This is a genomic window from Bradyrhizobium sp. USDA 326, from assembly GCF_049739485.1.
Taxonomy (GTDB): domain Bacteria; phylum Pseudomonadota; class Alphaproteobacteria; order Rhizobiales; family Xanthobacteraceae; genus Bradyrhizobium.
In genome coordinates, this window is record NZ_JBMGQA010000001.1 from 5,814,272 (window position 1) to 5,870,207 (window position 55,936).

The following is a 55,936-nucleotide window of genomic DNA, read 5'->3' on the forward strand; positions in this document are numbered from 1 at the left end:
TCCGGGGCGATCCGCAGGACCGAACTATGGTGCGCGGTTGCGCACCTGAGAATCTCGAGATTCCGGGTTCACGCTTCGCGTGCCCCGGAATGACGATGGGGGGAGGAGCACGACCATGATCGACCACATCTCCATCGAGGTCCGCGATCTCGAACGCGCCGCAAAATTCTACGAGGCGACGCTCGCAGCGCTCGGCCTTGCGCGCCTCGTCACGCGGCCGCGGATGGTCGGCTTCGGCAAGGCCTATCCGGAGTTCTGGATCAACTTGCGCGAGGCCATGCTGCCCGTAGCCCCGGAGAGCGGCGTGCACATCTGCCTGCGGGCGAAGACGACGAGCGAAGTGGATGCGTTTCACGCCGCAGCGTTGTCCGCCGGCGGTGGCTCCGACGGCGCGCCCGGCATCCGCCCGCACGACCGCGTGCGCTACTACGCGGCGTTCGTCACCGATCCCGACGGCAACCGGATCGAGGCGGTGACGTTTCCGGCCGAATAGGGCTTACAGCTTGCGCGCCACTTCGGGGGCGAGATCGCGCTGGCTGTCGGGAATCTGCGCAGCCGCCGCGCGCAGCCGTGGGACGATCTCCTCGACCCTGTCCGCCTTCAGGATGTCGACGGTAAGACCGGCGCGAATGAACTCGGTCTGGCGCATGTGGGCCACCAGGGAGAACAGCGGCTCCCAGAAATTGTCGATGTTGGCGAGCAGCACCGGCTTGGCGTGACGGCCGAGTTGCTGCCAGGTCAGCTGCTCGACCAGCTCCTCGAGCGTGCCAAGCCCTCCCGGCAAGGCGACGAAAGCGTCGGAGCGCTCGAACATCAGCCGCTTGCGTTCGTGCATGTCGGGCGTGACCACCATCTCCTGTACGCGCGTCAGCGCGTTCTCGCGCATCCGGAGGAAGTCGGGGATGATGCCGGTAACGGTGCCGCCGTGATCCAGCACGGAGGTCGCGACTGCTCCCATCAATCCGAGCGAGCCACCGCCGTAGACGAGGCGGATCTTGTTGTCCGCCAGCGCCTTGCCGAGGGCTTTCGCCGCTTCGATGAAGTTGGGATTGGTTCCAGGGCCGGAGCCGCAATAGACACAGACGGTTTTGATCGTGCTCATTGGTGCCATGATGCATTGCAGCGAACAGGCGTCAAGCCCTTCAGGTGATTCGATACCCCCGGCAATCTACCGGTAAATAGCGACAAACAATCGAAGATTCGCCATCTGGCGGGGTGCGCTGAGGGCGGGAAGGCTCTATATGACAAGGGAAAATCCTAAATCGCAGTGACGCCCGCATCCGGCGGGGCTTTCAGGTTTCTGATGGACCAACCTCAATCGTTCGACGGCGCCGACGTTCCCAATGCTGCCGGCGGCCCGCCCGAGCGGGCCACGCTGATGGGCACGCTGGCGCATCTGTGGCCCTATATCTGGCCGGGCGATCGCGCAGATCTGAAGATGCGGGTGGTCTGGTCGCTGGTGCTGCTGCTCGCGGCCAAGCTGATCACGCTGGCCGTGCCGTTCAGCTTCAAATGGGCGACGGATGCGCTGACCGGCGCCAATACCGCGCCGGTCGCGGCCGACAACTGGCACCTCTGGGTGATCGCCTCGCCACTGCTCCTCACGGCGAGCTACGGCGCGATGCGCATCCTGATGGCGGTGCTGACGCAATGGCGTGACGGTATTTTCGCACGCGTCGCCATGCACGCGGTGCGCAAGCTTGCGACCCTCACCTTCGTCCACATGCACGAGCTGTCGCTGCGCTTTCACCTCGAACGCAAGACCGGCGGCCTGACGCGCGTGCTCGAGCGCGGCCGCGAGGGCATCGAGGTCATCGTGCGCATGGTGATCCTGCAGCTGATCCCGACCATCGTCGAGGTCTCGCTGCTGCTGGCGGTGTTGCTCTGGCAGTTCGACTGGCGTTACGTGGTCGCCACCCTGATCACCGTCGCGCTCTACATGTACTACACCTACATCGCGACCGAGTGGCGGATCGGCATCCGCCGCAAGATGAACGATTCCGACACCGAGGCGAACACCAAGGCGATCGACTCGCTGCTCAACTACGAGACCGTCAAATATTTCAGCGCCGAGGCGCGCGAGGCGCAGCGCTACGACAAATCGGTCGAGCGCTACGAGGAGGCGAGCGTCCGTACCTATACTTCGCTCGCGGTGCTCAACACCGGCCAGGCCGTGATCTTCACGCTGGGCCTGACGGCGACCATGCTGATGTGCGCGATCGGCGTGCGCAACGGCACCAACACCGTCGGCGATTTCGTGCTGGTCAACGCCATGATGATCCAGCTCTACCAGCCCCTGAACTTCATGGGCATGGTCTATCGCGAGATCAAGCAGGCGATCATCGACATCGAGAAGATGTTCAACGTGCTGGGCCGCGAGGCCGAGATCAAGGATGTGCCTGGCGCGAAGCCGCTGGTCATCTCCGCCGGCACCGTGCGCTTCGAGGACGTGCGCTTTGCCTATGAGCCGACGCGTCCGATCCTCAAGGGCATCAGCTTCGAGGTGCCGGCCGGCAAGACCGTCGCCATCGTCGGCCCGTCGGGCGCGGGCAAGTCGACCATCTCGCGGCTGCTGTTCCGCCTGTATGACGTCTCCGGCGGCAGGATCCTGATCGACGACCAGGACATCCGCGAGGTCACGCAGACGAGCTTGCGCGCCTCCATCGGCATGGTGCCGCAGGACACCGTGCTGTTCAACGACACCATCCGCTACAACATCCGCTACGGCCGCTGGGACGCCAGCGATGCCGAAGTCGAGGAGGCGGCGCGGCTGGCGCAGATCGATCATTTCATCCGCATGGCGCCGAAGGGTTATGAAACCCAGGTCGGCGAGCGCGGCCTGAAGCTGTCGGGCGGCGAGAAGCAGCGCGTCGCGATCGCGCGCACCGTGCTGAAAGCGCCGCCGATCCTGGTGCTGGACGAGGCGACCTCGGCGCTCGACACCCACACCGAGCACGAGATTCAAGGCGCGCTCGACCGCGTGGCGAAGAACCGCACCTCGCTGGTGATCGCGCACCGGCTTTCGACCATCGTCGGCGCCGACGAGATCATCGTGCTGGACCAGGGCCGCATCGCCGAGCGCGGCACCCACGCGAAACTGCTCGCGCAGGGCGGCCTCTATGCCAGCATGTGGAACAGGCAGCGCGAGGCCGAGGCGGCACGCGAGAAACTGGCCAAGATGGCCGACACCAGTGTGGCGCCCAACCGGGAGCCGCCGCCGGTCGATGACATCCTGACGACGCCTGCGGCGGCGGAGTGACCTTGTCTCCGGTCCCAACTCTGGCCTAAACAACCCGCGCGACGACCCGTGCCATTAACCCCGACCGGCAGATAACGATGTCCATTCTCGATTCGATCCAGCGCCAGATCCCGCCGATCCACAAGGAGGGTTATCCCTTCATCGGCGGCTTTGCGCTGGCAAGCCTGATCCTGTTCTGGCTGTGGTCGCCGCTAGGATGGATCGGCACGATCCTGACCGTGTGGTGCGCGCTGTTCTTCCGCGACCCCGTCCGCGTGACACCGGTTCGTGAGGGGCTGGTCGTGTCACCGGCCGACGGCCGCGTCTCGATGATCACCATGGCGCTGCCCCCGGCCGAACTCGGGCTTGGCGACCGGCCGCTGCCGCGCATCTCGGTGTTCATGAGCGTGTTCAACTGCCACGTGAACCGCGCGCCCGTGGCGGGCAGGGTGGATCGCATCGCTTATCGGCCCGGTCTCTTCATCAACGCCGAACTCGACAAGGCGAGCGAGGACAACGAGCGCAACTCGCTGGTCATCACGACGCCGGCGGCGCGGATCGGCGTGGTCCAGATCGCGGGCCTCGTCGCCAAGCGCATCGTCTGCTTCGTCAAGGAAGGGCAGGCGATCGGTGCCGGCGAGCGCTTCGGCCTGATCCGCTTCGGCTCCCGCCTCGACGTCTATTTGCCCGTGGGCACCAAGGCGCTGGTGTCGGAAGGGCAGACCGCGATCGCCGGAGAGACGATCCTGGCCGACCTGGCCGGCGACGACCCGGGCCGCGCCTTCCGCGCCAATTAACCAATAGTCGGTCTTGCAGGCGTTCCGCCGCAATGGCGGAGGACGGCCCGGCTTGCTATATCTCGCTTGAGATAAGGACAAGCCATGACGCCCTACGACTTCAAGGACCCCGACGTCCGCCGCCGCCGGTTCCGGCCGATCCCGGTGCGGATGCTGGTGCCCAACGTCATCACGCTGCTGGCGATCTGCGCCGGCCTGACCTCGATCCGCCTGTCAATCGAAGGGCGGATGTCGCTCGCCGTCTACGCCATCGTGTTCGCAGCCGCGCTCGACGGCATCGACGGCCGTATCGCGCGCATGATCAAGGGCCAGTCCAAGTTCGGCGCCGAGCTCGACAGCCTCGCCGACTTCGTCAATTTCGGCGTGGCGCCCGGCCTGATGCTGTATTTCTGGCAGCTGCACGAGCTCGGTAATGCCGGCTGGATCGCCGCGATGGTGTTCGCGATCTCCGGCGGCCTGCGGCTCGCGCGCTTCAACGCCACCATGGACGATCCGAACAAGCCGGCCTTCGCCGCCAATTTCTTCACCGGCGTGCCGGCGCCCGCCGGCGCGATCACGGTGCTGCTGCCGATCTACATCGCCTTCCTCGATCTCGGCCGCACCCCTGCGGCGGTGACGGCGGCCTACACGCTTCTGATCGCGTTCCTCATGGTGTCGCGCCTGCCGGTGTTCTCCGGCAAGACCAAGCGCATGCGCGTGCCGCCGGAGCTGGTGCTGCCGGCTTTCGTCGCTGTCATCGTCTTCATCGCGCTTCTGATCGCCTATCCCTGGCATGTGCTGTCGATCGGCACGGTGCTGTATCTTCTCGCCTTGCCGCTCGGCTACAAATCCTATCGCGACCAGGCACGCGCGATGGCAGTCACTGCGCCTGCGGGTGGAGAGGTCACGTCGCCGCCTTCGGCGCCGACGCTGGCCAATTTGTCGGAGCCGCAAGACGACGATCGGCCCGGACGATTGCATTGAACGGCGACACGCGGATATCTGTCATGAGGACCCCCGAGTTGGGTTGAGGCCCGATCTCGGCTATATCGCCCTGTGACGGCGGCATCGCGTCAATCAGCCGCCAATCTGGGAGAGAACGCCGTGACCAATTCCGCGACCGGGCCGCTGCCCGCTTCCGTCCTCGATGCGCTGGGCCGCTACGACACGCCGACGATCTGCAATGCCATGGAGATCGTGGCCCCCGAGCGGCGACTGATCGGCTACACCACCAAGCAACTGGTCTGTCCGTTTCCCGACCTGCCGCCGATCGTCGGCTATGCCCGCACGGTTACGATCCGCTCGGTGTTGAAATCGTCGCTCCCGGCCGAGGAACAGTCGAAGCGTCGCATCGACTATTACGAATATGTCGGCACCGGCCATGGCCCGCGCATCTCGGTGATCCAGGACATCGACGGTCCTGATGTCGGCTACGGTGCATTCTGGGGCGAGGTGCAGAGCAACGTGCACAAGGCGCTCGGCTGCCTCGGCGTCATCACCGACGGCTCGATCCGCGACATCCCGCAATGGGCCCCGGGCTTCCAGGCGCTGGCCGGCTCGATCGGCCCGTCGCACGCCTGGGTGCATGCGGAAAGCTTTGGCGGCGAAGTGCGCGTCGCCGGCATGACCGTGAAGTCCGATGATCTGATCCACGCCGACCGGCATGGTGCCATCGTGATCCCGCTCGACGTCGCCGCAAAGCTGCCCGAAGCCGCCGAACTCTGCGGCCGCCGCGAGACGCCAATCCTGGAGATCGCCCGCAGCCCCGACTTCTCGCTGGAGAAGCTCAAGGCCGCGCTGAAGCGCTCGGCGGAGATTCACTAGGCGCGCGATTGAAAGACCTTACGGCCGCGATGCCGGCCGTGGGTCGCCTTGTTCCGTCAGAAACAGGACCGCTTGATCCGGCTCGGCGAACACTGCGGCGGCGCATCCGATCAGGGTGAAGCCGCCGGCAAGGTCCCATAGCGTGATACCCTCCGCATTGACCGGGAGTTGGATCAAACGCGCTGCCATCACCGCGAGGGCGGCCTCGGCAAAGAGCACGAGGCTGAAGGCCGGCAGGACGAGTTCCGGCTCCAGCAGATGGAGCGCCAGCACGGCGGGCAGGGCGGTGAGAAGACCGAACAGCGTCAACATCGCGATGGCTCCCGCGATCGAGCATGCCGCAGCCCACAGGATGATACTGCATCGTCGCCCGTCTCGAATGTGGCGCAGGGCCGCAGTCATGGTTAGCAAAGCGTTGAGATTCCTGACTGCAGTCGGCAAAGTCGGCTGCATTTCGGCGCGATGCGCCGGTCTGGCGCGCCGGCTCAACTTAACCTTTACGCGGCTTTAAGGGCGGCGCTCTAGGGTTTCCGATGCGGTTCGGGGTTGGGCCGCGCCAGCGGCCAGGACGGCCGTTGTTGCGTACGCGTTGGAGTATCCCATGGATATCATGACGGGCGTTGGGCTCACGGCCGGCATCATCGTCATCACCGCGATGATATTCATGGGCGGCGATCTCCACATGTTCATCTCCGAACATGCGATGATCATCATCTTCGGCGGCTCGATCTCCGCCACCATGATCCGCTTTCCGCTCTCGGCGCTCCTGCACGGCCTTCCGCTCGGCGCCAAGTTCGCCTTCACCATGAGCCGGCTGTCGGCGCACGACCTCGTCGACGAACTCGCCCGCATTGCCGAGATCGCGCGCAAGCAGGGCCCGGTCGGCCTCGAAAAGGTGGAGACCGACGAGCCGTTCCTCGCCAAGGGCATCCGCTACGTTGCCGACGGTTACGACCTCGACTTCATCCGCGACAATCTCGAGCGCGACCGCGACAACTTCCTGATGCACCTCGACGAGGGCAGCAAGATCTACCGCGCCATCGGCGACTGCGCCCCGGCCTTCGGCATGATCGGCACCCTGATCGGCATGGTGCAGATGTTCGCCAACATGACTGACCCTTCCAAGCTCGGCCCGTTCATGGCGACCGCGCTGCTCGCAACGCTTTACGGCGCGCTGGTCGCGAACCTGTTCTGCCTGCCGATCGCCGACAAGCTGCACGGCAAGCTGCTCGACGAGGAGACCAACCGCACCCTGATCATCGACGGCATCCTGATGATCCGGGACTCCAAGAGCCCGACGCTCGTGCGCGAAATGCTGCTCGCCTACCTGCCGGAGAAGCATCGTCACGCCGAGGGCGAACCGGTGCCGGCGTAAGCCCGCCCGCCGGATTTGAGAAATGGCCAAGAAGAAACGCGGCGATGCGCATGGCGGCGGTCACGGCTGGTTCGTGACCTTCGCCGACCTCATGGGCTTGATGATGAGCTTCTTCGTCATGCTCGTGGCGTTCTCGACGCAGGACGCCAACAAACTGAAGATCGTCGCTGGCTCGATGCGCGACGCCTTCGGCGTTCAGAGCGAAGCGCGCTACTCCGGCATCGTCGAGTCCGACGGCCTGCCGACGCGCCCGCGGCTGAAGAACGTCGATCACATCCAGCCTGAAGACGCCTCCAACACGCCGACCCCGGACCAGGAGGACCGCGACAAGACGTCGGGGGCGAAGATCAAGGTCGACCGCAATTTCGCGCTGGCCGCCGCCTCGCTGCGCCAGGCGCTGCAGGACATGCCGGAACTGACCGAGATGTCCAAGCACATCATGTTCGAGGAGACCAAGCAGGGCCTCAACCTGGAGATCGTCGACCAGGACGGCCGCTCGATGTTCGCCGATGGTTCCAAGGTGCCCTATGACCGTACCCGGCGACTGATCGAGAAGCTCGCGATCCCGCTCAAGGCCACGCCGCTCCGCGTGTCCATCGCCGGCCATACCGCGGCAGGATTCGTACCGACCCGCAGCGACTACGGCGCCTTCGATCTGTCGGCCGACCGCGCCAACGCCGTGCGCCAAATCCTCGAACGCGAAGGCCTGCCGCCGTCGCATGTTTTCGCCGTCTCGGGCAAGGCGGATACCCAGCCGCTGTTTCCGGACGATCCCTCGCTTGCGGCAAACCGTCGGGTGACCATCACCCTGATGCGTGAAGATCCACCGCTGCCGCCGAATCTGAAGCCGTAACCCCCCTTGCGTTACCGTTTTACCTGAGGCATGTCGTCGCGCTGACGATGAACGTTGCTGCGACGTCACAGCTTCTGTTCCGGCGACTGCTATGGTGCTGGGCCGATTGACAGGGGCGCCGGAAGCGTCAAAAGGCGCCGGATCGAATTCAGGGACGAAGCGTTTCTCACCCCCATGACGGCGAGCATCACATCGACCGAGACTCAGGACGGGCAGCCGGTCACATCAGGCTTTTGGGCCCTTACGCTCGGGAGCATCGGCGTCGTCTTCGGGGATATCGGCACTTCGCCGCTCTATGCATTCCACGAGGCCGTCAAGGGCGCGGCTCATGGCGAGCCGGTCTCGCGGGTCATCGTGCTCGGCGTGCTCTCGTTGATTCTGTGGGCGCTCCTGATCGTCGTCACCGCCAAATACGTCCTGCTGCTGCTGCGCGCCGACAACAACGGGGAGGGCGGCACGCTCTCGCTGATGGCGCTCGGCCAGCGCGCGCTGGGGCGGCGAAGCTGGGTTCTGCTCGCGCTCGGCGTGGTGGGCGCCTCCATGTTCATCGGCGATTCCATGATCACGCCGGCGATCTCGGTGCTATCGGCGGTCGAAGGCCTGAAGCTCGCAACCCCCGCGCTCGAGCACTATGTCGTGCCGCTCACCGTCCTCATTCTGGTGTTGCTGTTCGCGGTCCAGAGCAAGGGGACCGCATTGGTCGCCTCAGCCTTCGGGCCGGTGATGGTGGTCTGGTTCACCGTTCTCGCCGTGATGGGGGCCGTCCACATCGCCGACGACCCCACGGTGCTGGCGGCCATCAATCCCTATTACGCAGTGCAGTTCGTGCTGTCGCATGGCGTAATCGGCCTCGTGACCCTCGGCGCCGTGTTCCTGGCGGTGACGGGCGGTGAGGCGCTTTATGCCGATCTCGGCCATTTCGGCCGTAAGCCGATCCAGTCGGCCTGGATGTTCTTCGTGCTGCCGGCGCTCCTGATCAACTATTTCGGGCAGGGTGCGCTGGTGCTGTCCGATCCCAGCGCGATCGAACACTCCTTCTATCGCATGGTGCCCGAGAGCCTGGTGTTGCCGCTGGTCGGACTTGCGACTGCCGCAACCGTGATCGCGAGCCAGGCGGTGATCACGGGCGCCTATTCGCTGATCCATCAGGCCGTGCAGCTCGGTCTGTTGCCTCGCTTCGAGGTGCGCTACACCTCCGAATCCCATGCCGGCCAGATCTATCTGCCGCGCGTCAACCGCCTGCTGCTGATCGGCGTGATGCTGCTGGTGCTGTTGTTCCACACTCCCAGCAATCTGGCCTCGGCCTACGGCATTGCGGTCTCCACCACCATGGTCGCCGACGGCATCATGGGCTTCGTCGTGATCTGGAAGTTGTGGAACTGGCGGGCAGCGACGGCCGCGGCGGTGATCGTCCCCTTGGTCATCGTCGATTTGAGCTTCTTCAGCGCCAACCTGCTCAAGCTCCTCGATGGCGCCTGGGTGCCGCTGCTGTTCGGCGTCGTCATGGCGGGGACGATCTGGACCTGGCGCAAGGGCTCCGGAATTCTGATCCAAAAGACCCGCCGGATCGAGGTGCCGCTGGACGATCTGATCCGGAGCCTGGAGAAGCGGCCGCCGCACATCGTCAAGGGCACTGCGGTGTTCCTGACCAGCGATCCGGCTTTCGTGCCGACCGCGCTGCTGCACAATCTCAAGCACAACAAGGTGCTGCACGAGCACAACGTGATTCTGACCATCGAGACAGCGCAGACGCCTCGGGTCGACCTGTCGGAGCGGTTCAGGATGGAGAAGATCAGCGACAAGTTCTCCAAGGTCCGCTTGCGCTTCGGCTACATGGAGCAGCCGAACGTCCCCAAGGCGCTCGCAATCGCGCGCAAGCAGGGCTGGCAGTTCGACATCATGTCGACCTCGTTCTTCGTGTCGCGAAGGTCGCTGAAAGCCTCCGCACAATCGGGCATGCCGCTGTGGCAGGACCATTTGTTCATCGCCCTGAGCCGGTCGGCCAACGATGCCACCGACTATTTCCAGATTCCCACAGGGCGAGTGGTTGAAGTCGGAACCCAAGTCACTATTTGAACGCAACCGGCCAACCCATGCAAAATTGGCATGGCTATGGTCTGGAATCGGCCTAGGCCATGCCGGTAGCGCAAGCCTATAAGCCGCGCGCTCCTCCGCCGTTGTGCCGTGAAGCATTGTAGAGGCCATTGGGCTCTTCCATGACCAGTGACGTAGCAGTTCCCGCCCCGGAGACGGCGGCGGCCAGCGGACATGGCGAGGCCCATACCACAGCCGGTTTCGGCGCGCTGACGCTCGGCAGTATCGGTGTCGTCTATGGCGATATCGGCACCAGCCCGCTCTACGCGTTCCGCGAGGCGGTGATGGCGGCCTCGGGCGCAGAGGGCCTGCCGACCCCTGCGGCTGTGCTCGGCGTACTCTCCCTGATCCTGTGGGCGCTCATCATCGTGGTGACGCTCAAATACGTCGTGATCCTGCTGCGCGCCGACAACAATGGCGAGGGCGGCACACTGGCCCTGATGGCGCTGGCCCAGCGGGCGGTTGGCAACGGCGGGGCGAGCATCGTCCTGCTCGGCATCATTTCCGGCGCCCTGTTCTACGGCGATGCCGTGATCACTCCGGCGCTCTCGGTGCTGTCGGCGATCGAAGGCATGAAGGACGTCACCCTCAAGTTCGAGCCTTACATCGTTCCGCTGACCGTGGTGATCCTGGTCGCTCTGTTCGCCGTGCAATCCCGCGGCACCGCTCGCGTTGCCGCCTTCTTCGGTCCGATCATGTGCATCTGGTTCGCAGTCCTCGCTGCGGTGGCGATCCATCCGATCATCCAGCAGCCCCAGGTGCTGCTTGCGCTGAACCCGCTCTATGCCGTGTCCTTCATGTTCCACCACGGCATCATCGGCTTCGTGACGCTGGGCGCGGTGTTCCTGGCCGTGACCGGCGCCGAGGCGCTCTATGCCGACCTCGGCCATTTCGGCAAGCGGCCGATCCAGTTCGCCTGGCTCTCTATCGTGCTGCCCTCGCTGGCACTGAACTATCTGGGGCAGGGGGCGCTCGTCCTCAGCGACCCCGGCGCGATCGTGAGCCCGTTCTTTCAGCTCTTCCCGCAAGGTCTTATCCGCGGCTGCATGGTCGTGCTCGCCACGATGGCGACCGTCATTGCAAGCCAGGCGGTCATCACCGGCGCCTATTCGCTGACGCGCCAGGCGATCCAGCTCGGCTTGCTGCCGCGCTTCGAAATTCGCCATACTTCTGAAGCCCATTCCGGCCAGATCTTCATCCCGCGCATCAACCAGTTGCTGCTGGTCGCGGTGGTGCTGCTGGTGCTCATGTTCCGCTCCTCCAGTGCCCTGGCCTCGGCCTATGGCATCTCGGTCACCGGCACCATGGTGGTTACGGCCATGATGGGCTTTGTCGTGATCTGGAAGGTCTGGCGATGGTCGCCATTCGCCGCCGCCGCTCTCATTGCGCCGTTCCTGTTCCTCGACCTGACCTTTCTCTCCGCCAACCTGCTCAAGGTGTTCGAGGGCGGCTGGGTACCGCTGGCGCTCGGCGCCCTCATGATCATCCTGATGTGCACGTGGCGGCGTGGCAGCCGGCTCTTGTTCGAGAAGTCGCGCAAGCTCGAGTTTCCGCTCGCCGACCTCGTGGCCATGCTGGAGAAGCGGCCACCCCAGCGCGTGCCGGGCACCGCTGTATTCCTGACCTCGGACCCAATGAGCGCGCCCACCGCGCTGATGCATAGTCTGAAGCACTACAAGGTGCTGCACGAGAAGAACGTCATTCTCACCATCGAGACCGCGCGGACTCCGCGGATCGATCTGGCGAACCGCGTGAGGCTGGAGCAGATCAGCTCGACCTTCTCCAAGGTGACGCTGAAGTTCGGCTTCATGGAATCGCCCAACGTGCCGAAGGCGCTGGCGATCGCCCGCAAGCTGGGCTGGCAGTTCGACATCATGTCGACCTCGTTCTTCCTGTCGCGCCGGGCGCTGAAGCCCGCCGTCCATTCCGGCATGCCGCGGTGGCAGGACCGGTTGTTCATCTCGCTCAGCCGCTCCGCCAACGACGCCACCGACTATTTCCAGATCCCCTCCGGCCGCGTGGTCGAGGTCGGCACGCAGGTGACGATCTAGGGCCGGGATTCGAAGCGGACTTCAAGTCGCTGCGATTTAGCTTTAACTTGCGCCATGGGGCTCAAGCCTTTGTAGCGCTTGATTTTCATCTCCCGAGAGGCGAGGTTGCCGCCCGCCGGGATCGCCCCGGCTGCGGCTGCCGACGTTGGAGGATGATGTGGCAAATCAAGTACAGGATCTGACCCCGGACGAGGTCTCCAAGGGTGTCGCGGAAGGGCGCTATCTGCTGGTCGACGTTCGCGAACCGAACGAGGTTCAGGCCGAGGCCTACCCTTACGGCGTCGTGGTGCCGCTCTCGACCTTCGATCCCAAGGCGATCCCCGATCCGGCCGGCAAGGAGGTCGTGTTCGCCTGCCGCTCGGGCAAGCGTTCGGTGACGGCCTCGCTGGCGGCACAGGCGGCGGGCCTGCCTTACGACAAGCATCTGGCCGGCGGCATGCTGGGCTGGAAGGCGGCGGGGCTTCCCAGCAAGGTCGGTGGCTAACCGCGCAATGACGACCAAGAGCTCTTCGCTGAACAAGGTCTTCGCCGACCTTCCCGTCACCATCTTCGAGGCGATGTCGCAGGCCGCCCGCGACAACAATGCCATCAATCTCGGCCAGGGCTTTCCCGACGATCCCGGCCCCGAGGACATCCGGCGCGCCGCGGCCGAGGCCTCGCTGAACGGCTACAACCAGTACCCGTCGATGATGGGCTTGCCGGAGCTGCGCCAGGCGATCGCGACCCATTACGCCCACTGGCACGGCCTCAAGCTCGATCCGATGAGCGAAGTGATGGTCACCTCCGGCGGCACCGAGGCGCTGACCTCGGCGATCCTCGCGGTGGTCCAGCCCGGCGACGAGGTTGTCTGCTTCCAGCCGGTCTATGACTCGTACTTGCCGATCATCCGCCAGGCCGGCGGCATTCCGCGCCTGGTGCGTCTGGAGCCGCCGCACTGGCGGCTGAATGAGGACATGCTGAAAAGCGTGTTCAATTCAAAGACCAAGGCGGTGCTGTTCAACAATCCCCTGAATCCGTCTGCGGTGGTGTATCCGCGCGAGGACCTCGAGCTGCTGGCGCGCTACTGCCAGGAGTTCGACGTCATCGCGATCTGCGACGAGGTCTGGGAGCACGTCACCTTCGACGAGCACAAGCACATCCCGCTCATCACCATTCCCGGCATGCGCGAGCGCACGATCAAGGTCGGCTCGGCCGGCAAGATCTTCTCGCTGACCGGCTGGAAGATCGGCTTCGTCTGCGCTGCACCGCCCTTGCTGCGTGTCGCTGCCAAGGTGCACCAATTCCTGACCTTCACCACTGCACCGAACCTGCAGGCCGCCGTCGCCTACGGCCTCGGCAAGTCCGACGACTATTTCCTGTCGATGCGCAGGGATCTGACGCGGAGCAGGGACCGCCTGACCAGGGGGCTGGAGAGCCTCGGCTTCCCTGTGCTGAAGTCGCAAGGCACCTACTTCCTCACCGTCGACCTGTCGCCGCTCGGGCTGAACGAGAGCGACACGGAGTTCTGCTGGCGCATCGTGAAGGACTACAAGGTGGCGGCGATCCCAGTCTCGGCCTTCTACGAGCAGGACCCGGTAACCTCCGTGGTGCGCTTCTGCTTCGCCAAGAAGGACGAGACGCTCGACACCGCGCTGGAGCGGCTGTCGGACGCGGTGCGCGGGCGCAAGAGGTAGAAACGAGATGATCAACGTCGGCTGCCCCAGGCTTGGTTTCGCGATCGCCGCGGCACTGACGTTGCTCTCCGCTCCCGCCGGGGCCGAGGAGCGCGTCGTCAACTTCTACAACTGGTCCAACTACATGGCGCCTGATGTCTTGGCTGCCTTCACCAAGGAGACCGGCATCAAGGTGGTCTACGACACTTTCGACGCCAACGAGACGCTGGAGACGCGGCTGATGGCCGGCAAGTCCGGCTATGATGTCGTGGTGCCCACAGCCTACTTCCTGCAACGCCAGATCAAGGCCAACATCTTCCAGAAGCTCGACAAGTCGAAGCTGCCGAACCTCGCCAACGCCTGGCCGATGGTGACCAAGCATCTGGCGACCTACGATCCCGGCAATGACTACGCCGCCAACTACATGTGGGGCACGACGGGCATCGGCTACAACATCGCCAAGGTGAAGCAGATCCTCGGGGCTGACGCGAAGATCGACAGCTGGGACATCGTCTTCAAGCCGGAGAACCTCGCCAAATTCAAAGACTGCGGCGTGCACATGCTCGATTCCGCCGACGACATCTTTCCGGCGGCGCTGAACTATCTCGGGCTCGATCCGAACTCGACCAAGCAGGCGGACCTGGAGAAGGCCGCCGATGCCGTGGCGAAAGTCCGTCCCTTCGTGCGCAAGTTCCACTCGTCCGAATATCTCAGCGCGCTCGCGACCGGCGAGATCTGCTTCGTGGTCGGCTGGTCCGGCGACATCATGCAGGCCCGCGCTCGCGCTGCGGAAGCCAAAAGCGGCATCGAGATCGGCTACGCCATCCCGAAGGAAGGCGCGCAGATGTTCTTCGACAATCTCGCGATCCCCGCCGACGCCAAGAACGTCAATGAAGCCTACGAGCTGATCAACTACCTCTATCGCCCGGACGTCGCCGCCAAGAACTCGGACTTCCTGTCCTACGCGAGCGGCAATCTCGCCAGCCAGAAGCTGGTCGACCCAAAAATCCTGAACGACAAGAACATCTATCCGGACGAGGCGACGCTCGCAAAACTGTTCGTCATCACGGCGCGCGAGCCGGCGACGCAGCGGATCATCAACCGGCTCTGGACCAAGGTGAAGACGGGGCGGTAGAGAAGGTACCCGTCGGGCGGCGAGCTACCGCCACCTTCTATGCAGCCACAGCCACTGCTCCGGATGCTCGCGCACCCAGCTTTCCACCACGTTGGTGATCGCCTGCGTCGTGGCCTGGATGTCGATCCTGCCATCGGCATCGCGCACCGGCTTGACCTCTTCGGTGAGCTCGCCGCGGAAGCGGCCGTCGGGCAGGCGGATGATGCGCACGCCGTGGATCGGGCATTCGACCTGGCGCAAGAGGCGCGCCAGCATCGGATTGGCGCGGGTCTTGCGGCCGAAGAACGTGACCTCGACGCCGGCCGTCAGATACTGGTCGATCAGCATCGCGACATGCTTGCCGTCCTTCAGCGCCTGCGCGAGCCGCAGCGGCGCGTCGCGGCCCGCCGGGATCAGCGTGCCCATGTTGACCTGGCGCATCTCCTGGATGATGCGATCGGCCGAGGCGATGTTCGGCCGGCGATAGAGAATCGCGGTATCCAGTCCATGGGCGACGGCGGCGAGCGCGGGCAATTCCCAGTTCGCAAGATGCGCGGCGAAGATCAGCGCCGGCTTGCCGTCGTCGCGGATCTGGTCGAACAGCTCGATGCTGCGCGGGGAAATCTCGATTCGACTCTTCTCCGGGGCATCGCGCTCGTAATTCCAGACCTGGTCGATATGGGCGAACTCGGCGCCGACGCGGCCGAGATTGTCCCAGACGCCCATCAGGATCCGGTCGATCTCCTCTCGTGATTTCTCGGGGAAGGCGGCGGCGAGATTGGCGCGGCCGATGCGGTGCTCGCGCAGCCGCGGCCCGATCAGCTTGACGGCACGCGCGAAGAAGTCCGAGGTCTTGACCGGATCGAAGTGGCGCGTGGTGCGCAGCATCGCGACCGTCGCTGCGCCGATCAGGCTTCCGCCGAGCGATTTGGCAGCCTCCCGCGCGCGGGCCTTCATGCTCGCAGGAAGCAGCGCCATGCGTCCGGTCAGGCCGGTTCGCGGGTCAGGATCAGCGAGGCGTTCTGGCCGCCGAAGCCGAACGAATTCGACATCACCGCAGTGACGCGGGCGTCGCGCGCCTTGTTGCCGACGACGTTGAACAGGATCGCGGGATCGGGGTTGTCGTAGTTGATCGTCGGCGGAATGCGCTGATGCTCGAGCGTCAGCAGCGAGAAGATCGCCTCCACCCCGCCGGCGGCCGAGATGGTGTGGCCGACCATCGACTTGTTGGAGGTGACCGGAATCTTCTGCGCGAGATCGCCGAACACGGCCGATGTCGTGTTGAACTCCATCTTGTCGTTTTCGGGTGTCGAGGTGCCGTGCGCGTTGATGTGGTCGATCTGGTCCGGCGTCATGCCGGCGTCTGCCAGCGTCTTGTTCATGCAGCCGATGATCGGCTTGCCGTCGGGCGAGGAGCGGGTGCGATGGAAGGAATCGGTGAGCTCGCCGCATCCGGCGATCACGCCGAGGATTTTCGCGCCGCGCGCAGTCGCCGCCTCGTAGCTTTCGAGCACCAGTGCGCCGGCGCCTTCGGCCATCACAAACCCGTCGCGGTTCTTGGAGAAGGGACGGGAGGCCGCCTGCGGCGGATCGTTCTGGGTCGACAGCGCCGAAAGCAGCGAGAAGCGCACCAGCGCTTCCGGGTTCACGGTACCGTCGGTCGCGACGCACAGCGCGGCATCAGTCTCGCCGCGGCGGATCGCCTCGACGCCGAGCTGGATCGAGGTCGCACCCGAGGCGCAGGCCGTGGACAGCGAGATCGGCGAACCCTTGGTGCCGAACGTCTCGGCGAGAGATGCCGCGACCGAGCCGAACATGAAGCGATGATGGTAGGCGCTGTACTTGCCGCCGCCGGAAATGCGCAGCAAATCGTCATAGTTGATGTCGAGCTGGCCGACGGCGCGACCCAGTTCGCGCCGCTGCGGCCATTCGACCTCGACCGGCGCAACGGCAAGGAAAAGGGGACCCGGGAAATCGGCCTTGGCGCCGATGCCGGCCTGCTCCAGCGCCTCCTGCGTCGCGATTTCGGCCATCCGTTCGGACAGGGCGGTGGAGGAGAACGGATCGACGCTGACGAAATCGACCGTGCCGGCCATCGTGGTCTTCAGGCCGTCGATCGGAAAGCGCGTGATGGTGCGGATGCCGGATTCGCCGGCGACGAGCTTCGCCCAATTGTCGGTCTTGCCGGCCCCGAGCGACGTCAAGATGCCCATGCCGGTGACGACGACGACGGGGCGCCCGAATTTATCGCGTGCTGCAGTCATGTCGATCCCCCGCTTGAGCTAACTAAACTGCCTCGACCAGCGCCATGCCTTCGCCGCGCCAGTGTCCAGCTCCCACCACCACAATCTGGGTGGGCGCCCCCTGCATTTCAATCTCGGTGCCGGTCGAATCGTTCGGCGGGAACAGCGCACCACGCGAGATCGACAGCGCCGCGAGCGCAATTCCGAGCGGGAATTGCGTCTCCATGGCGTGGCCGAACACCGTGCCGGTCGAGCGCACCGGAAAGTCGGCATGGCTCTTGAGGAAGCCGCGCTCTTCCGAGGTCGCGGGCTCCGCACCGGTGGCTCCGGTGATGATGGCGCCCTTGCCCTCGCGCTTCGGCAGCTTGGCCCACAGCTTCTCCAGTGTCGCGGCCATGTCGCCGGGCCGCTTGCGCTTGGCGAGGTCTGCGACGACGCTCGACAATTTTGCGAACGGCTTTGCGCCGCGCGCTTCCGCATGCCCCTTGGATTCCAGAACCAGGAAGGCGCCGGCGGAGCCGAGCGCGAAGCCGGCGTGGTCCTTGCGCGCCCATACGGGAGCGAACTTGTCCTTGAGGTTGAAGTCGCCGAATTCGTAGAGGACCAACAGGTCCTTGCGCTCGCCATTGTGCGAGCCGCCGACCAGCGCGATGTCGCTTTCGCCCGAGGCGATGCGCGCAAGCGCAATGCGGGCGGCATCGGCGCCGGCGACCTCTTCGCCCATGAAAGTGCGCGAAGTGCCCCCCAGGCCGTGCACGATGGCGATGTTGCCGGCGAGCAGGTTGGAGAGCTGGGCCAAAAACAGCGTCGGCCTGAGATCGCTCATCAACCGCTCGTTGAGGAAGCCGGGCGCGTTGGCGCCCTTGGCCTCGGCCGTCAGCACGCCGCTGTCGACGTTGAGATCGCGCTCTCCGCCGCCAGCGGCCACGACCATGTCGATCTTCGACAGGATGTCCTTGTTGCCCTTGATCCCGGCGGAATCGAGCGCAAGACCGGCGGCATAGGTGCCGATGCGCTGCCAGGCTTCCATCTGGCGCTGGTCGCCCTTCTTCGGGATCTGGCTGTCGAAGGCAACAGGCATCAGCGGATGCACGATGTAGGGCGCAAAGCCCTTCTCGTCGACATTGATGCGCTTCTCCTGAAGCGCGGCCCAGTTGGCGTCCAGCCCCTCGCCGAGCGAGGTGGCCAACCCAATGCCGGTGATCCAGACCTCGGTCTGGCCAGGCTTCGAAGCGGGAGTGTCAGTCATGTCGATACGGCCTGTTGCGGAAATCCGACGCGCTTGGCGATCGCGTCCATGTGCGAGCGCATATCCGCATTGGGGAAGGGGATCAGCGTGAAGGTGAGCGCCGAATTGGCGCGCAGCTTGCCGCCGACTCTGATCTTGGCCTCGGTCATCGCATAGCCGGAGCCTTCATGGGTGAGGCGCGCCTCGATGCTCATGAGATCGCCGGGGAAGACCGAGCCGCGCACCTTGGCCTCCTTCACGGCGGCCAGGATCGGCATGCGCTCGAACTTGAACACGCCGAGCTGAAGCCAGCCCGAGGCCTGCGCCATCGATTCGATCAGGAGCACGCCGGGCATCAGGGGATAGCCGGGGAAGTGCCCCTCGAAGATGGTGCTTTCCTTCGGGACTTGCGCTTCGACGACGATCGTCTTCTCGTCGACCTTGAGGTCGACGACGCGGTCGATCATGTGGAAGTATTCGAGTTGCATGACTGCGCCCTTAGGCGCTCGCGCCCTTGGCCGCAACCAGTTCGTCGATGCGAGCGCAGAGGTTCTTCAGCACGAAATACTGCTCGGTAGTCGCCTTGCCGTCGTTGACCTCTTGAGTCCACTTCTCAAGCGGCAGCTTGATGCCGAACTGCTTGTCGATCGCGAACGCGATGTCCAGAAAATCGAGGCTGTCGATGCCGAGGTCATCGATGGCATGGCTATCCGGCGTGATCGTGTCGCGCGGGATGTCGCAGGTTTCAGCGATGATCGTAGCGACCTGATCGAATGTGGAAGACATCACTAAGCCTTTGATATATTGCGGGTATTTGTCAGATTGTCCAGAGTGGCACGGTGGGTGGGCATCGCGCCCCGAATGACGCCCTCAAACCCCCCTCTGGCCGGGTCGAAAGCCCGTATATCGGAGCGCCGCCCCGAGTTCAATGGAGCCGGGCAGGCCGAGGGGATCGCAAAGGAACAGGCTGGGGATGTCCGCCGGGACCCTTGCGCCGCGCGGCCAGCGGGCGAAACGGTCCTAAATATGCGGAGTCGTGATCTTGACGCAGTCGCGGCGGCCCATCAGCACGCAATCCTGGGTCCGGCGCAGGTCGGCGATGCTGACCGCGAGCCAGATCCCGATCGCGGTCAGCGCGATGGTGAAGGCCAGCGCCGCGATGTTGGCAAGCATGCGCTGGCGGAAATTGTCGGGTTCGGCGCGGGGCTGCTCATAGCGCGACAGGTCCAGCCGTTCGGGCGCGACGCGCAACGGTTGTACGGTGCCGCTGCCGCGCTGGACCGCCGGGGAAGGCGAGGTGCGCGGCCTGAACTGGAGCACCCGGTGCTCGTCATCCGAGCTTATGGGCCGCTGGTTGTTCATGGGGCGGGGATCACTCCGAAGCAGCGATTTAGATAGCATACGTGGCGAAGGCGTTGCAGAAAATCTTCTCAATGCTCGCGTGCATTTGTGCGTTTGCACTATTTGTGCATGGGCCGGTGCGGAGCCGTCCCGGAACCGGCCGTCGCGCGGCCGTGGTGTGCGGGTTGCGCCGCAAAGACAGGGATAGCAACAGCCACGGAGTTCGCCCTTCGTCCCGCCGGTATCGACTTGTGATCTCCGCGTCCTTTCCGAACGCATTTTGTCGCCGCGAAGCCCATGGCATAGTCGCGGGAACCCGGACCATTCGAGGACCTACCGATCATGACCAATACGCGCGAGCCGCGAGTGCATCCTGTCCCGATCCTGTCGCTCCGGCCGACGCAGATGACGGTGGGCATGCGCGAGGTCAAGGAGAAGCGCAAGCGCTGGCGCGAGCACGACGAGAAGAAGCAGGCTGATCTGCTCGGCAAGCACATGATCCCTGTCATCTGCGGCCCCGATTCGCGCTACTACGTGATCGATCATCATCATCTTGGCCGCGCGCTGCACGATGAAGGCGTCAAGGAGGTGTTGGTGACCATCGTCGGCGACCTCAGGATGGTCGAGCGCGAGGCCTTCTGGGGCGTCATGGACAACAAGCGCTGGGTCTATCCTTACGACGCCAAGGGCGAGCGGCGATCGTTCCGCGACCTGCCGAAATCGGTCGCCGACCTCAAGGACGATCCGTTTCGCAGCCTTGCCGGCGAATTGCGCCGCATAGGCGGCTTCGCCAAGGACACCTCGCCGTTCTCCGAATTTCTGTGGGCCGATTTCCTGCGCCGACAGGTCTCGCGCAAGGTGGTGGAGTCCGATTTCGACAGGGCGATCGAGAAGGCGATGGTCGCGGCCAGAAGCAAGAATGCCATCTATCTGCCTGGCTGGTGCGGTCCGGCGGACGATGATTAGGGCGGTGGTGCCGTGCGGTACCGGCAGCCGCACCACATCACGGTCGCTTGAGCGAAATCACTTTCCCGTCTCCATGAAGCGGTCCTGAAACAGGGCCACCCCATCTCTTGGGGCTATCGAGCTCACACAGGAGGCCGGAATGCGCCGTCTGGTTTTTGCCATTGCTTTGCTCGCCGTCGCCTCAGCAGGGATCTCGGCATCGTTTGCCGCAGTTCACCACGCCAAGACATTGTCATTTGCCGATCGTTTTGCCCCGGCGCTCGAGTTGATGACAAACCGCTAGCGCCTTGGCGGCCCGGACACGCTTGATCTTCCGCAAATTTGCGCGACGGCCGGCGGCTATGGTCCGCCCGCATGATTGCCGAAGCAGCGTTGCGTCCCGATGTCGAGGGCGAGGTGGGCTCAAGGTCATGCTGACTGGAGACATGGCCATGAGCATCATCTTTCGTATTCTCTTCGTCATCGCCGGCGCGGTCACCGCGCTGTTCCTTGCGCGCGATGCCCTGAACTTCACGATCATCCAGACCTTCGTTGCGATTCTGCTCGTGACCGCTATTCTGGGCGTTGGAAGTCTCTGGAGCCTGCGGCGGAAGACGTGAGCGAGGCAGAACGCGGCAGTTCGGCCGGTCTGAGTGAAGCCGGGGCCCGGCTGAGGCTGCAACAGGAAGGTTACAACGAGCTGCCTCGGCCCGAACGGCGTACTCCGCTGCGCATCGTCTTCGAGGTGCTGCGCGAGCCGATGCTCGCGCTTCTCCTGTGCGGCGGGTTGGTCTACCTCCTGCTGGGCGATCTCCGCGAGGCACTGCTTCTCCTCGCCTTCGGCGCCATCTCCATCGTGATCACCATCGTGCAGGAGGCACGCACCGAACGCGTGCTGGAAGCATTGCGAGAGCTGACCAGTCCGCGAGCGCTCGTGGTCAGGGACGGGGAACGCCGGCGGATCGCAGGCCGCGACGTCGTCCGTGGCGATCTCCTCGTTCTTTCCGAAGGCGACCGGGTTCCGGCAGATGCAGTGCTCACCAGTGCGCAAGATCTGGCGGTCGACGAGTCCCTGCTGACCGGAGAGTCGGTCCCGGTTCGCAAGCAGCCCGTCAAGATGCCGGCCGCCGAATCCGCCTTGGCCGATCATCGCCCGGGCGGCGATGACCAGCCCTTCGTATATTCGGGTTCACTCGTCGTCCGAGGCGAGGGCCTGGCCGTGGTCGAGGCCACCGGCCCTCGCAGCGAGATCGGGAAGATCGGACTGTCGCTGCATGGCTTGCAGCCGGAACCGCCGCGGCTGCAGCAGCAGACCGCACGACTCGTACGGCTTTGCCTCCTCGGCGGCGTGGCGATCAGCCTCGCCGCTGTCCTGCTTTACGGAATGTTGCGCGGAGATTGGCTGCAAGCGTTGCTTGGAGGCATTGCAATCGGCATGTCGATGCTTCCCGAGGAGTTTGCCGTCGTCTTGACGGTCTTCATGGCCATGGGCGCCTGGCGCATCTCCAAGGCGCGCGTGCTGACGCGGCGCGCCGCAGCGATCGAGGTGCTCGGCTCGGCGACGGTGCTGTGTACCGACAAGACCGGCACCTTGACGCAGAACCGGATGTCGGTTGCGGAGCTGAGGTTGCGCGACGGCGCATGCGTGCGCCCTGCGTCCGCGCAGCCCGGTCCTGTGGGAGCAGAGTTCCTCGAACTGGCGCGTTGCAGCGTTCTGGCGAGCTCGCCAGAACCCTTCGATCCGATGGAGAAGGCCCTACACGCATTCTTGCATGCAGGACTCCCGCAGGAGGGCGAGGCTGCGGACGCTCGGACCTTGATACGCAGCTATGGCCTGCGCCCCGAGCTGCTGGCCATGACCCAGGTCTGGCGATCGTCGCATCAGCAGGGTCTCCTAGCGGCGGCGAAAGGCGCCCCCGAGGCGATCGCGCACCTTTGTAAGCTGGATGGAGCGGATCAGGAGGCAATGCGGGACGCGGTCGCGGCGATGGCGAAGGACGGTCTTCGCGTGCTGGGCGTGGCCGCCGCAACGTTCGACGGCGAGGACCTGCCGCCGTCCCAGGAAGGCTTCGCCTTTCGGTTCGTCGGTCTGGTGGGATTGGCCGACCCGCTTCGTCCGGGCGTTCCCGAGGCGGTGGCTGAATGCCGTTCGGCCGGCATTCGCGTCGTCATGATCACGGGCGACTATCCGGCGACCGCCATGGCGATTGCCAGGCAGGCGGGACTCGACGTCAACGAGGTCGTGACCGGCGAGCAGATCAAGCTCGCGGACGACGGCGAGCTCGACGTGCTCGTCAGCAAGGTGAACGTCTTCGCGCGGGTTCTGCCGGAGCAGAAGCTGCGGATCGTTCAGGCGATGAAGCGCAGCGGCGAGATCGTTGCGATGACCGGCGACGGCGTCAACGACGCACCGTCCCTGAAGGCCGCCCATATCGGGATCGCGATGGGTGGCCGGGGCACCGACGTCGCTCGCGAGGCCTCCTCGATCGTCCTGCTCGACGACGATTTCGGCTCCATCGTCGCAGCCATCCGCCTGGGACGCCGGATCTATGACAATCTGCGCAAGGCGATGGCCTTCATTTTCGCCGTCCACGTTCCGATCGCGGGGCTTGCCCTGCTTCCCCTGGTCTTCGGGCTGCCTCTGGTTCTCGGTCCCGTTCATATCGCATTTCTGGAACTCATCATCGATCCCGTCTGCTCGCTGGTGTTCGAAGCCGAGCGCGAGGAGCGCGATGTCATGGCGCGCCCGCCGCGGCGCGCCGATGCAGAGCTGTTCTCGTGGGCCTTGGTGGGCTGGAGCGTCCTGCAGGGCGTCATGGCATTTGGTTTGATCGCCGTGATCTTCGTCGTGGCGCTTCGTTCCGGCGTTCCGGCGGACGAGGCGCGCGCGCTCGCATTCATTGCGCTCGTCGTCTGTATCGTGGCGCTGGTCCTGGTCAACCGGTCCTTCAGCGCCTCCTTCCTGTCGGCCTTCTTCCGCCCGAACCCGGCATTGCTCTGGATATTCCTGTCGATCGCGCTCGTTCTCGCCACAGCCCTGTTCTGGCCGCCGGCGTCCAGTCTCTTTCGTTTCGGTCCCCTGCACCTGGACGACCTGATGATCCCGCTCGGCGCCGGATTGCTGGTGATCACGGTGCTCGAATTGCTGAAACCGATTTGGGCGCGGCGGTTGCGATTCTAATCGGGTGCGGCAGCTCAGTCGTTGTGGTTCGCAGCCGTGCATCGTCAGCGTCGGGAATTCATGCAATCAGCGGAAGACGCATGCGAGATGCTGACGTCGTTCCATTAGAATGAATCCAGTCTACATAGATTCTACGACACGAGCGCCCAAAAGACTTTGATTATGCGCTCGGAGTCTCTGCATGGTCGTCCCGGTAAATTCGGGGACTGGGAATGCTGGAATTCGCGTTTGACGCACGCGCAACGAAGCGCGGACGCGTGTCGGTGCTGTGCACTCTTCTCGCGCTTGCTCCGGCCATCGCCTTTGGCGGCGACGCGCGAGCCCAGAGCGTGAGTGGCGCATCTGATCTTCCGCCGGTCGTGGTCGAGCAAAGCCGGGCGAACAAGCGCCCGGTCACGACATCGCGCAGCTCGCGATCCGCAGGTGTCCGCCGCGCACGATCGCGCACGGCTGGACAGCCGTCCCAGGCCGGTTCTCAGCCGGCCGCCGCTGCAACGGAACGCGGCACGGATCCGGTCAGGGGCTTTGTACCCGTCGTCAGCTCGGCTGCGATGAAGTCCGACACCCCGATCCTCGAGACGCCGCAATCCGTTTCCGTGGTCAGCCGCGAGCAGCTCGATGCCCGCTCGGTCACGACATTGGTCGAAGGATTACAGTATGTGGCAGGTCTTGCCATTCAGCCGGGCGGCAAGGACCCGCGCTTCGACAATGTCTTCATCCGCGGCTTCGACAACAACGGCTACGGCGCCTATCGCGACGGGCTTCGCGAGGTCGGCGATCCCGCCTTCCTGTCACTGTTCCGCAACGAGCCGTACGGTTTCGAGCGCATCGACGTCATCAAGGGGCCGAGCTCGGTCATGTATGGGCAGGGCGCGCCGGGCGGTCTCGTCGACGTCATCAGCAAGCGGCCGACCGACAAGGCCTTCGGCGAGATCGTCGGCCAGTTCGGCAATTACGACCGGTTTCAGGGCGCTTTCGATTTCGGCGGGCCCGCGACCAAGGATGGCACATTGCTCTATCGGCTGACCGGCGTGTTCAGGGATTCCGATGCGCAGATCGCCAACTTCTCGAACTTCGTGAAGGACAACCGGACTTATATCGCTCCCGCCGTAACCTGGAAGCCGACCAACGACACCACGCTGACCATTCTCGCCGACTACACCCACGATCTGACCGGCAATGCGTTTCCGCTGTCGATGGGTCATCTCAGCGGCGGGAAGGTCACCGGTATCACGGCGTTGCCGCTGTTCCTCGGAGACCCCAGCTACAACAGGTTCGACCAGGAGCAGGAGCGTGTCGGCTACCAGTTCGAGCATCGCTTCAGCAACAATCTGATCTTCGAATCGAAGGCTCGCTATGGCCACACCGAGCTCGACTATCGCTATTTGACGTTCGTCGGAACTCCGCTCGACACCACCACGGTCTTTCCGCGTCGCGCGATGCGCATCCAGGAGCAGGTCGACACCCTGTCGACCGACAACCACCTGATCAGCAAGTTCGGCACGGGGCCGCTTCAGCACATGGTGGTCTCCGGTGTCGACTATCTGACCTTCAACATGACGGACCGCACCTATTCCGGAAGTGCGCCGTCGCTCAGCAAGATCAATCCAGTCTACGACCAAGCCATCGCGATTCCGACTGCGCTCGTCACCCCCTCGGCGAACCAGACGATCGACCAGGTCGGCGTCTATGTGCAGGACCAGATGAAGATCCAGAACTGGATCTTCACATTGGGCGGACGGTACGACGTTTCCGAACAGAACACCTACGCCTTGGCGACCAACAAGACCACCGATACCAAGGACACCGCCGTCACCAAGCGAGGCGCCGTCTCCTACGTGTTCGATTCCGGCGTGGCGCCTTACTACAGCTATACGGAGTCGTTCCTGCCGACCCCGGGCACGGACTTTGCGGGCAGCCCGTTCAAGCCGACGACGGCGCAGCAGCATGAGGTCGGCGTGAAGTATCAGCCATCGCGGACCCTGCTGATGACCGTGGCGCTGTTTGATCTGACGCGGCAGAACTCGCTCACGAGCGATCCATCACATCTCGGCTTCTCGGTCCAGCTTGGCGAGGTGAACTCGCGCGGCATCGAGTTCGAGACGTTGGCGCAGATCGTGCCGGGGCTTAACCTCGTTGCGACCTATACCAACATGGACGTGAAGGTGACGCAAACCACCACTGCCGCAGACCTCGGCAAGGTGCCGACGCTCGTGGCCCGCCAGATGGCGTCGGCCTATCTCGACTATACGGTCCAGGGCGGCACGTGGGACGGTTGGGGACTTGGCGGCGGCGTCCGCTACAACGGACCGACCTTTGCCGACACCACCAACACCATCATCAACGAAGGTTACGTCGTGTTCGATGCCGGCCTGCATTATCGCCAGCCGAAGGGCGTGAACCTGGCGCTCAACGTGAAGAACATCGCCGACCGCGTCACGCTTGCCTGCACGACGAATGGCGGTTGCCAATACACCAGCCCGCGCACCATCACGGGCACGGTCAGCTATCGCTGGTAAGGATCGTCATGGTTCAGGCACGCACGATCCGCCTATGGTCCCGCGTTCACACCTGGACCTCGCTGGTGTGCATGCTGTTCCTGCTGATGCTGTGCGTGACGGGGCTGCCGCTGGTCTTTCACGACGAGATCGACGATCTGCTCGAGGACGAGATCGCGGCGCCCGCCATGCCGCAAGGAACGTCGCGTCTCTCGCTCGACCGGATGATCGCGGCGGCTCAAGCGCGCTTTCCCGGTCAGTACGTCCTGCTTCTCAACCTCAAGCAGACCGAGCCGCTGGTGACTGTCGCGGTTTCTCCGACCGCTATCCCGGCCCCGGGCAATTTCCATCGCCTGACTCTCGATGCGCGTACGGCCGAGGTGCTCGGAGAGGAGGCTCCGCATCAGGACGTCATGGACATCGTGTTGCGGATCCATAAGGACATGTTCGCAGGGCTCCCCGGCGAATTGTTTCTCGGAGCGATGGGGCTGGTATTCGCGATGTCGATCATATCCGGTGTGGTGGTCTATTGGCCGTTCATGCGGCGGCTGGATTTCGGCACGATTCGCCGGCGGTCGTCGCCGCGCGTCAAATGGCTCGACACCCACAATCTCCTCGGCATCGTCACCGTGACCTGGACGATGGTGGTGGGCCTCACCGGCATGATCAACACGCTGGCGACGCCGCTGTTCGACCTGTGGCGGGCGCAGCTCATTCCCGTCCTGCTGGCGCCCCATCTGGGCAAGCCCGTGGCTCCGATCCCTTCGGTTCAGGCCGCAGTCGAACTCGTCCGCGCCAGATTTCCGGATCGCCTCGTCACTTCGGTGACGATGCCGACCGCGGCGCGTTTCGGCAGCCCGCAGCACCTCGTCGTCTGGACCAAGGGAGCGACGCCTTTCACGGCGCGCATGCTTCAGCCGATGCTGGTCGATGCCAATGACGGCAAGACGATCGTGGCGCCTGAAGTGCCGTGGTATCTGAATACGCTTCAGGTCTCGCGTCCGCTGCATTTCGGCGATTACGGCGGGCTTCCGTTGAAGATCGTCTGGGCGTTTCTCGACATCATGACGATCGTCGTCCTCGTCAGCGGAATCTATCTCTGGGCGGCAAGGCGAAAGCCGTCGGTCCGCAAGCCGCTCCGCGCAGAGCGGATCACGGCAGTCGGTGTCTGATCCCATGCGTCCTTCCCTGTCCAAGGCGGACGCCCCGAACCTGGTCCGGCACCACAGAAGTGTATGGGACGTGTTCCGGGCGCCGCTCCTTGTCGGCTTGGTCTGCGCCGCGGGGCTCGGTCTGGCGCTCGTCGGCGATGGGATCTGGGACGGCCTGTCGTGGCTGGCTCTTTCGCTGCCGATTGCGCTTGCGGCGTTCTGCTGGCACCGCGCAGGCTGGCGGCGAATCCGTCGGACCGACTGCTAACGGTGCTGCTCTTCCGGGGCGCTTTCGACCTCATGCGCCTCGTCCCTGCCGCCAAGCATGCGGTGCAGCCAGCGCTCAATGCGGCGGCCGACCGTAAGCAGCACGAAGGCCAGCGCCAGAGCGACGGCGACGATCCCCCATTGCCCGGTGCCGCAGACGATGCCGAGGCATGCGGCAAGGAAGGTGCAGGCGGCACTGGTCAAACCGCGCACGCGAAAGCGGTCGCTCTCGTGGACGATGACTCCGGCACCGAGAAAGCCGATGCCGGTTAGGATGCCCTGGATCACACGGCTCGTCGCATCGGTCATCCTGCCGGGCTCGGTGAACTGGACCGCGAGCAGCACGACGGTTGCCGTTGAGAGCCCTACGATGCCGAGCGTCTTCAGTCCGATCGGCTTGCTGTGCAGGTCGCGGTTGAGGCCGATCGCGCCGCCGGCGAGCGTCGCTGCGCCAAGGCGCAGCAGGATTTCGGGCCAGTCCAGCTCGGTCATGTCTTGCCGTCACCTCTTCGGCAGTCGTCCCATCAGGTAGAACTCCTCGTTCGGGCGCATGCCGGTGAAATTCGCCAGCCGGTTCGACAGTGCAAAGAAGGCGGCGATCGCGGCGATGTCCCAGACGTCGTCGTCGCTGAAGCCGTGCGGTTGGAGCGCGGCGAAATCGTCCTCGGAAATCCGCTGAGCGTCGGCCGAGACCTTCATCGCGAAGTCGAGCATGGCCTTCTGCCGCGGCGTGATGTCGGCCTTACGGTAGTTCACCGCGACCTGATCGGCAATCAGCGGGTTCTTGGCGCGGATGCGCAGGATCGCACCGTGGGCGATCACGCAATATTGGCACTGGTTCGCCGCCGAAGTCGCCACCACGATCATCTCGCGCTCGGCCTTGGTGAGGCCGCCGTCCTTCTCCATCAGCGCGTCGTGATAGGCGAAGAAGGCGCGGAACTCGTCTGGACGATAGGCCAGCGTCAGGAACACGTTCGGCACGAAGCCGCTCTTCTCCTGTACGGCGAGAAGCCGCGCGCGGATGTCCTCAGGCAGCGTTTCGAGGGCGGGTGCGGGGAAGCGTTGCGTGGCGGTCTTTGTCATGGGCGTGGATTCCGGCTTGGGGCAGAAACCATAGTCTATGCGGAAGGGACGCTCTAGAGGCGTCGCAGGGTCTCGTGCCCCGGACGCGGCGCAGCGCCGCTTCGGCGGTACGCCGCTGAGCCGGGGGCCAGGCTTGTCTAAGGGCGGTGATCGCGGCGTGGGTCCCGGCTCTGCGCAGCAGCGTTGCACGCTGCGGCGCGTCCGGGACACGAGAGATGTGCTACCGCAGCGGCTTCTTCAACAGCGAGAAGCGGTCTGGATCGAGTCCCATCGAAGGCTGCAGCATCGGGGCTTCGACGCTGGACATCTTCGCCGGCGGGGCCGAGAATACGGGATCGTTCGGCACGTCGCGCTGCGATGTCGCGCCGCGCCAGCGCTCCAGAACGGCGCCGACGAAGTGCATGTCGTGACCGGAGGTGACCGACGGCACGCTGGAGATGGTGGCCTCGCCGCGCGGCAATTGGTGCGGCGGCACCTCCTTGAAACGCAGGCGCGTCGGCAGGGCAACGCCTTCGCCGAAGGCCAGCACTTCACGCGTGCCGAGCGACGGCACGAAGGAGAGCAGGTTCGCGGCCGCGTCCGATACCGCCGCGCGCAGCAGCGCCTGGTCGCGGTCATTGGCGAGACGCATGGTGAACAGCGTGTTGCACTGGGAGATGATGGTGGCGTCAAGCTCGGCCGGGCGCTGGGTGATGAGGCCGAGATAGACGCCGTATTTGCGACCCTCCTTGGCGATGCGCGACACCGCCTTGCGGGTCGGCCCGAAGCCGACGTTACGGTCGGCGGAGGCATAGCGATGCGCTTCCTCGCAGACGAACAGCAACGGCGAGACGCCGTCGCTCCACAGGCCGAAGTCGAAGGCCATGCGGCACAGCACCGAGACGACGGAATCGATGACTTCGGCCGGGAAGCCGGCGAGTTGCATCACCGTCATCGGCTTGCCGTTGGCCGGCAGGCGGAACAGATGGCTGATCACCTCGGCCATGGTGTCGCCGCCGACATTGGCGTTGTCGAACATGAAGGTGTAGCGCGGGTCGTTGCGCACGGCTTCGATGCGCGAGATCAGCTTGTGATAGATGATGCGCGAGGAGCGGTTCTCGAGCTTGCCCATGCGCTCGTCGATCAGCGACAACAGGTCGACCAGGCGATAGGGCACCGGGGTGTCGACCGTGTAGCCGATCTGCTTGGGGTCGATGCGCTTGAGGCCGATGCGGTCGGCGTTCTGGTACTGGGTGTAGACGCCCTTGGCGAGCGGGATCACCTCGGCGAGGATGTCGAGCTCCTCGGGCACGCCGGGCGCGGCCGCCGAACAGCACGTCGACGATTTCCTCGAAGTTGAACAGCCAAAACGGCAGCTTCAGATTTCGCGGGTTGAGCACCAGCGCGCGGTCGCCGAAGCAGCGGCCATATTCATTGTGCACGTCGAGCAGGAAGATGCGCAGGTTCGGCCGCGCCTTCAGGATCTCGTTGAGCAGCAGCGAGACGCCGGTCGATTTGCCGACGCCGGTCGAGCCCAGCACGGCGAAATGCTTGGACAGCATCTCCTCGACATCGACATAGGCGACGACGGAGCGGTCCTGCTGGAGGAAACCCACATTGATCTGATCCGACCCGGTTGGCGCGTAGATCGTGCGCAGCTCCTGGCTGGTGATCAGGTCGACGGCATCGCCGATGGTCGGATAATTGGTGACGCCGCGCTGGAATTTGGCCTTGTCCGCGGCGTTGAGGATCTCGCCGAGCAGGTCGACCGAGGCAATGGCGATGTAGCCGTCGGAGCTCGACAGATTCTCGCAGGAGACCTCGGTGATCATCGCGACGATGACCGAGCTGGCGCAGCGAATGCTGACGAAACGGCCGACGGTCGCCCGAACCTCCGAGATCGGCATTTGGCTTGCCGCCAATAGCCCGACGCGGGCGAGCGATCCGCGAACCGAAATCACGCGTCCAAAGGATGTCACGATGAATGAACCCGGCAAGAGCTAAGGGATTTGCTCCGGACTATGCGCGGCCGTCGCTGGACAAAGGGTTAAACGCCGGGCGTGCCTGCTCCGTTAAATCCGCGACAATTCGGCCGCCAAGTTTGTTCCTGATGCATACTTATGGGCGGAATCGCCGGGAAATTGCTGCCTTTCGAGGCCGATGCACCGGGCCGACCTTAAGGAAGATTTTACCATTCAGGCGGGCTACCGTCCGTTTGGAAGGTGGGCCGGGCGTGGCCGGCTGCCATTTGCAGCGGGCGTGGCGGCTTGATTTGTTGACGGGACCTAATCATTTGTACATTAGTACAAATGAAATCACCGGCGCCGTGCGAGGCGGGCGCGCGTCGTTGTGTCCTGCGTTCCATCGCGCCGTCCGGTGGAGCCGGATCGCAGCGACCTCCTGGAGGAATACATGCAGCCCGAACCGATCCTCGATCTCGCCCATCTCGGCCACATGGAGCTGCTGACGCCGAAGCCCGACGAGAGTTTGAAATTCTTCGTCGATGTGATGGGCATGACCGTCAGCGGACGACAAGGCGACTCGGTTTACCTGCGCGGCTGGGACGATTACGAGCGCTATTCGCTCAAGCTCACGGCGTCGAGGACGTCAGGCATGGGCCACATGGCGCTACGCGCGCGCAGCCAGCAGGCGCTGGAGCGCCGGGTAGCCGCGCTGAAAGGATCCGGCTTCGACATCGGCTGGATCGACGGCGACATGGGGCAGGGGCCGACCTTCCGCTGTCGCGATCCCGATGGCCACATCGTCGAGCTCTATTACGAGACCGAATGGTATCAGGCGCCGCCGGAGCTGAAGCCCGCGCTGAAGAACCAGGCGCAGCGCTTTCCGGCCCGCGGTGTCAACGTCCGTCGTCTCGACCATCTCAACTGTCTCGCCGTCGACATCAAGGCCAACCGCGAATTCTTCGAGACCTATCTCGGCTGCCGGCTCACCGAGCAGATCGTGCTCAATGACGGCCGCGAAGCGGCGATGTGGCTGACGATGTCGAACAAGAGCTACGACTTCGCCTATTCACTCGACCATTCCGGCGTGCCCGGCCGCTTCCACCACGTCACCTACGCGCTCGACAGTCGCGAGGAGATCCTGCGCGCGGCGGATATCTTCCTGGAGAATGGCGTGCATATCGAGACAGGGCCGCACAAGCACGCGATCCAGCAGACTTTCTTCCTCTACGTCTACGAGCCCGGCGGCAACCGCGTCGAGGTCGCCAATGCCGGCGCGCGTCTCATTCTCGCGCCCGATTGGAAGCCGATCGTGTGGACCGAGGAGGAGCGCAAGAAGGGCCAGGCCTGGGGATTGAAGACGATCGAGTCCTTCCACACCCACGGCACGCCCCCGGTGGAGGTGAAGCACGGGTAGAGACGTAATTCTGACGTTTCAATCAGTATCGTTCCGGGGCCTGAGCGTAGCGAAGGAGCCGGAATCCATAACCACCAGCCGGGGTTATGGATTCTCAGATGCGCAATTGCGCATCATAGCTCGCCGCTTCGCGGCGCACCGGAATGACGTCAGTGGGCTGAACTTCGCACCCGTGCGATCGTCTCGCGAACCCCGGCCCAGGCCGGCTTGTCCGGCGCGAACTGTCTGCGCAGGAAGGTGACGAGCTCCTCGACCTGTGCATCGCTCATGCTGTTCCTGAACGCGGGCATGTAGCCAAGGTCGCTGGAGGCGGGTTCGGTGATGCCGTGCAGGATCACCTGCACGAGATTATCCGCCTTCGTGCTGTGAATGTTGCTGTTGAGCGCGAGCGAAGGCCTGGTGCCGAACAGCGGCAGGCCGCCGACCTCGTGGCAGACGGCGCAGGCGCCCTGATAGAGGCGCGCGCCGGTAGAGGACGCGACGGTGACCCGTGTCGCGTTCTCGAGCCTGGCGGCGAGCGCATCCTGCGCCTGTTGGTCGGTCGCGCCGTCATTGAACGAGTTGAGATAGATCGCCATCGCACGAATGTCCTGGTCGGGCAGCGCCTTCAGGTCGCGGACGATCGGCGCCATCGGGCCGGCGGCGACGCCGTGGTAACGCGAATGGCCGGTGCGCAAATAGGCGTAGAGCTCATCCTCGTTCCACGGGATCGGCGCGTGCGAGGGCGAGGTCAGCGCCGGCGCCTCCCAGCCCTCGGCAAAGCCGCCGGCGAGATAGGCTTCGCGTTGCTCGGCGCCGAGCGCGTTGCGCGGCGAATGACAGGCGCTGCAATGGCCGAGGCTCTCGACCAGATAGGCGCCGCGATTCCAAAGCTCGGACTTGGCGGGATCAGGCTTGAACTCGCGCGCCTGGTGGAACAACGCGTTCCAGCCCGCGAGCAGCGGGCGAAGATTGAACGGGAATGTGAGCGCATTTGCTGGCGCGGTCGCGCGCACCGCAGGCTGCGCCATCAGGTAAGCATAGAGCGCCTGCATGTCGGCGTCGCTGGTCTTCGCAAAATGCGTGTAGGGAAAGGCGGGATAGAGCTGCCGTCCATCGCGATGCAAACCATCGCGCATCGCGCGCTCGAAGGCTGGATAGGACCAGGCGCCGATGCCGGTCTCGACGTCGGGCGTGATGTTGGTCGCGTAGATCGTGCCGAACGGCGTCTCCAATGCGCGGCCGCCGGCGTTGAGCGCGCCGCCAAGGCTGGTATGGCACCCCGCGCAATTGCCGAGCGCTGCGAGCTGCTCGCCGCGGGCGATGGTCGCCGCGGAATAGACCGACGCGTCGGGGCGTGCGATCGGCGCAATCGCTCGGCCAGGAAGAAGCGCAGCGCCAATGCCGATGGCAGCAGTGCAGACGGCTGCAACGGACGCAAAAATGCCGGCGCGCTTGGCGAACGGACTTGCCCAGACGCGAGACGGCTGCGGGTCCGCGGGCGCGGGCAGCGCCTGCGGCATCACCGCCGCATCGCCATGCAACCCCTTCAGGATGCGCTCGGGCGTGAACGGCGGCTCGCGAAAGCGCACGCCGGTGGCATCGAAGATCGCGTTGGCGATCGCCGCCGCGCTCGGCACCGACGCGGACTCGCCGACGCCGAGCGGCGGCTGATCCTGACGCGGCAGCATCAGGACGTCGATCTTGGGGACGTCGGGGAAGGGGATGATGGGATAGGCGCCCCATTCGCGCGCCGTCACCGCCCCGCGCTCGAACGAGACTTCCTCCATCAGCGCGCGGCTCGTGGACTGGATGACGTTGCCGTGGATCTGGTGGCGCACGCCGTCCGGATTGATCATCAACCCGGAGTCCTGCCCGGCGACGACGCGAGTCACGCTGACATCGCCGGTGGTCTTGTTCACCGCGACGTCGGCGACCCAGGCCGACCACGCCGCGCCATAGCCGGGAAACTTGCTGTGGACATAAAGCGCGTAGGCAAAGCCGCGTCCGTGCACGACCTCGCCCTCCTTCTCCTCACGGACCGGCCGCGGCGTCCACCCTGCACGTTCGGCCACTGCATTGACCAGATCGACCGCGCGCTGGTCCTTGAGATAGCGCAGGCGATATTCGATCGGGTCGACGCCGGCCTCGGTCGCGGCCTCGTCGATATAGGATTCGTGCGCAAAGGTATTCGGCAATGCCGAGACGCCGCGGAACCAGGAGGCGCGCACGATCGGCGGCATGTCATGGGCAACGACACGCATGTGGTCGTAGTCGTAGGGAGGGATCGCGGTGCGATCGCCCATCTGAAGCACGGCCGGATCGGGCGAGATGCGGCCGGTCAGCAACAGCGCCAGAGTTGGCGCGGCGTTCGAGGGATAGCGCGTTGCGAGATCGTAACCGGCAATGCCGCCGTCGGCATCGAGCCCGCCATCGACGTCGATGAGCTGCGCGGTGCCTTTGGGCTCCCAGGCGTGCTCCTGCTCGCGTGTCAATTGCACGCGCACGGGCCGGCCGACCGCGCGTGACAGCAGCAGCGCGTCGGCGGTGACGTCGTCGGCGCAGTTGCGGCCGTAACAGCCCGCGGCTTCCAGCCGGATCACCTCGATCTCGCTCTCGGGACGCTCGATCAGCAGGGCGAGGTCGCTGCGCAGCACGTGCGGGTTCTGCGTGCCCGACCAGACCCGGATATTGCCGTCCTGGACGTCGGCGACCGCGCACGACGGGCCGATCGAGGCGTGCATTTGATACGGCCACACATAGGTGCGCTGCATCGGCTTGGCCGCGCCGGCGATGGCCGCATCGACGTCGCCCTTGTCGATCAGCGTGCGCGGCGTCGATGGATTGGCGCGCAGTGCGGTCTCGACATCGGCAAGATCGGTGAGGACAGGCGTCGGCTTCCAGCTCAGCTCGAGCTGCTCAGCCGCCCGGATCGCCTGCTCCTCGCGCTCGGCGACCACGCCGACAAAATCACCGATGCGCACGACCGCGATCAGGCCGGGGACGTCGCGGACCGAGGATTCGTCGACGGCGATCAGGCTGGTGCCGACGAACGGGCCGGCATCGATGCCAGAATAGGGCGGGCGCACCACGCGGCCGTGCAGCATGCCCGGCACGCGGATGTCATGGACGAAAGTCAGCTCGCCCGTGGCCTTGGCCGGCAGGTCGATGCGCGGGACGGATTGCCCGACGATTGCGTAGTCGCCGACGGGCTTCACAGGGACCTCATCGGCAAGCTCGAGACGAATCGTCTCGTCGCCGATCAGCTCGCCATAGCTGACGCTGCGATTGTCGTGGCCGCGGACGAGGCCGTCTTCGATCCTGAGATCTGCCGCAGGGAGCTCCAGCCGCTCGGCCGCGCGTGCGATCAGGAAATGCCGCGCTTGCGCTGCAGCCTTGCGCAGAGGCACGGCGGTGATCTGGATGGTTTCGCTCGCGATCGTCGCGCCCTGGTTCGGAACCACGGCCGTGTCGCCGAGCACGACCACGACGCGCGCAAAGGAGACGTCGAGTTCTTCGGCGACGATCTGGCCAAGCGCGGTGCGGATCCCGGTGCCGAGATCGACATGGCCGTTATAGGCCGTGACCGAGCCGTCCGCGGTGATGCGGACGAAGGTCTCGGATGTGACCTCGTCCACGGTGCGGGCGACGACGAGCGACCCCGACGGCCGCTCAGCTCCGTTCGAAACAGGGGAGGCCATCAATCCGCGGCCTCGACGAACTGGCCCGATGCGCGCATCACCGCGCGCAGGATCTCGACATGAGTGCCGCAGCGGCAGAGATTGTAGCGCAGCGCCGCCAGCGCCTCCTGTTCGGTCGGCCGCGGATTGATCGCGAGCAACGCCTTGGCGGTCATGATCATGCCGTTGAGGCAATAGCCGCATTGCGCGGCCTGCTCGTCGATGAAGGCCTGCTGCACCACATCGGGCTTGTCGCGGGTGCCGAGGCCTTCGAGCGTCACGATGTCGCGGCCGGCGCAGCCGCTAACGGGAATCACGCAGGACCGCGCCGCCGCGCCGTCGATCAGGACAGTACAGGTGCCGCATTCACCCAAGCCGCAACCGTATTTCGGGCCGTTCAGCGCGAGCTCGTTGCGAAGCACATAGAGCAGCGGCGTGTCCGGCCCCGCCGTGACTTCGTGGATCCTGCCGTTCACGGTGAGGCGGATCGGTGTCTTCGTCATCCTCGTTCCCAAGCGCGCGTAACTCTACCGTGGCGAACGATACCGTTTGTACACAAACGTGCAAGCCGTGCATGCCGCACTGCAGCGTGGTTGCCTTCTTTGTGGACAGAGCGGATAGGCAAATGAGGTTTTATGCGGCAGCGGCATCTTTTGCGCTGCACCGCCGCTTGACAGCGCCCGGGGACCGCGCGCAACATCGTTCGTATACGAATGATAACCGAAGTGTTCGCCTCTGACATGGTGACAGAAACGACGAGCGCCGTCATCGACAAGATCCGCTGCGATGCTTGTCCGGTGATGTGCTACATCAAGCCGGGCGCAGCGGGCGCTTGCGACCGCTACGCCAATCACGATGGCAAGCTCGTCCGCGTCGATCCGCACGTCATCCTGGAGCGCACGGTCTCGCATGGCGGCAAGCTCGTGCCGTTCAGCCGCACCGAGGACTGGGACGGCAAGATCGTCCATGAGCCTTCGACCTTCGTCACCGCGATCGGCGCGGGCACGACCTATCCCGACTACAAGCCGGCCCCGTTCATCGTCTCAGCTGAGGTCGACGGCGTCGACATGGTAACGGTGGTCACCGAGGGCATCTTCTCCTATTGCGGAATTAAGGTGAAGATCGACACCGACCGCTATCTCGGGCCGGAAACTGCGACCGTGCGCGCGCAAGGGGAGGCGGTCGGCCACGTCACCACCAGCGAATACGGCTCGCAGATGCTGTCGCTCGGCGGCGTGCATCATCTCACCGGCGGCTCCAAGAAGGAGGGCCGCGTCACCTGCGACACGCTGATGGACCTCGCCAATTGCAAGGCGGTCGAACTCACCATCGACGGCGGCGCCACGGTGGTGGTGCAGGCCGGGCAGCCGCCGATCGTCAACGGCGCCAGGGAAGAGCGCATGCGCGTCGGCTGCGGCTCGGCGACGATTGGCATGTTCGCCAAGCAGTGGCACGGCAAGGTCGACGAGGTCGTCGTGGTCGACGATCACATCACCGGCGTGCTCAGCGAGCACCAGGCGGGCAAGCTGCTCGACATCGCCGATACCGGCATCAAGATGAAGGGACGGCGCTCGACCCCCGGCCGCTATTTCCAGGTCGCAGATCCCGGCACGGGCTGGGGCGGCACCAACATCTCCGATCCCTTGTCGATCCTCGGGCCGTTCGATGCCAAGGAAGCGAAGCCCGGCCTGACCATCCTGATGGTCTCCACCACGGGTGAGCATTCATCCTACTACGTGCTCGACGATGCCTTGAAGCCGGTCCAGACCGAGATGCCGGCTGACCTGAGGTTTTCGGTCGAGCGCATCCAGGAAAACTGCGAGCCCGCGTTGTGCACGGTGTTGTTCATGGCGGGAGCGGGCGGCTCGCTACGCGCGGGTGTCACCGACAATCCCGTGCGTTTGACACGCTCGGTGAAGGACGCGCTGACGCGCGTCACCAGCGGCGGGGCGCCGGTCTATGTCTGGCCCGGCGGCGGCATCACCTACATGGTCGATGTGACGCAGATGCCGTCAGGCGCGTTCGGCTATGTGCCGACCCCGGCGCTGGTGGCGCCGATCGAGTTCACCATGAAGCTCTCCGATTATGCTGCGCTCGGCGGCCACATGGATTATGTGAAACCGCTCTCCGAGGTCCAGAATGGCGACGACGTCCGCCAGCTGCCCTGGGCGAATCCGATTCCGGGGCCGCGGGCATGACCAGGCTCCCGCAAATCGCATTGCTGTCTGGTGGCCGGCGGCTGCATTTGCAGGATGGACCGATCGATTTGATCATGGAGGCGAGGGGGACGTCGGGCGAAGTTCGTGCGGCTTATGAGGCTGCGGCGCTGCGGTTCACCGGATTGCTCGACGAACTTTGCGCGGAGCTGACGGAATTGCGGACGGCTGCCGCGGAGCGGACGTCGCTGAAGGGCGTTGTTGCGCGTCGGATGCACGCCGCGGTCGCACCCTATGCCGCCGATTGCTTCATCACGCCCATGGCGGCGGTGGCGGGCAGCGTGGCGGAGGAGATTCTCGACGCAATGCTGCGCGCTGCGACGCTTGATCGCGCCTACGTCAACAATGGTGGCGACATCGCGCTGCATCTCGGTGTGGGCGAGCATTTTTCGCTCGGCCTGATGGATCGGCCCGACCGCGACGGCGTGATGCGGACGATGAGGATCGATGCGAATGATCCTGTGCGGGGCGTCGCGACCAGCGGGCGCCACGGCCGCAGCTTTTCGCTCGGCATCGCCGATGCCGTGACAGTGCTGGCGGCGACTGCATCGCACGCCGATGCGGCGGCGACGATCATCGCCAATGTCGTCGATCTGCCCAGGCATCCCGCCATCATCCGCAAGCCTGCGAACGAGCTTCAGCCCGATAGCGATCTGGGCGCGCGCCTCGTCACCCGCGACGTCGGCGAGCTGTCTCACGATGAGATCGCCGCGGCGCTCGAATCTGGCGCGGAATGTGCACGGCAATTGTTCGATCGCGGACTGATCGAGGGGGCCGTGTTGCAGCTTTGTGGTGATATGCTTGTCATCGGATCGAAAGATATTGAGCGGCAGCGATCGCGCCCGGTTACGCTGGAGAACGCGGTTCATGCCTGAACAGGAAAGAACCTGAGGACACAATCATGAGCGCGATCATCCGCAAGATCGTCACCGTCGTCGAAGAGACGCAGATGGAGATGGGCCGGCAGGTGTCGCCGCCGACGCGGCGTGCTGCTGCGATTGCCGTGATCGAGAATCCGTTTGCTGGAAAATACGTCGAGGATCTGTCGCCCTTGATCGCGATCGGCGAGGAATTGGGCGAGCTCTTGTCGAAGCGTGCGGTGGCCGCGCTCGGCATCGATGGCGCCAAGGCGCAGAGCTACGGCAAGGCGGCTGCCGTCGGCGAGAATGGCGAGCTGGAGCATGCCGCCGCCATCCTCCACCCCAAGATGGGTGCGCCGGTGCGCAAAGTGCTGGGCAAGGGCGCAGCTCTGATCCCCTCCTCGAAGAAGCGCAGCGGCCCGGGCACGACACTGGACATTCCGCTCGGGCACAAGGATGCTGCCTTCGTGCGCAGTCACTTCGACGGCATGGAAGTGCAGATCAACGACGCGCCGCGCGCCAACGAGATCATGGTCGCGGTCGCCGTCACCGACAGCGGCCGTCCGCTGCCGCGCGTCGGCGGGCTGACGGTCGCGGAGATCAAGGGCGAAGACGGTCTGAGATAGAGCATGATCCGGAAAAGTGGGAACCGGTTTTCCGATAAGATCATGCTCGAGAAGTAGATTTCAAACTGGAGGTTGGGATGCGAGCAAGAAATTACTTCGTCGGCGCGGCCTTCGCGCTTCTGGCGGGCGGCATGGCTCATTCGGCCCTGGCGCAGGACATCAAGATCGGCGAGATCAACAGCTATTCGCTGCTGCCGGCGTTCACCGAACCCTATCGCAAGGGCTGGCAGCTTGCGGTCGAGGAGATCAATGCGGCAGGCGGCATCAACGGCAAGAAGCTCGTCGTTATTTCCAAGGATGACGGTGGCAAGCCGGCCGATGCGCAGACCGCGGCCAACGAGCTCGTCTCGAGCGAGGGCGTTGCGATGCTCGCCGGCACGTTCCTGTCGAACATCGGCCTGGCGGTCAGCGACTTCGCCAACCAGAAGAAAGTGTTCTTCCTCGCGGCCGAGCCGCTGACAGACGCCATCACCTGGTCCAAGGGCAACAAATACACCTTCCGCCTGCGTCCCTCCAACTACATGCAGGCGGCGATGCTGGTCGAAGCGGCTGCAAAGCTGCCGGCCAAGCGCTGGGCCACGATCGCGCCGAACTACGAATACGGCCAGTCGGCGGTCGCGGTGTTCAAGAAGCTGATGTCGGAGAAGCGCCCGGACATCCAGTGGGTCGACGAGCAATGGCCGCCGCAAGGCAAGATCGACGCAGGCCCGGTGGTGCAGGCGGTTGCCGCGGCAAATCCGGAAGCGATCCTCAACGTCACCTTCGGCGCGGATCTCGTCAAGCTCGTGCGTGAAGGCAATACCCGCGGCCTGTTCAAGGGACGCGAGGTCGTCTCGTTCCTGACCGGCGAGCCGGAATATCTCGACCCGCTCAAGGACGAGACGCCGGAGGGCTGGATCGTCACCGGCTATCCCTGGTACTCGATCAAGACGCCCGAACATGACGCGTTCCTCAAGGCCTACCAGGCCAAGTACAACGACTATCCGCGCCTCGGCTCGATCGTCGGCTACCAGACCATCAAGTCGGCAGCCGCCATTCTCGCGAAGGCCGGCTCGACCGATCCGGAGAAGCTGATTGCCGCGGCGGAAGGGCTCTCGATGCCGTCGCCATTCGGCGAGATCACCTTCCGCAAGATCGACCATCAGTCGACTCTCGGCGCCTATGTCGGCAAGACCGCGCTGAAGGACGGCAAGGGCGTAATGGTGGACTCGTCTTACAAGAAGGGCGCGGACTACCTGCCCAGCGATGCCGAAGTCGCGAAGCTGCGTCCGAAGGATTGATGCGAAGAGAGACCGGGGCCTCGTGGTTCGAGACGTGCGGCGTTGCCGCGCTCCTCACCAAGAGGGTCCCGGACCTCATCCTGAGGAGGCGCGGAGCGCCGTCTCGAAGGATGAAGCCCAGAACTCAGACTTAACCAACCCGGACCGCCGATGGCCTTTTATGTCGTACAGTTTCTGACCGGTCTCGCCAGCGCAGCGTCGCTGTTCCTGGTGGCGTCGGGCCTGTCGATCATCTTCGGCGTGACCCGGATCGTCAATTTCGCGCATGGCGCCTTCTACATGATCGGCGCCTACATCGCCTTCACGCTGACGGAGCGACTGTCCGGCGCGTTCGGATTCTGGGGCGGCATCGTGCTGGCGGCGCTCGCAGTGGCCGTCATCGGCGTCATCGTCGAGATGGTGCTGCTCCGCCGCATCTATCATGCCCCCGAACTATTCCAGCTGCTCGCGACCTTCGGCCTGACCTTGATGGTCGAGGACCTCGTGGTCCTGATCTGGGGGCCTGACGATCTCGTTGGTCGCCGCGCGCCGGGCTTCAGGGGCGCCATCGATTTCTTCGGCCAGAACATCCCGAGTTATGATCTGTTTCTGATCGTGCTCGGACCCGTCGTGCTCGGCATTCTCTGGCTTCTGTTCCAGCGCACGCGATGGGGCGTGCTGGTGCGCGCGGCGACGCAGGACCGCGACATGGTCGCCGCGCTCGGCGTCAATCAAAAATGGCTGTTCACGTCGGTGTTCGCGGTCGGCGTCTTCCTCGCGGCCCTCGGCGGCGCGCTTCAGATCCCACGCGATGCCGTGCATCACGCCATGGATCTGCGCATCATCGTCGAAGTATTCGTCGTGGTCGTGATCGGCGGCCTCGGCAGTATCGTCGGCGCCTTCGTCGCCGCCGTGCTGGTTTCCGAGCTCAATGCCTTCGGCATCCTGATCTTCCCGAAGATATCCATCATTCTCGTCTTCCTGGTGATGGCGGTAGTGCTGATCGTGCGGCCCTGGGGCCTGTTCGGCAAGCCGGAGGCGGCCGCGCGAAGGACGCCTGGCCTCACCGTCAATCCCTGGCGCCCCCTGACGTCGAACGAACGGCTGGCGGCGCTTGCGGCGCTCCTCGTCGCAGCGATGCTGCCGCTGTTCGCGGGCAATTATCTGCTGACCGTCGGCTCGGAGATCGCGATCTTCGTGATCTTCGCCGTCAGCCTGCACTTCCTGATGTCGGTCGGCGGGCTCGCCTCGTTCGGCCATGCCGCCTATTTCGGCCTCGGCGCCTACGGCGTCGCATTTCTCGCCAAGATGGCGGGGCTGCCGATGATCGTGTGCCTGTTGCTCGGCCCGCTGCTCGGCTGCATGGGCGCCGCCGTGTTCGGCTTCTTCGCGGTGCAGCTCTCCGGCGTCTATTTCGCGATGCTGACGCTGGCTTTCGCGCAGATCGTGTGGTCGATCGCATTCCAGTGGGTGAGCGTGACCGGCGGCGATAACGGCATACTGGGGATCTGGCCGGAAAAGTGGGCGGCCAGTCCGTCGCATTTCTACTGGCTGGCGCTCGGTGTCGCTGCGTCGGTGACCATCGCACTGCGCGCCATGGTGTTCTCGCCGTTCGGCTACGCGCTGCGCGCCACGCGCGACTCGCTGCTGCGCAGCGAGGCGATCGGCATCGATGCCAAGCGCATCCAGTGGACCGCGTTCGTGATCGCCGGCACGACCGCCGGCATCGGCGGTGCGCTGTTCGCCTATCTCAAGGGTAGCGTGTTCCCCGACAATCTCGGCATCTCGCTCTCGGTCGACGCGCTGGTCATGGTGCTGCTCGGCGGTGTCGAGACCGTGTCGGGCGCAGTGATCGGGGCCATCGTCTACAAGGCCCTGAACATCTGGCTGGTCAGCCAGACCGATCTGTCGAAGCTCGTGCTCGGCGGCTTCATCATGCTGATCGTCGTCGTCTTCCCCAAGGGCATCGTCGGCATGCTCGAGATGCTGGTGCAGCGCCGGCGAAAGTCTTCGCCGCCGGGCTCTCCCTTGCTTGCCAAGCCGATCGAGTCTGCCGAATGAGCGCCATACCCCCACTTCTCGCGGTCGAAGGCCTGACCAAATCCTATGGCGGCATCCATGCGGTGCGCGGCGTCTCGTTCTCGCTGCGCGCGGGCGAGATCCTGGCGCTGATCGGCCCGAACGGCGCCGGCAAGAGCACCTGTTTCGACATGCTCAACGGCCAGAACAAGCCCGATAGCGGCCATGTCCGCCTGCTCGGCGAAGAGATCACGGGCAGGAAGCCACGTGAAGTCTGGCGGCTCGGCGTCGGGCGCACGTTCCAGATCACCGCGACCTTCGCAACCATGACCGTGCGTGAGAACGTCCAGGTCGCGCTGATTTCGCATGAGAAGCAGCTCTACAATCTCTGGGGCTCCGCGCCGAAGTTCGATCGAGGCGAGGCCGGCCGCCTGCTCGAGCTGGTCGGCATGGGCGGCTACGCGGATCGTCCCTGCGGCGAGCTTGCCTACGGCGACCTCAAGCGGCTCGAACTTGCGGTCGCGCTCGCCAACCAGCCGAAGCTGCTGTTGATGGACGAGCCGACTGCCGGCATGGCGCCGCGCGAGCGCGTCGATCTGATGCGGCTGACCGCGAGCATCGCGCGGGAGAAATCGATCGGCGTGCTCTTCACCGAGCACGACATGGACGTGGTGTTCGAGCATGCCGACCGCATCATCGTGCTCAATCGCGGTACGTTGATCGCCGAAGGTTCGCCGGCGGAGGTGCGCGGCAATCCTCAGGTGCAGGCGGTCTATCTCGGCGAGGGCCTCGTCTACGATGCCCGCCACCGGGAGGGAACATCGGCATGAAGCTCACGGTGCAAGGCCTCAACAGCCATTACGGTCCCGCCCATATCCTGTTCGACATCGGCTTCGAAGTCGGTGAGGGCGAGGTGGTGGCATTGCTGGGGCGCAACGGCGCGGGCAAGTCGACCACGTTCCGCTCCATCGTGGGCCTCGTCGCCCAGCGCTCCGGCCGCATCATGTTCGAGGGCAAGGATGTCTCGGCGAAGCCGACGCACGAGATCGTGCGCGATGGCCTCGGCTACGTTCCGGAGGAGCGCCGCATCTTCACTGACCTGACCGTCGAGGAAAACCTCGAGGTCGGCCGCCAGCCGAAGCGCCCGAACGCGCCGCACTGGACGCGCGAAAAACTGTTCGCGCTGTTTCCCAATCTGGGCGAGATGAAGAACCGTCCCGGCGGCCGCATGAGCGGCGGCGAGCAGCAGATGCTCACCATCGCGCGCACGCTGATGGGCAATCCTTCGCTCGTGCTGCTCGACGAGCCTTCGGAGGGCCTGTCGCCGAAGATCGTGGAGCAGATGGTCGATGCCATCCTGACCATGAAGAAGGAGGGCGTCAGCATCGTCGTCTCCGAGCAGAATCTGCATTTCGCGCGGCTGATTTCGGATCGCGCCTACATCATCGAGCGCGGTCGCATCTGCTTCGGCGGCACCATGGCCGAACTCGACGCGCGTCCCGATATCCGCGACGCGCATCTGTCGTTGTGAGGCAATGGGAAGGGCTGCGAACGGATGGCGAGAAGTGTGACGGCGAAGAAGAGTGTCAAACCGGCCAAGGCGCTCAACAAGCCGCCTTACGTGCTCGACGAGCAGGTCGGTTTCATCCTGCGCCAGGTCTGGCAGCGCCACAGCTCGATCTTCGCCCGCGACATCGGCACCAATCTGACGCCGACGCAATGGGCCGCATTGTCGAAGCTGGCCGAGACCGGGCCATGCTCGCAGAACCAGCTCGGGCGGCTCACGGCGATGGACGTCGCCACCATCAAGGGCGTGATCGATCGTCTCACCGCGCGCGGCCTGACCGAGACCAGCCAGGATCCCGATGACGGGCGGCGGCTCCTGGTCAGCCTGACGCGCGCAGGTCAGCAGCTTGCGGAGAAGCTGGCGCCCAATGCGCTGGCGATCACGCGCGAGACGCTGGCGCCGCTCGAGCCGAAGGAGCGCGAGCTGCTGATGGCGCTTCTCAATAAGCTGAGGTAAAGGCGGTCTCGTAGGGTGGGTTACGCCTTCGGCTCATCCACCCTACGGCACTGTCATGCCGGCTTACTTCGCCACCACCTCCGGCACCTTGCCGGCCGGCGGCGTGTTGCGGCTGCGCTGGGTGCGCACGATGCCGTCGATGATGGTCATGCCGATGCCTGGGAGGTCGCCGAGCTGGACGCTCTCCAGGATGTTCTTGCCGGGCGAGTGCTGCGCCTTGTCCATGATGACGAAGTCGGCGGAGCGGCCGACCTCGATCAGGCCGCAATCGAGCTGCCGCATCCGCGCGGTATTGCCGGTGGCAAGGCAGAAGGCGATCTCGGCCGGCAGGTCGCCGAGCGAGGACAGCATCGAGACCATGCGCAAGATGCCGAGCGGCTGCACGCCGGAGCCGGCAGGCGCGTCGGTGCCGAGGATGACGCGGTGCAGGTCGCCCATCTCGCGCGCGGTGCGCAGCGTGAACAAGGCCGAGCGCTCGTTGCCGTTGTGCACGAGCTCGAGGCCGCGCTTGCAGCCCTCGCAAATGCAGCGGATCTGGTCATCGGGCAATGCGGTGTGACCGCCATTGATGTGGCCGACGACGTCGGTGTCGGCTTCCAGCACCACGTCCTTGTCGATCAGGCCGGAGCCGGGGATCGACGGGCCGCCGGTGTGGATGGTGCTCTGGATGCCGTATTTGCGGGCCCAGCCGACCATCTTGCGCGCGGTCGGGCCGTCCTTGACGCCGCCGAGGCCGACTTCGCCGAGCAACTTGACGCCGTTGGCAGCCATCTCCTTGAAATCTTCCTCGACCATCTCGCATTCGATCACCGGCGCGCCGGCGTGAACCTTCACGCCGCCGGGACGCAAGGTCCAGAACGCGCGCTGGGCGAACACGGCCATCGCTTTGAGGCCCACCACGTCGCGGGGGCGGCCGGGCATGTGCACTTCGCCCGCGGAGATCATGGTGGTGACGCCGCCATGGAGGTAGCTGTCGATCCAGTTGATCTGGTTCTGGCGCGGCGTCCAGTCGCCGGCGACGGGGTGGACATGGCTGTCGATCAGGCCCGGCGCCACCGTGGTGCCCTGAGCATCGACGATGGTGGTCGCGCCTTCCGTATTGACGTCCTTGTAGCGGCCGATGGCGGTGATCTTGCCGTTCTCGGCGACGATGGTGTCGCCGTCCAGGATCGGCTTTTCCAAGGCGCCGGACAGGATCAGGCCGATATTTCGGATCACAAGCTTCGAGGGTCCGGTGGCCTGGGGTGCGTCATGCGCCATGGAAGGGCTCCTTATTCCTAACTGCAACGCTTCCGATCTTGGGCAGCCTTGACCCCGGGATCAAGCCGGATTATTCATTAGTATACAAATGATCGTGTACTAACGACGCATAGCTGACCGCCTCGAGACCGCAAGCAAGCGATTACGGAAGGGTGAGATGAGCAATTTCAATCAGGAAAGCGTTTTGAGCGTCCACCACTGGACCGACACGCTGTTCTCCTTCAAGACCACCCGCAGCCCGACCTTCCGTTTCCGCAACGGCGAATTCACCATGATCGGGCTCAAGGTCGGCGAGAAGCCGCTGCTGCGGGCCTACAGCGTCGCCAGCGCCAATTACGAGGACACGCTTGAGTTCTTCTCGATCAAGGTGCCGGACGGCCCGCTGACCTCGCGGCTTCAGCATCTGAAGGAAGGCGACGAGATCATCGTCAGCCGCAAGGCGACCGGCACGCTGGTGATCGACAATCTGGAGGAGGGGCGCAACCTCTACCTCATCGGCACCGGCACGGGCCTCGCGCCTTTCCTGAGCGTGATCAAGGATCCCGAGACCTATGAGCGGTTCGAGAAGGTCGTGCTGCTGCACGGCTGCCGCCACGTGAAGGAGCTCGCCTATGGCGAGATGATCACCGAGCATCTGCCGAAGGACGAGCTGCTCGGCGAGTACATCCGCAATCAGCTGATTTACTATCCGACCGTGACCCGCGATCCTTTCCGCAACCGCGGCCGTATCACCGACCTCATCACCTCAGGCAAGCTGTTCGCCGATACCGGCCTGCCGGTGCTGGAAGCAGTCCGGGATCGTGTCATGATCTGCGGCAGCCCGGCGCTGGTCGCGGACACCCGCGTGCTCCTGGGCGAGCGCGGCTTGGTCGAGGGCAATCACGGCGAGCCGGCCCAGTTTGTGGTCGAAAAGGCCTTTGCCGAGCGCTGATTACGAGATTTTCTCGCAATAAGACCGCATTTTCGCCGCGCGCGGCCCGTTGCGGCGCCGATTCGGCGCTTGATACACTGTAGGAACGAATCAGCGGAGTTCCCACATGGTTGCGGACAGCGACAGCAACATCGCCTGGCACCGGGTTCAGTTGAAGAAGAATCGCGCTGAGTTGAAGGCGCTGGAGACCGCACGCTTCACGATGGGCGAGATCGCCTCATCGAAGCGGAATGGCCAAACCCAGAAGGCGGTCGCGGAACTCAAGCGGAAGATCGCGCAATCAGAGCGCGCGATTGCCGATCACGACAAGCGCACACGCCGTCCGCTCGCAACCGACCTGCAGAGCCTCAGTAATGGCAGCTGGAGCCATTGGGACGCCTACACCCAGCAGCGCAAGACTGGCCAGCGTTCGCCCGGGGGCGGGTAGGCGCATCTCTTCCACGTCTGCGGTCGATGAAAAGGCGCCTCCTTGCGGCGGCGGCGCCATGCACCATCTCGGTGATACGCTACCAATCGCCCCGGTGATCCCATGACAGCACGCCTCGATTTCACCAGCGAGGCCTTCTTTCGCGATCCGCCCAAAGCGATCGCGACCTTGCGCATGTCCGGCCCTGTGGTTGCGACGCGATTCCCCATCATCGGCGATGTCTGGATCACCACGACCCATGATGCGACAGCACAGGTGCTGAAGGATGGCACGACCTTCACGCTGCGCAAGGAGGACGGCGACGTCGCGGGCCTGCGCTGGTGGATGCCGAGATACGTCAGGACCATTGCCAACAACATGCTGACGATGGACGAGCCGGATCACACGCGGCTGCGCAGCATCGTGGACGAGGCCTTTCGCCGCCGCGCGATCGTTGCAATGGAGCCACGCATCCGTGCCATCGCCGACACGCTTGCCGACGAACTGTTCGCAGCGGGAAGCCCGGCCGATCTCGTCCAGCGCTACGCGCGCATCCTGCCGCTCGCGGTGATCTCGGAGCTCCTGGGCCTGCCGCCGGCCGATCGTCCGAAATTCATCGCCTGGGCCAACGAGATGTCCTCGCTGACGAATGTCGTCAGCTTCTTCCGCTTGCTGTTCGCGTTCCGCAAGATGCGAGTCTACCTCGAACAGCAGTTGCAGCTTGCACGCGCGCATGGAGGCGAGGGCCTGATCGCCGAACTGGTCCAGGTCGAGCGCGAGGGCGGTCAGATCACGCCGGACGAAATGGTTTCGATGGTATTCCTGCTGCTCGCCGCGGGTTCGGAGACGACCACTCATCTCGTCAGCGGTTCCGCGTATGAGCTTCTCAGAAATCCCGACTTGCGCGACTGGCTGGAACAGGACTGGAGCCGTGTCGGGCTTGCGGTGGAGGAGTTCCTGCGGTCCGTGTCGCCGGTGCAATTCTCCAAACCCCGCTATGTGCGCCGCGACGTCGATGTCGAAGGCGTGCGCCTGAAGAAGGGCGACCGCGTCATGGTGATGCTTGCCGCCGCAAACATGGATCCGGCGGTGCATGATCGTCCCGAGCGCCTCGATCTCGAACGCAAGCCGAACCGCCATATCTCGTTCGGCACGGGAATCCATTTCTGCCTTGGCCATCAACTCGCGCGCATCGAGGCGGCCTGCGCGCTGGAGGCGCTGTTCGTGCGTTGGCCGAAATTGAGTCTGGCCGTCGATGCCACTGAGATCCGCTGGCGCAAGCGGCCGGGCTTGCGCGCGATCGCGAAGCTTCCCGTCACGGCAGAGGGCCGCGGAACAGAGACGACTGCACGCACGGGAACGAGGGACGATCGTTCCCTCACCACGGCGAACTGACAACGCTCTTTCGGAAGATCTTCGCCTGGTGTGATCGGCCAGGAACGGTGTGCCGTTCGTGCTGTTGTCATCCGGACATGACGCGGAGGGAAGTTCCTTTGAGCGCATGTCGCAGATCGACGTCTTAACGGGAGACAAGATCATGGCCAGCAAGATGCCACCTGTTCCACCGGACAATCAGAGCCGCAAGGGAACCGGCGATCGCAAGCAGATGTCCGCCGATCAGATGCCGCACGGTCAGGAGCGTGTACAGAGTCCGGATCAGCAGGGACAGCAGGGCAACATCAAGCAGAACACGACCAATCAAGGCTATCAGCAAGATCGCTGAGGAGGACGACATTCATGTCGACATCCACGAAGACACCGAACAGCATTCGTCAGGGCGGACCCGGCGCCTCGCATGAGAACGCGAAGGCACCATTAGAGGTCAAGAAGCCACCGGCGGACCATCCGCAGCGCAGCCACAGCCGGGTGTCCGGCGGCGGTGGCGAGCACGATTCCCATCACAGGCACGACGAGGCCGGAAAGGGCGGAGGCAGGTGACGATTGGAGATCAGCATGCAAGGCAAGAAGACTCACGAGCAGCAGGTGCGCATTCTCGAACGCAAGCCTGATGTTCCCGATGCGAGGGAGCTCGATCAGGCGTCTGGCCGCAACGTCCAGGATACCGCCGTTCATCGTTCGCGGCCGGAAGCGCGTCACAGCGAGTTTCCGGTGAGCCGCGGCGGTCTCAACCAGGAAAGCGATCACAACAAGCACAACGATCCCGGCCAGAGCGGCCACAAGCCGCCCAAACCGACGACGGCGCAACAGAAGCACTAATCCATCGGAAGACCACTGCAAGAGGAGAGACGGATGCCAGGTGGGCACGGCAGCAAGACGCACTTCAGATCGGGCATGCATGGCAAAGGCGACGGCACCGGCGCATTGACCGACGTGCCGAAGGAGATGATCGGCGACAACATGGTCCTGGCCAACCGCGACAAGAAACAGCATTCGGACATTCGTGGCATGGACGGCAAGTCCATCCAGACCGAACAATATCAGGACCACGCAGCAAACCGGCTCGATGAGAAGCCGGAGGCCGACGAGACCTGAATGGAGCGTTCCTCCCGCCAACTTGCGGACCGGTGTTCAGCCGGTCCGCTTTTTTGTGGGCGCAAGGTCACGCTCCCAGCCGAACACCGAACGGCCATCGAGATCCGGTGAGGCCGCACGTTCACTGGCGATGAAAGCCTCAACCGAGGGGCCGCGCCCGGTCCGCTCCAGCCGCCGCGCTTGTTCGTCAAGACGCTTGATCGCATGCATCTCTTCCTCGCGTCCGAGCTTGGCGTTCTGGATCGCGCCCTTCAGCACCCGGATGGTCTCGTCATAGACCTTGATCGGAACGGGATAGGGATGCCGGTCCTTGCCGCCATGGGCGAGCGAGAAACGCGCGGGATCCCTGAAGCGATAGGGGGCGCCGTGCACGACCTCAGCGACCATCGCGAGTGAGCGCACGGTACGCGCGCCGACGCCCGGCGTGAGCAGCAGCTCCGGGAAATCGACCGGGCCCCGCTCGGCCGCCGCGGCCAGCGTGCCGTGCAGGCGGCGCGCGAACACGTCCTTGGGACGGACGTCGTGATGGGCAGGCATGATCAGATGCGGCAGCGTGCCCTGTGCCGGCGTGGCCCCGGTGCCGATGAGCCGTTCGAATTCGGAGACGATGCGATCCGGGCCGAGACCGGAGAGCATTTCGAGCTGCGCCGTTCGAGAGATGTCGGCGCGATGATCGGTGAGATTGACGATCTCTCCCTGTTGCGGCCCGTCGATTGCGCTGTGCGGTGCATCGACAAAGCTCTTCAGCGCCTCGGAATGCCAGTGATAGCGCCGCGCCTGCCGCTTGTCGCCGTTCATGCCCTGCTGCACCACCGTCCATTTGGCGTCGGCCGTCACGAAGAAGCCGTGCAGGTAAAGGTCGAAACCGTCCTGGACCGCGGCGCTGTCGACCTTGGCCACCAGACGGCTGGCGCGCGTCAGCTTCGCGCCGTCGAAGCCGACGCGGTCGGCGAGCTGCAACAACTCGTCCGGCGTCTTGCGCGAATGCTGACCTCGGCCGCCACAGACATAAATTCCGAGCTCGTCCTGAAGCGGTCCGAGCCCGCGCTTCAGTGCGCCGATCACCGAGGTGGTGATGCCGGAGGAGTGCCAGTCCATCCCCATCACGGCGCCAAACGACTGGAACCAGAACGGATGCGACAGCCGTTGGAGGAACGCATCGCGGCCGTAATGATGCACGATCGCTTGAGTGACGATCGCGCCCAGCGAGGACATGCGACTCGCCAGCCACGGCGGAACCCGTCCGGTGTGAAGAGGGAGATCGGCGCTGCCAGTTCGTCGAGTCATGGGCTGCTGAAGCTAGCGCAATTCGGGGACGCTTGCATCAGCGGATTGCTGCTTTGCCCTGAACGGGGGAGCCAAGCCGGCCGGAAGGCGTTGAGCGCCCTGGTGCGCATGCAATGACGGGGACGACAGTGAATTGGCAGACCCTCATGGCCGACATCGACAGGATGTTCGGCTGGATACCTTCATGGTTCATTGGCCTTAGCCTTGTTGCCGGCGCTATGCTGCTCGCGCTGCTGGTCTATCGGGTCGCCATATGGCTGTTCGGCCGCGCATTCGGAACCCGTTTTCCCATTCTGAGCGTGTTCATCGATCGGACCGCGGGACCGGCCCAACTCGCTCTTTGTCTGGCTGCCGTGGCACTGGTGCTGCCGGTCGCGCCGCTGGACGACGCGATCCGCACGCCGCTGATACGGCTGTTCGTCGTGGCCTTCATCGCGCTGATCGGCTGGATCTCGATCCGGATCGTCGACATGAGTGCGGCGCGCTATCTCCAGAACTTTCGCGACGTCACCGAGAATTTCATCGCACGCAAGCATGTCACGCAGGTGCGTGTGTTCAAGCGCGTCACCGACACGATCATTATCGTCATCACGGTGTCGACAGCATTGATGACGTTCGACTCGGTGAGGCAGTATGGCGTCAGCCTGTTCGCCTCCGCCGGCGCAGCCGGTATCATCGTCGGACTTGCCGCCCGGCCGCTGCTGAGCAACCTGATCGCGGGCTTGCAGATCGCGATCACCCAGCCGATCCGGATCGAGGACGCCGTGATCATCGAGAACGAATGGGGCTGGGTCGAGGACATCGCTTCGACCTATGTCGTGATCCGGCTGTGGGACTGGCGCCGCATGGTGGTGCCGCTGTCCTATTTCATCGAGAAGCCGTTCCAGAACTGGACGCGCGATACCGCATCCCTCATCGGCGTGATCGCGCTCCATGTCGACTATCGTGCCGACGTTCCACGCATCAGGAGCTGGCTGGAGCAGGCGGTGAAGCAGTCACAGCTGTGGGACGGCGAGGTGGTCAATCTGCAGGTGATCGATGCCGATGCGCGCACCATCGAGCTTCGGGCGCTGGTCAGCGCCAGGAATGCACCGCAGTCCTGGGACCTGCGCTGCGAAATCAGGGAGAAGCTCGTGGCCTTCATTCGCGACGAGATGCCGGAAGCGCTGCCGCGCGAACGCGCGGTCCTGATCCCGTCGGGCGACGATGATGCCGATCTCGTTCGATGCGTCACGCCGCCGGAGCGGACGCGGGCGAGCGCGCGCAATTGACTCCGCGATCAGCCGGCGCCGACCACGGCGGCGTCGGCCTGCCGATCCGCGCGCCGGCGCGGCTTGCGCAGCTTCCGCCGGGCCCAGATCAGGAGCCCCGTCGACAGCAGCGTCAGAAGGGCGATCGATGTGATGACGTTGAGAGGCGAAGCGATCAGGGCCGACCAGTTTCCCTCATGGATCAGCCGCGGCCAGTTGCGCGGCAACGGCGCGACCCCGCTCGAATTGACCGCGTAAGCGCGCAGTTCTCCGCCCTCGTTGAGTCGCGCCATCACGCGACCGCCGCGCGTACCGATCGAGATCACATGCGAGAGGTCGTGCTGGTCTGCGACCATGCGAACCGCCTCCGCCAGGGCAATGGGACGTCCGCCGTCCGCCGGAGCGGCTCCGCCCTGCAGTGTCAACCCAAAGGCCATGCACAGGCCCGTCAAGGGACTGAGCAGGATCAGCGGCAGCGCGAACCATGCGATGCCCTTGTGCCATCCGGAAAGCGTGTTGCGCAGCCGCGGCAGTCCCATGAGAAGGCCCAGCAGCATGATGACGACCAGGGCAACGGTCGACGTCGTCACCAGCCAGGCCCGGCCGAGCAACCGCTCGTGCGTGACGCGCGCCCAAAGGAAGATATCGGAGACGGCGGAGCCGCTGACAGCAGCTTCGCCGGTCACGAGGTCGATCACCGGCACGCCTGCGCCTTGCAGCGTCATCTGCTGACGCGATGCATCGAACGAGAGGCCGCGCGCCTTGTTATCAGGATCGTACCGCTTCATCAGTCCGATGACGCGAGAAGATTCGATCTCCGGACCGCCGGTGCGACTGACTTGCGCCAAGGGCTCGAACGACAGGATCAAGCCTGTGACCATGATGACGAGCAGGGGCAGCGTGAAAACCAGGGTGATCCAGCGATGCAGAGTCAGCATTGCGGGCTTGCTCATTCGTCATCTCCTTCATCCTGCGATCGTGCTCGTGCAGCACGGCGAAGACAAATGACGCTTTATCCATGTTGTTGCGTTGATTTACAGCAACCGCACGCACGCCAGCCGGATGTCATCTGACATCTCCAGCTACTGGTGGAGCATCGAGCGAATGCGACCCATTCGCGTTCTGCCTCGGTCAAGCCGGCCTGCTGTCCGCTGCCAGAAGCTTTGCTTCGCCGTCAGCGCGAGGGGGCGCAGCAGGCGAAGCAATGACTTAAGATGCAAGCAGGGCGGTGCGCGCGATGCATCTGGATGGGTGGCAGAGCCTCACTGCGCGCGGATGTTGGCGGCCTTCAGCACCGGCTCCCATTTGGCCGCCTCGGCATGCATATAGACATCGAAGTCCTTGGCGGAGGAGCCGACCGGCGCTGCGCCGATCTTGCTGAGCGTCGACAGCACGCCGGCATCCTGCAGCGCGGCCTTCAGATCGGTTTCGAGCCTGGACACGATCTCCGGCGGCATTTTTGCCGGCCCAAGAACGCCCCACCAGACCGAGACGTCGTAGCCGGGCACGCCGGCCTCGGCGATGGTCGGCACATCCGGCAGCGCCTTCGAGCGTTCGGCGGAGGTTACCGCCAGCGCGCGGACCGGGCCGCCTTCGAGCTGGCCGATCGCTTCGGCAAGCGGATTGATGCTGAGAGGAATCTCGCCGGCGATCACGGCCGTCAACGCCGGTGCGCCGCCCTTGTAGGGGATCGCGACGATCTTGGTGCCGGACATATATTTCAGCAGCTCGCCCGCAAGATGCGCCGAGGTGCCGTTGCCGGACATGCCGTAGGAGAGCTTGTCCGGCTCCTTCCTGGCGGCGGTGAGGAGATCGCCGAGTGTCTTGTAAGGGCTGTCCTTGGCCACCACGATCGCGAGCGGGGACGAGGCGACCTCGGTGATTGCGGTGAAATCCTTGAACGTGTCGTAGGGCACGCTCGAATAGATGAACTGGTTGAGCGGATGGCCGCTCGCGACCAGGATCAGAGTGTAACCGTCGGGTGCGGATTTTGTCAGCGTCTGCGAGGCGACGATGCCGCCCGCGCCAGGACGGTTGTCGATCACGGGCTGCTGCCCCCAGGTCTTGGCCAGCGCCTGGCCCAGCGTGCGCGCGAGCACGTCGACTGCTCCACCCGCTGCATAGGGCACCAGGATGTGGACCGGCTTGCTCGGATAATTTTCCGCCCGCGCCGCGCTCCCCGTCAGCAGCAGGCCGACACCCAGCATCAAACCGCCGATCTTCTTGTTCAAACCCAACATATTTCCCAGCACTCCTTAAGGGCATTCACGCGCCTGCCGGCGGTCTCCAAGCCGGCTCGACTCTATCCATGATCCATGGTTTTTGTTGACGAGACCTGATCTTTTGTACGATAGTACAAATCACATGATACGCAAGCCCACCAGCAAGGAAACGGCACGCAAGCCGAACATGCGCGAGGCGATCCTCGCCGCGGCCGAGGAGCTGTTCGCCACCAACGGCTTCAATGCCGTGTCGGTGCGAGATATCGCGCATGCCGCCGGGGCCAATCCGGGCAGCGTGACATATCATTTCAAGACCAAGGACGGTCTGCTGCTGGAGATCTACCGGCGACATTGCGGGCCGATGAACCTGCGCCGTTCCGAACTGCTTGCCGCTGCCAGGCGCGTGCGCGATCTCCAGGACCGGCTGGAGGCGATCGTGCGCGCCTATGTGGTGCCGGCCTTCACTTCGGGCAGCGACCTTGCCGGCGGGGGCGCGCGCTTCACGCGGCTGCGCGCGGTGATGTCGGCGGAAGGCAACGAGGTCGCGCGAAAGATCATCGCACAGACCTTCGACGACACCAGCCACGCCTTCATCGACGCGATCCACGAGAGCCTGCCGCATATTCCGCGTACCGATATCGTCTGGCGCAGCCATTTCTTGCTGGGTGCACTCTATTATTCGCTGGTGACGCCGGAACGCGTTTCGCGCCTGTCGCGCGGCGAGGCCGACGGCAGCGATGCCGCAGGCGCCATCGAGCAATTGGTGCAGGCGACTGTCGCCGCATTGCAGGCGCCGGCGTTGGACCAGGTCGCGCCGGCGCGGCGGCGGCCGGTCGCCAGCAGCAAGACTTGAAACAAGCGGTTTCGCTTCGGCGGTTCACCTGATGACGATGATGTACACGCCGACCATTCCGCCGCCCGATCCGAATACGCGCACGCCGAAGTTCAAGCTGCCGAAGCTGTCCTGCGACGCGCATTGCCACATCTTCGGGCCTGCTGCGAAATATCCTTACGCGCCGGATCGTTCCTACACGCCGCCCGACGCGCCGCTGGAGGATTTCCGCATCCTGCACGCTAAGCTCGGCGTCGAGCGCGCCGTCATCGTCAATGCCAGCGTGCACGGCACCGACAACACTGTCGCGCTGGATGCCATC

General features: G+C 64.6%; 54 protein-coding genes and 1 pseudogene (1 of these 55 only partly in view). 38 read left to right on the top strand and 17 right to left on the bottom strand.

Annotated elements, in window-relative coordinates; genetic code table 11:
• The first annotated feature begins 115 nt into the window (after positions 1-115).
• Complete coding sequence (locus ABIG06_RS27205) at positions 116-493, top strand: VOC family protein (protein ID WP_370139300.1); 378 nt, start codon at positions 116-118, stop codon at positions 491-493.
• A 3-nt stretch (positions 494-496) separates the two neighbouring features.
• Here ABIG06_RS27205 and ABIG06_RS27210 read toward each other — a convergent pair whose 3' ends face one another.
• Entirely contained in the window at positions 497-1,102 is a 606-nt protein-coding gene (locus ABIG06_RS27210; protein ID WP_199751328.1) for a TIGR00730 family Rossman fold protein, read from the bottom strand.
• A 201-nt stretch (positions 1,103-1,303) separates the two neighbouring features.
• Between ABIG06_RS27210 and ABIG06_RS27215 the strand changes: the two genes are divergently transcribed.
• The 4 genes from ABIG06_RS27215 (at position 1,304) to ABIG06_RS27230 (ending at position 5,838) form a co-directional block, all read left to right on the top strand.
• Positions 1,304-3,259, top strand: a complete 1,956-nt coding sequence (locus tag ABIG06_RS27215) for an ABCB family ABC transporter ATP-binding protein/permease (RefSeq protein WP_370139301.1) — start codon at positions 1,304-1,306, stop codon at positions 3,257-3,259.
• A gap of 71 nt (positions 3,260-3,330) precedes the next feature.
• The gene (locus ABIG06_RS27220) at positions 3,331-4,035 is read left to right on the top strand and encodes a phosphatidylserine decarboxylase (protein WP_283811808.1); all 705 of its coding nucleotides are present in this window, start codon (positions 3,331-3,333) and stop codon (positions 4,033-4,035) included.
• A gap of 84 nt (positions 4,036-4,119) precedes the next feature.
• A complete protein-coding gene (locus ABIG06_RS27225) occupies positions 4,120-4,998 on the top strand; it encodes a CDP-alcohol phosphatidyltransferase family protein (protein WP_124158659.1) in 879 nt (292 codons plus the stop codon).
• Between the two features lie 120 nt (positions 4,999-5,118).
• Positions 5,119-5,838, top strand: coding sequence for an RraA family protein (locus ABIG06_RS27230; protein ID WP_199751329.1), 720 nt, complete (start codon positions 5,119-5,121; stop codon positions 5,836-5,838).
• Positions 5,839-5,856: 18 nt separating this feature from the next.
• Here ABIG06_RS27230 and ABIG06_RS27235 read toward each other — a convergent pair whose 3' ends face one another.
• Positions 5,857-6,150: a hypothetical protein gene (locus tag ABIG06_RS27235; RefSeq protein WP_124158661.1), complete on the bottom strand. Its 294-nt coding sequence runs from the start codon at positions 6,148-6,150 to the stop codon at positions 5,857-5,859.
• A gap of 289 nt (positions 6,151-6,439) precedes the next feature.
• On the opposite strand from ABIG06_RS27235, the gene ABIG06_RS27240 reads away from it, so the two are divergent.
• The 7 genes from ABIG06_RS27240 to ABIG06_RS27270 all read left to right on the top strand — a co-directional run bounded on the left by ABIG06_RS27240 (position 6,440) and on the right by ABIG06_RS27270 (position 14,998).
• Positions 6,440-7,213, top strand: a complete 774-nt coding sequence (locus tag ABIG06_RS27240; protein WP_018645542.1) for a motility protein A — start codon at positions 6,440-6,442, stop codon at positions 7,211-7,213.
• Positions 7,214-7,235: 22 nt separating this feature from the next.
• Positions 7,236-8,066 (top strand): OmpA/MotB family protein, encoded by an 831-nt coding sequence (locus tag ABIG06_RS27245; protein ID WP_124158662.1) that lies wholly within the window; start codon positions 7,236-7,238, stop codon positions 8,064-8,066.
• A gap of 174 nt (positions 8,067-8,240) precedes the next feature.
• Positions 8,241-10,142, top strand: a complete 1,902-nt coding sequence (locus ABIG06_RS27250) for a potassium transporter Kup (RefSeq protein WP_124158663.1) — start codon at positions 8,241-8,243, stop codon at positions 10,140-10,142.
• A 140-nt stretch (positions 10,143-10,282) separates the two neighbouring features.
• Entirely contained in the window at positions 10,283-12,211 is a 1,929-nt protein-coding gene (locus ABIG06_RS27255; protein WP_370139302.1) for a potassium transporter Kup, read from the top strand.
• Between the two features lie 157 nt (positions 12,212-12,368).
• Positions 12,369-12,695 carry a rhodanese-like domain-containing protein gene (locus ABIG06_RS27260; RefSeq protein ID WP_162500327.1) on the top strand — a complete coding sequence of 109 codons (327 nt, stop codon included), beginning with the start codon at positions 12,369-12,371 and terminating at the stop codon, positions 12,693-12,695.
• Positions 12,696-12,702: 7 nt separating this feature from the next.
• A complete protein-coding gene (locus tag ABIG06_RS27265; RefSeq protein ID WP_124158666.1) occupies positions 12,703-13,884 on the top strand; it encodes an aminotransferase in 1,182 nt (393 codons plus the stop codon).
• Between the two features lie 7 nt (positions 13,885-13,891).
• A complete protein-coding gene (locus tag ABIG06_RS27270) occupies positions 13,892-14,998 on the top strand; it encodes a polyamine ABC transporter substrate-binding protein (protein WP_124158667.1) in 1,107 nt (368 codons plus the stop codon).
• A 24-nt stretch (positions 14,999-15,022) separates the two neighbouring features.
• Here ABIG06_RS27270 and ABIG06_RS27275 read toward each other — a convergent pair whose 3' ends face one another.
• The 6 genes from ABIG06_RS27275 to ABIG06_RS27300 form a co-directional block, all read right to left on the bottom strand.
• Positions 15,023-15,955 (bottom strand): lipid A biosynthesis lauroyl acyltransferase, encoded by a 933-nt coding sequence (locus ABIG06_RS27275; RefSeq protein ID WP_124158668.1) that lies wholly within the window; start codon positions 15,953-15,955, stop codon positions 15,023-15,025.
• Between the two features lie 8 nt (positions 15,956-15,963).
• Complete coding sequence (locus tag ABIG06_RS27280) at positions 15,964-17,241, bottom strand: beta-ketoacyl-ACP synthase (protein ID WP_124158669.1); 1,278 nt, start codon at positions 17,239-17,241, stop codon at positions 15,964-15,966.
• A gap of 22 nt (positions 17,242-17,263) precedes the next feature.
• Positions 17,264-18,469 carry a beta-ketoacyl-ACP synthase gene (locus ABIG06_RS27285; protein ID WP_370139303.1) on the bottom strand — a complete coding sequence of 402 codons (1,206 nt, stop codon included), beginning with the start codon at positions 18,467-18,469 and terminating at the stop codon, positions 17,264-17,266.
• Positions 18,466-18,936 (bottom strand): 3-hydroxyacyl-ACP dehydratase FabZ family protein, encoded by a 471-nt coding sequence (locus ABIG06_RS27290; protein WP_370139304.1) that lies wholly within the window; start codon positions 18,934-18,936, stop codon positions 18,466-18,468. The genes ABIG06_RS27285 and ABIG06_RS27290 overlap by 4 nt, the downstream gene beginning before the upstream one ends.
• 10 nt (positions 18,937-18,946) lie before the next feature.
• Complete coding sequence (locus tag ABIG06_RS27295; RefSeq protein WP_007592476.1) at positions 18,947-19,234, bottom strand: acyl carrier protein; 288 nt, start codon at positions 19,232-19,234, stop codon at positions 18,947-18,949.
• A gap of 234 nt (positions 19,235-19,468) precedes the next feature.
• Positions 19,469-19,810, bottom strand: a complete 342-nt coding sequence (locus ABIG06_RS27300; RefSeq protein ID WP_124158672.1) for a hypothetical protein — start codon at positions 19,808-19,810, stop codon at positions 19,469-19,471.
• Between the two features lie 321 nt (positions 19,811-20,131).
• On the opposite strand from ABIG06_RS27300, the gene ABIG06_RS27305 reads away from it, so the two are divergent.
• The 7 genes from ABIG06_RS27305 (at position 20,132) to ABIG06_RS27335 (ending at position 27,832) form a co-directional block, all read left to right on the top strand.
• Entirely contained in the window at positions 20,132-20,755 is a 624-nt protein-coding gene (locus tag ABIG06_RS27305; protein WP_370139305.1) for a ParB-like protein, read from the top strand.
• A gap of 139 nt (positions 20,756-20,894) precedes the next feature.
• Positions 20,895-21,038, top strand: a complete 144-nt coding sequence (locus ABIG06_RS27310; protein ID WP_370139306.1) for a hypothetical protein — start codon at positions 20,895-20,897, stop codon at positions 21,036-21,038.
• Between the two features lie 148 nt (positions 21,039-21,186).
• Positions 21,187-21,354, top strand: coding sequence for a hypothetical protein (locus ABIG06_RS27315; RefSeq protein WP_370139307.1), 168 nt, complete (start codon positions 21,187-21,189; stop codon positions 21,352-21,354).
• The gene (locus tag ABIG06_RS27320; RefSeq protein WP_370139308.1) at positions 21,351-23,915 is read left to right on the top strand and encodes a cation-translocating P-type ATPase; all 2,565 of its coding nucleotides are present in this window, start codon (positions 21,351-21,353) and stop codon (positions 23,913-23,915) included. Before ABIG06_RS27315 ends, ABIG06_RS27320 begins: the two co-directional genes overlap by 4 nt.
• A 551-nt stretch (positions 23,916-24,466) precedes the next feature.
• Positions 24,467-26,434, top strand: coding sequence for a TonB-dependent siderophore receptor (locus ABIG06_RS27325; RefSeq protein ID WP_370139309.1), 1,968 nt, complete (start codon positions 24,467-24,469; stop codon positions 26,432-26,434).
• Positions 26,435-26,442: 8 nt separating this feature from the next.
• Positions 26,443-27,585 carry a PepSY-associated TM helix domain-containing protein gene (locus ABIG06_RS27330; protein ID WP_370139310.1) on the top strand — a complete coding sequence of 381 codons (1,143 nt, stop codon included), beginning with the start codon at positions 26,443-26,445 and terminating at the stop codon, positions 27,583-27,585.
• A gap of 4 nt (positions 27,586-27,589) precedes the next feature.
• Positions 27,590-27,832, top strand: coding sequence for a hypothetical protein (locus ABIG06_RS27335; RefSeq protein ID WP_370139311.1), 243 nt, complete (start codon positions 27,590-27,592; stop codon positions 27,830-27,832).
• Here the strand turns inward: ABIG06_RS27335 and ABIG06_RS27340 are convergent.
• The 3 genes and pseudogenes from ABIG06_RS27340 to ABIG06_RS27350 form a co-directional block, all read right to left on the bottom strand.
• Positions 27,829-28,323, bottom strand: coding sequence for an MgtC/SapB family protein (locus tag ABIG06_RS27340; protein ID WP_370139312.1), 495 nt, complete (start codon positions 28,321-28,323; stop codon positions 27,829-27,831). The genes ABIG06_RS27335 and ABIG06_RS27340 overlap by 4 nt on opposite strands.
• A 9-nt stretch (positions 28,324-28,332) precedes the next feature.
• The gene (locus ABIG06_RS27345) at positions 28,333-28,914 is read right to left on the bottom strand and encodes a peroxidase-related enzyme (protein WP_370139313.1); all 582 of its coding nucleotides are present in this window, start codon (positions 28,912-28,914) and stop codon (positions 28,333-28,335) included.
• Between the two features lie 220 nt (positions 28,915-29,134).
• Positions 29,135-30,872: pseudogene (locus ABIG06_RS27350) on the bottom strand (ATP-binding protein).
• A 433-nt stretch (positions 30,873-31,305) separates the two neighbouring features.
• Here ABIG06_RS27350 and ABIG06_RS27355 point away from each other — a divergent pair.
• Entirely contained in the window at positions 31,306-32,271 is a 966-nt protein-coding gene (locus ABIG06_RS27355; RefSeq protein ID WP_370139315.1) for a catechol 2,3-dioxygenase, read from the top strand.
• Positions 32,272-32,420: 149 nt separating this feature from the next.
• On the opposite strand, the gene ABIG06_RS27360 is transcribed toward ABIG06_RS27355, so the two are convergent.
• Positions 32,421-35,951, bottom strand: coding sequence for a molybdopterin cofactor-binding domain-containing protein (locus ABIG06_RS27360; protein WP_370139316.1), 3,531 nt, complete (start codon positions 35,949-35,951; stop codon positions 32,421-32,423).
• Entirely contained in the window at positions 35,951-36,433 is a 483-nt protein-coding gene (locus ABIG06_RS27365) for a (2Fe-2S)-binding protein (protein WP_370139317.1), read from the bottom strand. The genes ABIG06_RS27360 and ABIG06_RS27365 overlap by 1 nt, the downstream gene beginning before the upstream one ends.
• A 237-nt stretch (positions 36,434-36,670) precedes the next feature.
• Here ABIG06_RS27365 and ABIG06_RS27370 point away from each other — a divergent pair, with 237 nt between their 5' ends.
• The 8 genes from ABIG06_RS27370 (at position 36,671) to ABIG06_RS27405 (ending at position 44,933) form a co-directional block, all read left to right on the top strand.
• Complete coding sequence (locus ABIG06_RS27370) at positions 36,671-38,128, top strand: 6-hydroxynicotinate reductase (RefSeq protein ID WP_370140915.1); 1,458 nt, start codon at positions 36,671-36,673, stop codon at positions 38,126-38,128.
• Positions 38,125-39,021, top strand: coding sequence for a UPF0280 family protein (locus ABIG06_RS27375; RefSeq protein WP_370139318.1), 897 nt, complete (start codon positions 38,125-38,127; stop codon positions 39,019-39,021). Before ABIG06_RS27370 ends, ABIG06_RS27375 begins: the two co-directional genes overlap by 4 nt.
• 26 nt (positions 39,022-39,047) lie before the next feature.
• The gene (locus ABIG06_RS27380; protein WP_024338309.1) at positions 39,048-39,632 is read left to right on the top strand and encodes an amino acid synthesis family protein; all 585 of its coding nucleotides are present in this window, start codon (positions 39,048-39,050) and stop codon (positions 39,630-39,632) included.
• A 77-nt stretch (positions 39,633-39,709) separates the two neighbouring features.
• Entirely contained in the window at positions 39,710-40,912 is a 1,203-nt protein-coding gene (locus ABIG06_RS27385) for an ABC transporter substrate-binding protein (RefSeq protein ID WP_194387890.1), read from the top strand.
• 150 nt (positions 40,913-41,062) lie between these two features.
• On the top strand, positions 41,063-42,952 hold the full coding sequence (locus tag ABIG06_RS27390) for an ABC transporter permease (RefSeq protein WP_370139319.1): 1,890 nt from the start codon (positions 41,063-41,065) through the stop codon (positions 42,950-42,952).
• Positions 42,949-43,740 carry an ABC transporter ATP-binding protein gene (locus ABIG06_RS27395; RefSeq protein WP_124158685.1) on the top strand — a complete coding sequence of 264 codons (792 nt, stop codon included), beginning with the start codon at positions 42,949-42,951 and terminating at the stop codon, positions 43,738-43,740. Before ABIG06_RS27390 ends, ABIG06_RS27395 begins: the two co-directional genes overlap by 4 nt.
• Entirely contained in the window at positions 43,737-44,441 is a 705-nt protein-coding gene (locus tag ABIG06_RS27400; RefSeq protein WP_124158686.1) for an ABC transporter ATP-binding protein, read from the top strand. Before ABIG06_RS27395 ends, ABIG06_RS27400 begins: the two co-directional genes overlap by 4 nt.
• A gap of 24 nt (positions 44,442-44,465) precedes the next feature.
• On the top strand, positions 44,466-44,933 hold the full coding sequence (locus tag ABIG06_RS27405; RefSeq protein WP_124158687.1) for a MarR family winged helix-turn-helix transcriptional regulator: 468 nt from the start codon (positions 44,466-44,468) through the stop codon (positions 44,931-44,933).
• Between the two features lie 63 nt (positions 44,934-44,996).
• On the opposite strand, the gene ABIG06_RS27410 is transcribed toward ABIG06_RS27405, so the two are convergent.
• A complete protein-coding gene (locus ABIG06_RS27410; protein ID WP_061877676.1) occupies positions 44,997-46,193 on the bottom strand; it encodes an amidohydrolase family protein in 1,197 nt (398 codons plus the stop codon).
• A gap of 157 nt (positions 46,194-46,350) precedes the next feature.
• Here ABIG06_RS27410 and ABIG06_RS27415 point away from each other — a divergent pair, with 157 nt between their 5' ends.
• The 7 genes from ABIG06_RS27415 (at position 46,351) to ABIG06_RS27445 (ending at position 50,023) form a co-directional block, all read left to right on the top strand.
• Positions 46,351-47,124, top strand: a complete 774-nt coding sequence (locus ABIG06_RS27415; protein ID WP_370139320.1) for a ferredoxin--NADP reductase — start codon at positions 46,351-46,353, stop codon at positions 47,122-47,124.
• A 106-nt stretch (positions 47,125-47,230) separates the two neighbouring features.
• Positions 47,231-47,551 carry a hypothetical protein gene (locus ABIG06_RS27420; RefSeq protein WP_124158689.1) on the top strand — a complete coding sequence of 107 codons (321 nt, stop codon included), beginning with the start codon at positions 47,231-47,233 and terminating at the stop codon, positions 47,549-47,551.
• A 102-nt stretch (positions 47,552-47,653) separates the two neighbouring features.
• Complete coding sequence (locus ABIG06_RS27425) at positions 47,654-48,925, top strand: cytochrome P450 (RefSeq protein ID WP_370139321.1); 1,272 nt, start codon at positions 47,654-47,656, stop codon at positions 48,923-48,925.
• A 142-nt stretch (positions 48,926-49,067) separates the two neighbouring features.
• Complete coding sequence (locus tag ABIG06_RS27430) at positions 49,068-49,253, top strand: hypothetical protein (protein WP_370140916.1); 186 nt, start codon at positions 49,068-49,070, stop codon at positions 49,251-49,253.
• A gap of 14 nt (positions 49,254-49,267) precedes the next feature.
• Positions 49,268-49,468, top strand: a complete 201-nt coding sequence (locus tag ABIG06_RS27435; RefSeq protein WP_370139322.1) for a hypothetical protein — start codon at positions 49,268-49,270, stop codon at positions 49,466-49,468.
• Between the two features lie 15 nt (positions 49,469-49,483).
• Positions 49,484-49,747 carry a hypothetical protein gene (locus ABIG06_RS27440; RefSeq protein WP_124158691.1) on the top strand — a complete coding sequence of 88 codons (264 nt, stop codon included), beginning with the start codon at positions 49,484-49,486 and terminating at the stop codon, positions 49,745-49,747.
• Positions 49,748-49,780: 33 nt separating this feature from the next.
• Entirely contained in the window at positions 49,781-50,023 is a 243-nt protein-coding gene (locus tag ABIG06_RS27445) for a hypothetical protein (protein ID WP_370139323.1), read from the top strand.
• A 36-nt stretch (positions 50,024-50,059) separates the two neighbouring features.
• On the opposite strand, the gene ABIG06_RS27450 is transcribed toward ABIG06_RS27445, so the two are convergent.
• The gene (locus tag ABIG06_RS27450; protein WP_370139324.1) at positions 50,060-51,310 is read right to left on the bottom strand and encodes a DUF763 domain-containing protein; all 1,251 of its coding nucleotides are present in this window, start codon (positions 51,308-51,310) and stop codon (positions 50,060-50,062) included.
• A gap of 128 nt (positions 51,311-51,438) precedes the next feature.
• Here ABIG06_RS27450 and ABIG06_RS27455 point away from each other — a divergent pair, with 128 nt between their 5' ends.
• Entirely contained in the window at positions 51,439-52,581 is a 1,143-nt protein-coding gene (locus ABIG06_RS27455) for a mechanosensitive ion channel family protein (RefSeq protein ID WP_370140917.1), read from the top strand.
• 8 nt (positions 52,582-52,589) lie between these two features.
• On the opposite strand, the gene ABIG06_RS27460 is transcribed toward ABIG06_RS27455, so the two are convergent.
• Positions 52,590-53,513, bottom strand: coding sequence for a PepSY domain-containing protein (locus ABIG06_RS27460; protein WP_370139325.1), 924 nt, complete (start codon positions 53,511-53,513; stop codon positions 52,590-52,592).
• Between the two features lie 309 nt (positions 53,514-53,822).
• Positions 53,823-54,800, bottom strand: coding sequence for a tripartite tricarboxylate transporter substrate binding protein (locus ABIG06_RS27465; protein ID WP_370139326.1), 978 nt, complete (start codon positions 54,798-54,800; stop codon positions 53,823-53,825).
• Between the two features lie 124 nt (positions 54,801-54,924).
• On the opposite strand from ABIG06_RS27465, the gene ABIG06_RS27470 reads away from it, so the two are divergent.
• Both ABIG06_RS27470 and ABIG06_RS27475 read left to right on the top strand, forming a co-directional pair.
• Positions 54,925-55,635 (top strand): TetR/AcrR family transcriptional regulator, encoded by a 711-nt coding sequence (locus ABIG06_RS27470; RefSeq protein WP_124158695.1) that lies wholly within the window; start codon positions 54,925-54,927, stop codon positions 55,633-55,635.
• 31 nt (positions 55,636-55,666) lie between these two features.
• Positions 55,667-55,936, top strand: the 5' portion of a protein-coding gene (locus ABIG06_RS27475) for an amidohydrolase family protein (protein WP_370139327.1). It continues 615 nt past the right edge of the window; only the first 270 of its 885 coding nucleotides appear in the window; its start codon is at positions 55,667-55,669; the stop codon falls past the right edge of the window.

What these genes read in the sequence shown, in the direction of transcription:
- ABIG06_RS27450 (WP_370139324.1), bottom strand. Translation starts at nt 51,310, where the DNA reads ATGACTCGACGAACTGGCAGCGCCGATCTCCCTCTTCACACCGGACGG.
- ABIG06_RS27335 (WP_370139311.1), top strand. Translation starts at nt 27,590, where the DNA reads ATGCGTCCTTCCCTGTCCAAGGCGGACGCCCCGAACCTGGTCCGGCAC.
- ABIG06_RS27345 (WP_370139313.1), bottom strand. Translation starts at nt 28,914, where the DNA reads ATGACAAAGACCGCCACGCAACGCTTCCCCGCACCCGCCCTCGAAACG.
- ABIG06_RS27395 (WP_124158685.1), top strand. Translation starts at nt 42,949, where the DNA reads ATGAGCGCCATACCCCCACTTCTCGCGGTCGAAGGCCTGACCAAATCC.
- ABIG06_RS27300 (WP_124158672.1), bottom strand. Translation starts at nt 19,810, where the DNA reads ATGAACAACCAGCGGCCCATAAGCTCGGATGACGAGCACCGGGTGCTC.
- ABIG06_RS27370 (WP_370140915.1), top strand. Translation starts at nt 36,671, where the DNA reads ATGGTGACAGAAACGACGAGCGCCGTCATCGACAAGATCCGCTGCGAT.
- ABIG06_RS27430 (WP_370140916.1), top strand. Translation starts at nt 49,068, where the DNA reads ATGGCCAGCAAGATGCCACCTGTTCCACCGGACAATCAGAGCCGCAAG.
- ABIG06_RS27380 (WP_024338309.1), top strand. Translation starts at nt 39,048, where the DNA reads ATGAGCGCGATCATCCGCAAGATCGTCACCGTCGTCGAAGAGACGCAG.
- ABIG06_RS27240 (WP_018645542.1), top strand. Translation starts at nt 6,440, where the DNA reads ATGGATATCATGACGGGCGTTGGGCTCACGGCCGGCATCATCGTCATC.
- ABIG06_RS27255 (WP_370139302.1), top strand. Translation starts at nt 10,283, where the DNA reads ATGACCAGTGACGTAGCAGTTCCCGCCCCGGAGACGGCGGCGGCCAGC.
- ABIG06_RS27315 (WP_370139307.1), top strand. Translation starts at nt 21,187, where the DNA reads ATGAGCATCATCTTTCGTATTCTCTTCGTCATCGCCGGCGCGGTCACC.
- ABIG06_RS27460 (WP_370139325.1), bottom strand. Translation starts at nt 53,513, where the DNA reads ATGAGCAAGCCCGCAATGCTGACTCTGCATCGCTGGATCACCCTGGTT.
- ABIG06_RS27405 (WP_124158687.1), top strand. Translation starts at nt 44,466, where the DNA reads ATGGCGAGAAGTGTGACGGCGAAGAAGAGTGTCAAACCGGCCAAGGCG.
- ABIG06_RS27215 (WP_370139301.1), top strand. Translation starts at nt 1,304, where the DNA reads ATGGACCAACCTCAATCGTTCGACGGCGCCGACGTTCCCAATGCTGCC.
- ABIG06_RS27270 (WP_124158667.1), top strand. Translation starts at nt 13,892, where the DNA reads ATGATCAACGTCGGCTGCCCCAGGCTTGGTTTCGCGATCGCCGCGGCA.
- ABIG06_RS27375 (WP_370139318.1), top strand. Translation starts at nt 38,125, where the DNA reads ATGACCAGGCTCCCGCAAATCGCATTGCTGTCTGGTGGCCGGCGGCTG.
- ABIG06_RS27225 (WP_124158659.1), top strand. Translation starts at nt 4,120, where the DNA reads ATGACGCCCTACGACTTCAAGGACCCCGACGTCCGCCGCCGCCGGTTC.
- ABIG06_RS27265 (WP_124158666.1), top strand. Translation starts at nt 12,703, where the DNA reads ATGACGACCAAGAGCTCTTCGCTGAACAAGGTCTTCGCCGACCTTCCC.
- ABIG06_RS27250 (WP_124158663.1), top strand. Translation starts at nt 8,241, where the DNA reads ATGACGGCGAGCATCACATCGACCGAGACTCAGGACGGGCAGCCGGTC.
- ABIG06_RS27275 (WP_124158668.1), bottom strand. Translation starts at nt 15,955, where the DNA reads ATGGCGCTGCTTCCTGCGAGCATGAAGGCCCGCGCGCGGGAGGCTGCC.
- ABIG06_RS27445 (WP_370139323.1), top strand. Translation starts at nt 49,781, where the DNA reads ATGCCAGGTGGGCACGGCAGCAAGACGCACTTCAGATCGGGCATGCAT.
- ABIG06_RS27385 (WP_194387890.1), top strand. Translation starts at nt 39,710, where the DNA reads ATGCGAGCAAGAAATTACTTCGTCGGCGCGGCCTTCGCGCTTCTGGCG.
- ABIG06_RS27325 (WP_370139309.1), top strand. Translation starts at nt 24,467, where the DNA reads ATGAAGTCCGACACCCCGATCCTCGAGACGCCGCAATCCGTTTCCGTG.
- ABIG06_RS27310 (WP_370139306.1), top strand. Translation starts at nt 20,895, where the DNA reads ATGCGCCGTCTGGTTTTTGCCATTGCTTTGCTCGCCGTCGCCTCAGCA.
- ABIG06_RS27280 (WP_124158669.1), bottom strand. Translation starts at nt 17,241, where the DNA reads ATGACTGCAGCACGCGATAAATTCGGGCGCCCCGTCGTCGTCGTCACC.
- ABIG06_RS27425 (WP_370139321.1), top strand. Translation starts at nt 47,654, where the DNA reads ATGACAGCACGCCTCGATTTCACCAGCGAGGCCTTCTTTCGCGATCCG.
- ABIG06_RS27305 (WP_370139305.1), top strand. Translation starts at nt 20,132, where the DNA reads ATGACCAATACGCGCGAGCCGCGAGTGCATCCTGTCCCGATCCTGTCG.
- ABIG06_RS27235 (WP_124158661.1), bottom strand. Translation starts at nt 6,150, where the DNA reads ATGTTGACGCTGTTCGGTCTTCTCACCGCCCTGCCCGCCGTGCTGGCG.
- ABIG06_RS27355 (WP_370139315.1), top strand. Translation starts at nt 31,306, where the DNA reads ATGCAGCCCGAACCGATCCTCGATCTCGCCCATCTCGGCCACATGGAG.
- ABIG06_RS27365 (WP_370139317.1), bottom strand. Translation starts at nt 36,433, where the DNA reads ATGACGAAGACACCGATCCGCCTCACCGTGAACGGCAGGATCCACGAA.
- ABIG06_RS27415 (WP_370139320.1), top strand. Translation starts at nt 46,351, where the DNA reads ATGAGCAATTTCAATCAGGAAAGCGTTTTGAGCGTCCACCACTGGACC.
- ABIG06_RS27290 (WP_370139304.1), bottom strand. Translation starts at nt 18,936, where the DNA reads ATGCAACTCGAATACTTCCACATGATCGACCGCGTCGTCGACCTCAAG.
- ABIG06_RS27210 (WP_199751328.1), bottom strand. Translation starts at nt 1,102, where the DNA reads ATGAGCACGATCAAAACCGTCTGTGTCTATTGCGGCTCCGGCCCTGGA.
- ABIG06_RS27330 (WP_370139310.1), top strand. Translation starts at nt 26,443, where the DNA reads ATGGTTCAGGCACGCACGATCCGCCTATGGTCCCGCGTTCACACCTGG.
- ABIG06_RS27420 (WP_124158689.1), top strand. Translation starts at nt 47,231, where the DNA reads ATGGTTGCGGACAGCGACAGCAACATCGCCTGGCACCGGGTTCAGTTG.
- ABIG06_RS27440 (WP_124158691.1), top strand. Translation starts at nt 49,484, where the DNA reads ATGCAAGGCAAGAAGACTCACGAGCAGCAGGTGCGCATTCTCGAACGC.
- ABIG06_RS27340 (WP_370139312.1), bottom strand. Translation starts at nt 28,323, where the DNA reads ATGACCGAGCTGGACTGGCCCGAAATCCTGCTGCGCCTTGGCGCAGCG.
- ABIG06_RS27390 (WP_370139319.1), top strand. Translation starts at nt 41,063, where the DNA reads ATGGCCTTTTATGTCGTACAGTTTCTGACCGGTCTCGCCAGCGCAGCG.
- ABIG06_RS27435 (WP_370139322.1), top strand. Translation starts at nt 49,268, where the DNA reads ATGTCGACATCCACGAAGACACCGAACAGCATTCGTCAGGGCGGACCC.
- ABIG06_RS27205 (WP_370139300.1), top strand. Translation starts at nt 116, where the DNA reads ATGATCGACCACATCTCCATCGAGGTCCGCGATCTCGAACGCGCCGCA.
- ABIG06_RS27470 (WP_124158695.1), top strand. Translation starts at nt 54,925, where the DNA reads ATGATACGCAAGCCCACCAGCAAGGAAACGGCACGCAAGCCGAACATG.
- ABIG06_RS27465 (WP_370139326.1), bottom strand. Translation starts at nt 54,800, where the DNA reads ATGTTGGGTTTGAACAAGAAGATCGGCGGTTTGATGCTGGGTGTCGGC.
- ABIG06_RS27285 (WP_370139303.1), bottom strand. Translation starts at nt 18,469, where the DNA reads ATGACTGACACTCCCGCTTCGAAGCCTGGCCAGACCGAGGTCTGGATC.
- ABIG06_RS27360 (WP_370139316.1), bottom strand. Translation starts at nt 35,951, where the DNA reads ATGGCCTCCCCTGTTTCGAACGGAGCTGAGCGGCCGTCGGGGTCGCTC.
- ABIG06_RS27295 (WP_007592476.1), bottom strand. Translation starts at nt 19,234, where the DNA reads ATGTCTTCCACATTCGATCAGGTCGCTACGATCATCGCTGAAACCTGC.
- ABIG06_RS27400 (WP_124158686.1), top strand. Translation starts at nt 43,737, where the DNA reads ATGAAGCTCACGGTGCAAGGCCTCAACAGCCATTACGGTCCCGCCCAT.
- ABIG06_RS27245 (WP_124158662.1), top strand. Translation starts at nt 7,236, where the DNA reads ATGGCCAAGAAGAAACGCGGCGATGCGCATGGCGGCGGTCACGGCTGG.
- ABIG06_RS27410 (WP_061877676.1), bottom strand. Translation starts at nt 46,193, where the DNA reads ATGGCGCATGACGCACCCCAGGCCACCGGACCCTCGAAGCTTGTGATC.